39 protein-coding genes and 1 tRNA gene (1 of these 40 only partly in view) are annotated in these 44,030 nt (G+C 66.9%); 14 read left to right on the top strand and 26 right to left on the bottom strand.

Translation table 11 applies throughout. The features are described 5' to 3' along the window. Nucleotides 1–78 precede the first annotated feature (78 nt). From C6P61_RS12835 to C6P61_RS12825, 3 genes are read left to right on the top strand one after another with little or no spacing between them, the layout of a single operon-like run. The gene (locus C6P61_RS12835; RefSeq protein ID WP_105730314.1) at nucleotides 79–438 is read left to right on the top strand and encodes a hypothetical protein; all 360 of its coding nucleotides are present in this window, start codon (nucleotides 79–81) and stop codon (nucleotides 436–438) included. 59 nt (nucleotides 439–497) lie between these two features. After that, nucleotides 498–1,304 (top strand): DUF2145 domain-containing protein, encoded by an 807-nt coding sequence (locus C6P61_RS12830; protein ID WP_105730313.1) that lies wholly within the window; start codon nucleotides 498–500, stop codon nucleotides 1,302–1,304. Between the two features lie 9 nt (nucleotides 1,305–1,313). Further along, nucleotides 1,314–2,114, top strand: coding sequence for a DUF2145 domain-containing protein (locus tag C6P61_RS12825; RefSeq protein ID WP_105730312.1), 801 nt, complete (start codon nucleotides 1,314–1,316; stop codon nucleotides 2,112–2,114). A 40-nt stretch (nucleotides 2,115–2,154) separates the two neighbouring features. Here the strand turns inward: C6P61_RS12825 and C6P61_RS12820 are convergent, their stop codons facing one another. After that, nucleotides 2,155–2,859 carry an HAD family hydrolase gene (locus C6P61_RS12820; protein ID WP_105730311.1) on the bottom strand — a complete coding sequence of 235 codons (705 nt, stop codon included), beginning with the start codon at nucleotides 2,857–2,859 and terminating at the stop codon, nucleotides 2,155–2,157. 19 nt (nucleotides 2,860–2,878) lie between these two features. Between C6P61_RS12820 and hemH the strand changes: the two genes are divergently transcribed. Continuing rightward, nucleotides 2,879–3,970, top strand: coding sequence for a ferrochelatase (gene hemH, locus C6P61_RS12815; RefSeq protein ID WP_105730310.1), 1,092 nt, complete (start codon nucleotides 2,879–2,881; stop codon nucleotides 3,968–3,970). A 65-nt stretch (nucleotides 3,971–4,035) separates the two neighbouring features. On the opposite strand, the gene C6P61_RS12810 is transcribed toward hemH, so the two are convergent. From C6P61_RS12810 to C6P61_RS12800, 3 genes are read right to left on the bottom strand one after another with little or no spacing between them, the layout of a single operon-like run. Continuing rightward, on the bottom strand, nucleotides 4,036–5,535 hold the full coding sequence (locus C6P61_RS12810) for a tripartite tricarboxylate transporter permease (RefSeq protein ID WP_105730309.1): 1,500 nt from the start codon (nucleotides 5,533–5,535) through the stop codon (nucleotides 4,036–4,038). A gap of 60 nt (nucleotides 5,536–5,595) precedes the next feature. Beyond that, complete coding sequence (locus C6P61_RS12805; protein WP_105730308.1) at nucleotides 5,596–6,105, bottom strand: tripartite tricarboxylate transporter TctB family protein; 510 nt, start codon at nucleotides 6,103–6,105, stop codon at nucleotides 5,596–5,598. A 14-nt stretch (nucleotides 6,106–6,119) separates the two neighbouring features. Beyond that, nucleotides 6,120–7,079, bottom strand: coding sequence for a Bug family tripartite tricarboxylate transporter substrate binding protein (locus tag C6P61_RS12800; RefSeq protein ID WP_105730307.1), 960 nt, complete (start codon nucleotides 7,077–7,079; stop codon nucleotides 6,120–6,122). Between the two features lie 134 nt (nucleotides 7,080–7,213). On the opposite strand from C6P61_RS12800, the gene C6P61_RS12795 reads away from it, so the two are divergent. Genes C6P61_RS12795 through C6P61_RS12785 form a run of 3 tightly spaced genes read left to right on the top strand, consistent with a single transcriptional unit; the run spans nucleotide 7,214 to nucleotide 9,836 of the window. Next, nucleotides 7,214–7,921 carry a response regulator transcription factor gene (locus C6P61_RS12795; RefSeq protein ID WP_105730306.1) on the top strand — a complete coding sequence of 236 codons (708 nt, stop codon included), beginning with the start codon at nucleotides 7,214–7,216 and terminating at the stop codon, nucleotides 7,919–7,921. Next, on the top strand, nucleotides 7,918–9,354 hold the full coding sequence (locus tag C6P61_RS12790; RefSeq protein ID WP_105730305.1) for a sensor histidine kinase: 1,437 nt from the start codon (nucleotides 7,918–7,920) through the stop codon (nucleotides 9,352–9,354). Before C6P61_RS12795 ends, C6P61_RS12790 begins: the two co-directional genes overlap by 4 nt. Nucleotides 9,355–9,398: 44 nt before the next feature. Continuing rightward, on the top strand, nucleotides 9,399–9,836 hold the full coding sequence (locus tag C6P61_RS12785; protein WP_105730304.1) for an RNA-binding S4 domain-containing protein: 438 nt from the start codon (nucleotides 9,399–9,401) through the stop codon (nucleotides 9,834–9,836). Here the strand turns inward: C6P61_RS12785 and guaD are convergent. From guaD to C6P61_RS12760, 5 genes are all read right to left on the bottom strand, one after another. After that, nucleotides 9,822–11,138, bottom strand: a complete 1,317-nt coding sequence (guaD, locus tag C6P61_RS12780) for a guanine deaminase (protein WP_105730325.1) — start codon at nucleotides 11,136–11,138, stop codon at nucleotides 9,822–9,824. The genes C6P61_RS12785 and guaD overlap by 15 nt on opposite strands. A gap of 280 nt (nucleotides 11,139–11,418) precedes the next feature. After that, nucleotides 11,419–12,345: a metal ABC transporter solute-binding protein, Zn/Mn family gene (locus tag C6P61_RS12775; RefSeq protein WP_105730303.1), complete on the bottom strand. Its 927-nt coding sequence runs from the start codon at nucleotides 12,343–12,345 to the stop codon at nucleotides 11,419–11,421. A 5-nt stretch (nucleotides 12,346–12,350) separates the two neighbouring features. After that, nucleotides 12,351–13,256 (bottom strand): metal ABC transporter permease, encoded by a 906-nt coding sequence (locus tag C6P61_RS12770; RefSeq protein ID WP_244908915.1) that lies wholly within the window; start codon nucleotides 13,254–13,256, stop codon nucleotides 12,351–12,353. Further along, on the bottom strand, nucleotides 13,253–14,017 hold the full coding sequence (gene aztA / locus C6P61_RS12765) for a zinc ABC transporter ATP-binding protein AztA (RefSeq protein WP_105730302.1): 765 nt from the start codon (nucleotides 14,015–14,017) through the stop codon (nucleotides 13,253–13,255). Before aztA ends, C6P61_RS12770 begins: the two co-directional genes overlap by 4 nt. A gap of 1 nt (nucleotide 14,018) precedes the next feature. After that, nucleotides 14,019–14,213 carry a hypothetical protein gene (locus tag C6P61_RS12760; RefSeq protein WP_105730301.1) on the bottom strand — a complete coding sequence of 65 codons (195 nt, stop codon included), beginning with the start codon at nucleotides 14,211–14,213 and terminating at the stop codon, nucleotides 14,019–14,021. A 94-nt stretch (nucleotides 14,214–14,307) separates the two neighbouring features. Here C6P61_RS12760 and C6P61_RS12755 point away from each other — a divergent pair, with 94 nt between their 5' ends. Beyond that, nucleotides 14,308–14,820 (top strand): Fur family transcriptional regulator, encoded by a 513-nt coding sequence (locus C6P61_RS12755; RefSeq protein WP_146115050.1) that lies wholly within the window; start codon nucleotides 14,308–14,310, stop codon nucleotides 14,818–14,820. A gap of 27 nt (nucleotides 14,821–14,847) precedes the next feature. On the opposite strand, the gene C6P61_RS12750 is transcribed toward C6P61_RS12755, so the two are convergent. The 9 genes from C6P61_RS12750 to C6P61_RS12710 form a co-directional block, all read right to left on the bottom strand. After that, on the bottom strand, nucleotides 14,848–15,237 hold the full coding sequence (locus C6P61_RS12750) for a 6-carboxytetrahydropterin synthase (protein WP_105730299.1): 390 nt from the start codon (nucleotides 15,235–15,237) through the stop codon (nucleotides 14,848–14,850). Beyond that, on the bottom strand, nucleotides 15,237–15,869 hold the full coding sequence (queE, locus tag C6P61_RS12745; RefSeq protein WP_105730298.1) for a 7-carboxy-7-deazaguanine synthase: 633 nt from the start codon (nucleotides 15,867–15,869) through the stop codon (nucleotides 15,237–15,239). Before queE ends, C6P61_RS12750 begins: the two co-directional genes overlap by 1 nt. Nucleotides 15,870–16,144: 275 nt before the next feature. After that, nucleotides 16,145–16,963, bottom strand: a complete 819-nt coding sequence (locus tag C6P61_RS12740; protein ID WP_105730297.1) for an ABC transporter ATP-binding protein — start codon at nucleotides 16,961–16,963, stop codon at nucleotides 16,145–16,147. Then, nucleotides 16,960–17,754 carry an ABC transporter ATP-binding protein gene (locus C6P61_RS12735; RefSeq protein WP_105730296.1) on the bottom strand — a complete coding sequence of 265 codons (795 nt, stop codon included), beginning with the start codon at nucleotides 17,752–17,754 and terminating at the stop codon, nucleotides 16,960–16,962. The genes C6P61_RS12740 and C6P61_RS12735 overlap by 4 nt, the downstream gene beginning before the upstream one ends. A 5-nt stretch (nucleotides 17,755–17,759) precedes the next feature. Then, the gene (locus C6P61_RS12730) at nucleotides 17,760–18,623 is read right to left on the bottom strand and encodes a branched-chain amino acid ABC transporter permease (RefSeq protein ID WP_105730295.1); all 864 of its coding nucleotides are present in this window, start codon (nucleotides 18,621–18,623) and stop codon (nucleotides 17,760–17,762) included. Further along, on the bottom strand, nucleotides 18,623–19,504 hold the full coding sequence (locus tag C6P61_RS12725) for a branched-chain amino acid ABC transporter permease (protein WP_105730294.1): 882 nt from the start codon (nucleotides 19,502–19,504) through the stop codon (nucleotides 18,623–18,625). Before C6P61_RS12725 ends, C6P61_RS12730 begins: the two co-directional genes overlap by 1 nt. 71 nt (nucleotides 19,505–19,575) lie before the next feature. Next, nucleotides 19,576–20,727, bottom strand: coding sequence for an ABC transporter substrate-binding protein (locus C6P61_RS12720; protein WP_105730293.1), 1,152 nt, complete (start codon nucleotides 20,725–20,727; stop codon nucleotides 19,576–19,578). 79 nt (nucleotides 20,728–20,806) lie between these two features. After that, nucleotides 20,807–21,856 carry an adenosine deaminase gene (locus C6P61_RS12715; RefSeq protein ID WP_105730292.1) on the bottom strand — a complete coding sequence of 350 codons (1,050 nt, stop codon included), beginning with the start codon at nucleotides 21,854–21,856 and terminating at the stop codon, nucleotides 20,807–20,809. Nucleotides 21,857–21,981: 125 nt separating this feature from the next. After that, complete coding sequence (locus C6P61_RS12710; RefSeq protein ID WP_105730291.1) at nucleotides 21,982–23,010, bottom strand: sodium-dependent bicarbonate transport family permease; 1,029 nt, start codon at nucleotides 23,008–23,010, stop codon at nucleotides 21,982–21,984. 94 nt (nucleotides 23,011–23,104) lie between these two features. On the opposite strand from C6P61_RS12710, the gene C6P61_RS12705 reads away from it, so the two are divergent. After that, nucleotides 23,105–24,019 carry a LysR family transcriptional regulator gene (locus C6P61_RS12705; protein WP_105730290.1) on the top strand — a complete coding sequence of 305 codons (915 nt, stop codon included), beginning with the start codon at nucleotides 23,105–23,107 and terminating at the stop codon, nucleotides 24,017–24,019. A gap of 22 nt (nucleotides 24,020–24,041) precedes the next feature. Here the strand turns inward: C6P61_RS12705 and C6P61_RS12700 are convergent, their stop codons facing one another. The 6 genes from C6P61_RS12700 to C6P61_RS12675 form a co-directional block, all read right to left on the bottom strand. Then, nucleotides 24,042–25,007, bottom strand: coding sequence for a TerC family protein (locus C6P61_RS12700; protein WP_105730289.1), 966 nt, complete (start codon nucleotides 25,005–25,007; stop codon nucleotides 24,042–24,044). A gap of 197 nt (nucleotides 25,008–25,204) precedes the next feature. Then, nucleotides 25,205–25,534, bottom strand: a complete 330-nt coding sequence (locus tag C6P61_RS12695) for a hypothetical protein (RefSeq protein WP_105730288.1) — start codon at nucleotides 25,532–25,534, stop codon at nucleotides 25,205–25,207. 152 nt (nucleotides 25,535–25,686) lie between these two features. Beyond that, nucleotides 25,687–26,817 (bottom strand): BMP family ABC transporter substrate-binding protein, encoded by a 1,131-nt coding sequence (locus C6P61_RS12690; protein ID WP_105730287.1) that lies wholly within the window; start codon nucleotides 26,815–26,817, stop codon nucleotides 25,687–25,689. 69 nt (nucleotides 26,818–26,886) lie between these two features. Beyond that, complete coding sequence (locus C6P61_RS12685) at nucleotides 26,887–27,807, bottom strand: ABC transporter permease (RefSeq protein ID WP_105730286.1); 921 nt, start codon at nucleotides 27,805–27,807, stop codon at nucleotides 26,887–26,889. A gap of 1 nt (nucleotide 27,808) precedes the next feature. Next, nucleotides 27,809–28,864, bottom strand: a complete 1,056-nt coding sequence (locus tag C6P61_RS12680; protein ID WP_105730285.1) for an ABC transporter permease — start codon at nucleotides 28,862–28,864, stop codon at nucleotides 27,809–27,811. Beyond that, nucleotides 28,851–30,416 carry an ABC transporter ATP-binding protein gene (locus tag C6P61_RS12675; RefSeq protein WP_105730284.1) on the bottom strand — a complete coding sequence of 522 codons (1,566 nt, stop codon included), beginning with the start codon at nucleotides 30,414–30,416 and terminating at the stop codon, nucleotides 28,851–28,853. Before C6P61_RS12675 ends, C6P61_RS12680 begins: the two co-directional genes overlap by 14 nt. A 181-nt stretch (nucleotides 30,417–30,597) precedes the next feature. Between C6P61_RS12675 and xdhA the strand changes: the two genes are divergently transcribed. Both xdhA and xdhB read left to right on the top strand, forming a co-directional pair. Next, nucleotides 30,598–32,115, top strand: a complete 1,518-nt coding sequence (gene xdhA, locus C6P61_RS12670; RefSeq protein WP_105730283.1) for a xanthine dehydrogenase small subunit — start codon at nucleotides 30,598–30,600, stop codon at nucleotides 32,113–32,115. After that, nucleotides 32,112–34,415: a xanthine dehydrogenase molybdopterin binding subunit gene (gene xdhB, locus C6P61_RS12665; RefSeq protein ID WP_105730282.1), complete on the top strand. Its 2,304-nt coding sequence runs from the start codon at nucleotides 32,112–32,114 to the stop codon at nucleotides 34,413–34,415. The genes xdhA and xdhB overlap by 4 nt, the downstream gene beginning before the upstream one ends. A gap of 1 nt (nucleotide 34,416) precedes the next feature. On the opposite strand, the gene dinG is transcribed toward xdhB, so the two are convergent. Continuing rightward, complete coding sequence (gene dinG, locus C6P61_RS12660) at nucleotides 34,417–36,681, bottom strand: ATP-dependent DNA helicase DinG (RefSeq protein WP_105730281.1); 2,265 nt, start codon at nucleotides 36,679–36,681, stop codon at nucleotides 34,417–34,419. 81 nt (nucleotides 36,682–36,762) lie between these two features. Here dinG and C6P61_RS12655 point away from each other — a divergent pair. The 3 genes from C6P61_RS12655 (at nucleotide 36,763) to C6P61_RS12645 (ending at nucleotide 41,153) form a co-directional block, all read left to right on the top strand. Next, nucleotides 36,763–36,853 (top strand) — tRNA-Ser (locus tag C6P61_RS12655). Between the two features lie 316 nt (nucleotides 36,854–37,169). Then, the gene (locus tag C6P61_RS12650; protein WP_105730280.1) at nucleotides 37,170–38,183 is read left to right on the top strand and encodes an L-tyrosine/L-tryptophan isonitrile synthase family protein; all 1,014 of its coding nucleotides are present in this window, start codon (nucleotides 37,170–37,172) and stop codon (nucleotides 38,181–38,183) included. Nucleotides 38,184–38,228: 45 nt separating this feature from the next. Continuing rightward, a complete protein-coding gene (locus C6P61_RS12645) occupies nucleotides 38,229–41,153 on the top strand; it encodes an AMP-binding protein (RefSeq protein WP_105730279.1) in 2,925 nt (974 codons plus the stop codon). Between the two features lie 60 nt (nucleotides 41,154–41,213). Here the strand turns inward: C6P61_RS12645 and C6P61_RS12640 are convergent, their stop codons facing one another. Further along, a protein-coding gene (locus C6P61_RS12640; protein WP_105730278.1) for a CHASE domain-containing hybrid sensor histidine kinase/response regulator crosses the window boundary here: on the bottom strand, nucleotides 41,214–44,030 show its 3' portion. Its footprint extends 1,608 nt past the window's final position; the window shows 2,817 of its 4,425 coding nt (coding positions 1,609–4,425); its start codon lies beyond the right edge, outside the window; it ends in the stop codon at nucleotides 41,214–41,216.

The following is a 44,030-nucleotide window of genomic DNA, read 5'->3' as shown; positions in this document are numbered from 1 at the left end:
AGTCCATAACACGCTCTAAGGTTTTTATCCTAGACTGAAAGCGTTCAGGGTCAGGAGCCAATCATCATGAGTCACGGCTTGCACAAATTGCCCACCGCACTGCTGCTCATCGGCTGGCTGGCTAGCGCCCAGGCTGACGAAGGGCTTTCAGCAGGCGCCCTGCGTGAGTCGGCACAGGCCAGCGGCCATGCGAGCGCCAGCGCGGCCCACAGCATCGCCGCCTCGGGGCGCGCCACGCTAGGACTGTCGGCGGTGCCGCTGGCAATAGGCGGTGCGGTGCTGGGCTCGGCAGGCAGCGCCAGCGCCGCAGTTGCGCGCGACTCGATGCGGGCGGCCAATGCGCCGATCGGCACGCCGCTCGAGATCACCGAGGAAACCATCACGATCATCCCGCCGGACATCGCGCTCAAGCCGCGCGCCCCCGTCCAGCCGGACTGAATCGAGCGCTGGCGCGGCTCAGTCCGGCCCAGCAGCCCGCAACAACCAGGAGCACAGCGATGCAGGTCAGATGGCGCAGAGAGATTTCCGGCCTCGCCCTGGCCTGGCTGGCCGGTGCGGTTCAGGCTTCGGGCTTCAGCTCCAGCTTCAGCAGCCCCGGCACGCCACTGCACTTCCAGCCGGAACAGGTGGTGAGCTTTTCCAAGAAGGTCGAACGCCAACTGGCCAGTCAAGGCGCGCATGTCGCGCTGCTCGCACGCATGGGCCGCCCGGCCTCGGAACTGCCGCAGGGCATGCATTTCACCCATGTGGCCTTCGCCGTCTACTCGGAGATCACCACCGCCGACCAGCGCAAGCTGCCAGGCTATGCGATCTACAACCTGTACCAGAAGGACGGCCGGCCCGACGTCAGCGAGCTGGTGCAGGATTTTCCGGTGGACTTCTTTTCGGGCGTCGCCGAGCTAGAGGCAGGCATCATCGTGCCATCGGCCGAGCTGCAAAAACGCTTGCTCGAAGTGATCGCGTCACCGGCCTACAGCGCGCTGCACGACCCCCATTACTCGCTGATCGCCAATCCCTATACCCTGGGCCGGCAGAACTGCACCGAATTCGTACTCGACGTGATCCAGGCTGCGATCTACCAGACCTCGGAGCTGAACCAGATCAAGGCCAATACGCGGGCGCATTTTTCGGCCCAGCCTGTCAACGTGAACCGTTTCAAGCTGCTGCTGGGTTCATTGTTCAGTGCCGAGATCTCGACTTCGGACCAGGACGGCCAGCCGCAGACGGCCACCTTCGAGACCATCGGCCAGTACCTGCAGCAGTACGACAGCGGCAGCCAGGTCTTCACGGTTCTCGCCGACTGAGCCGAGATCATGGCAGCACGACTGTGGCTCTGCCTCTGGGTCGCCTGGCTGGTCTGGCAACCGGCTCAGGCCGCCGGCTTCAGCCCGAACCCGAGCCAGGCGCAGGGGGCACCGATCTTTGCGGCGGAACAGATCATCGAGCTGGCGAAGAAGGTGGAAAAGGCCCTGGCGCAGCGTGGCGCCCGGGTCGCGATCATCGGCCGCATCGGTCGGCCACCCGAGCAGATGCCTGAGGGCATGTATTACACGCACGCGGCCTTCGCGGTCTACTCCGACATCACGACGCAGGATGGGCGTCATCTCAAGGGCTACGCCACCTTCAACGAATACCAGAGCGACGCGGAGCCGGACACCAGTTCACTGGTGCAGGATTACCCGGTGGACTTCTATGCCTTGGTGGCGAGGCTGGAGGCGGGCGTCATCATCCCCTCGCCGGAACTGCAAAGGCGGCTGCTGGAAGTGATCGCCTCGCCGACCTATGCGGCGCTGCACGAGCCGAGCTACTCGGCGATCGCCAATCCCTACACGCTGGGCAAGCAGAACTGCACCGAGTTCGTGCTCGACGTGATCCAGGCGGCGATCTACGGCACCAGCGACCTGCGGGTGATCAAGGCCCAGTCGAAGCAGTTCTTCCAGGGGCAGCAGGTCCATGTCAACGGCTTCAAGCTGCTGCTCGGATCGCTGTTCAGCCGCGAGATCTCGCTGTCGGACCACCCGAGCCTGCCGCCCGTGACGGCGACGTTCGAGACGCTGGCGCGCTACCTGCAGCAGTACGACCAGGCCGAGTTCTTCACCCTGAAACCGGACTGAGGCACCGTTGCCGGTCGGTCCCCGGGCGCCCGCCCGGCGCTCAGGCCGGCAGCGCCAGGGCCGTGCACAACTGGTGCAGATCCGCCACCGTCAGATGCGGCTGGCGCGGTGCATGGGCCCAGTGCTGCCGCTCGCGGTTGACCCAGACCGTCTGCATGCCGGCGTCGAGCGCGCCCAGCACGTCAAGCAAGGCGTCGTCGCCGATGTGCAGCACCTGGTGCGGCGCGACACCGGCGGCCTCGGCGGCCAGGCTGAAGATGCGCGGGTCGGGCTTGGCGACCCCGGCCTCGCGCGCGCTGACCTGGGCCTTGAAATGGGCGCCCAGGCCGACCCGGTGCAGGTCGGCGTTGCCATTTGAGAGCGAGACCAGCGGATAGCGGGCGGCCAGGCGCTCGAGCGCTGGCAGGGCATCGGCATAGCACTCGACGCATTGGCGCGCGGCGAAGAAGACCTCAAACGCCGGCTCGGCCAGCGCCGCATCGTCGCCGGCGCGCCGCAGCGCCAGCGCAATCATCTCGCGCCGCAGGTGGCTCATGTCATGGGCATGGGCGGCGTGGTCGCGGTTGACTTCGGCGCGCAGCGCGCGCCGGTACTCAGGCGCACGCCACTGGTCGGCGGTGGCGGGTGCCTCGGCGTCGAGCCAGGACTGCAGCCGCGCCTCGGCGCGCTCCAGGGTCGGCAGGATGGGCCAGAGCGTGTCGTCCAGGTCCAGCGTGATAGCTCTTACTTGTGCAGGGTTCAACATGGCTGGGCGAGAATAACGCATGTCTTTCCGCAAAGAACCCTCCTACACCCATGGCCAGCCGGCCAAGACGGGCATTCTGCTGTGCAACCTCGGCACGCCCGATGCACCGACCGCACCGGCATTGCGCCGCTACCTGGCCGAGTTCCTCGGCGACGCGCGCGTGGTCGAGATCCCGCGCCCGATCTGGTGGCTGATCCTGCACGGCATCATCCTGCGGGTGCGACCGAAGAAGTCAGCCGCCAAGTACGCCAGCATCTGGACGCCCGAGGGCTCGCCGCTCAAGGCCTGGACCGAGAAGCAGGCCAAGCTGCTGCTCGGCCACCTGGGTGAGCGCGGCCACCGGGTCGAGGTGCGCTATGCGATGCGCTATGGCCAGCCTTCGGTAGCGACCCAGCTCGACGCGATGAAGGCGGCGGGCTGCACCCGGGTGCTGATCGTGCCGGCCTATCCGCAGTACAGCGGCACCACCACAGCAAGCGTGTTCGACGCGGTCTACAGCTGGGCATCGAAGGTACGCCTGATCCCCGAGCTGCGCTTCATCAACCGCTACCACGACCAGGCTGGCTACATCGAGGCACTCAAGCAGCGGGTGCAGCAGCACTGGCTGGCGCATGGCCGGCCCGACAAGCTGCTGATGAGCTTTCACGGCGTGCCGCAGCGCACGCTAGAAATGGGCGACCCCTACCACTGCGAGTGCCACAAGACCGGCCGGCTGCTGGCCGAGGCGCTGGGGCTGAAGAAGGACGAGTATGTCGTGACCTTCCAGTCGCGCTTTGGCAAGGCCAAGTGGCTGGAGCCCTACACCGAACCGACGCTGAAGGCGCTGGCTGGCAGCGGCACCAAGCGGGTTGACGTGATCTGCCCCGGCTTCACCAGCGACTGCTTGGAGACGCTGGAGGAGATTTCGCAGGAGGCGCGCGAGACCTTCCTGCATGCCGGCGGCCAGGAGTTCCACTACATCCCCTGCCTGAACGACAGCGGACCCTGGATCAGGGCCCTGGCCGATCTGTGCGAACAGCATCTGGCGGGCTGGCCGACCCAGCAGCCGCAGGACACGGCAGCAGCCGAAGCCACGCGCCGGCGCGCGATCGAGCTCGGCGCCAAGGTCTGAAAATGACAGCGTCCCGGCCGGACTGAAGCCGGGCGGGACGCGAGGTCAAGGCTGAGGCGCTGGACTCAGGCGCGGCGGTGCCAGGCCAGCAGGCGCGGCGTGACCAGCACCAGCGCGACCACGATCAGCAGGAACAACGACATCGGCCGGTCGATGAAGACGGTCCAGCGGCCCTCGCCGATCGACAGCGCGTTGCGCATCTGCGCTTCGGCCAGCGGACCCATGATCAAGCCCACAATGACGGGAGCGATCGGGAAATCGAAGCGCCGCATCAGCACGCCCAGCAGCGCCAGGCCGCCCATCAGGTAGAGGTCGAACGCGCTCTGGCGCATGCCATAGACGCCGACGGTGGCGAAGATCAGGATGCCGGCATAGAGCTGGGGCTTGGGGATGCGCAGCAGCTTGACCCAGAAGCCGACCAGCGGCAGGTTCAGCACCAGCAGCATGACGTTGCCGATGTAGAGCGAGGCAATCAAGGCCCAGACCAGGGTGGACGAGGTCTGGAACAGCTGCGGGCCGGGGTTGATGCCGTAGTTCTGGAACGCCGACAACAGGATCGCGGTCGTGACCGAGGTCGGGATGCCGAGCGTGAGCAGCGGCACCAGCGTGCCGGTGACGGCCGCGTTGTTGGCGGCCTCGGGGCCGGCGACGCCCTCGATCGCGCCCGTGGTGCCGAACTCCTTCTTGTGCTCGGGATCGGCCAGCTTGCGCTCGGTCGCGTAGCTCAGGAAGGTCGGGATCTCGGTGCCGCCGGCCGGTATGGTGCCGAACGGGAAGCCCATGAAGGTGCCACGCAGCCAGGCCGGCCAGGAGCGGCGCCATTCGGAGCGGGTCATGTGGACGCTGGTCATCTTGTTCAGGCTGCTGACACTCTTGCCTTCGTAGAGCGCGTTGTAGAAGGCTTCGCCGACCGCGAACAGGCCGACTGCCACCAGCACCACCTCGATGCCGTCCATCAGCTCGAGCACATTGCCGGTGTAGCGCACCTGGCCGGTGATCTGGTCCATGCCGATCAGGCCGAGCGCGAGGCCGACGAACAAGGCCGTCATGCCGCGCAAGGTGCTGTTGCCGAGCACGGCCGAGACGGTCGTGAAGGCCAGCAGCATCAGGCAGAAATACTCGGGCGGGCCGAGCCGGACCGCGTAGTCGGCCAGCAGCGGCGCGAACAGCGTCACCAGCACGGTGGCGATGCTGCCCGCGACGAAGGAGCCGATCGCCGAGGTCGCGAGGGCCGCGCCGGCGCGACCGCTCTTGGCCATCTTGAAGCCTTCGAGCGCAGTGACCATGGTGCCGGTCTCGCCCGGCGTGTTGAGCAGGATCGAGGTGGTCGAGCCGCCATACATGGCGCCATAGTAGATGCCGGCGAAGAAGATCATCGAGGAGGTCGGCTCGACCTGCCCCGTGATCGGCAGCAGCATCGCCACCGTGACCGCCGGCCCGAGGCCGGGCAGCACGCCGATCGCCGTGCCGAGCGCGCAGCCGACGAAGGCCCACAGCAGGTTGATGGGCGTCCCGGCCGTGGCGAAGCCGCCCAACAGCTGGGACCAGATATCCGTTTCAATCATGATTTGCTCCGGTCCGCGACAGCGGGTCGCGGCGGTTGAAGTGCGGGGGCAGGCTCAGGCTCAGAACCAGCCGGTCGAGGTCAGGCCCGGCAGGTTGACGGCCAGCACCTGGGTGAAAAGCCAGTAGACCGGCGCAGCGATCACCACGCCCGTCAGCAGGTCCTGCCCCATGCGTGGCAGCGACGTGGACTGGCCTTCAGCCAGTCGCAGGCCGCGCACGGCCAGCGCATAGCACAGGGCACAGCTGGCGATGAAGCCGGCATGCTCAATCAGGGTCGCATTGAGCAGCAGCCCAGCGGCGAGCCAGGCAAAGGAGCGCCAGTCGCCCCGGTCGGCGCCGGACGGCGGCTCGACGTCGTGAAAGCCGCCACGGCGCGCCTGCTGCAGCAGCAGGACGCCGCACAGGGCCAGCACGCCAGCCACCAGCCAGGGCAGGAAGGCCGGGCCGACGCCCGAATAGCCGGCCGCCGACGGAATCTGTGCCGCGCCCCAGGCCAGCACGCCCGCGACCCCCAGCGCGCCGAGCGCGATCAGGGTCTGCAGGGTCGTGGAGCGGGAAGAGTTCTGCATCACGCCAGCTCCGCTCAGACCATGCCGGACTTGACCATGATCGCACGCAGGTTGGCGAAATCACGATCGACGAATTCCTCGAAGGCCTGGCCGGTCAGCAGGGCCGGGGTCCAGCTGTTCTTGGCCAGCGCCTCCTGCCAGGACTTGCTCTGGGTGGCCTTGGTCACCTTGTCGATCAGCGCCTGGCGCTGGGCGGGGGTGATGCCGGCCGGTGCGTAGACGCCACGCCAGTTGCCGAGCTCGACATCGACGCCCTGCTCCTTCATGGTCGGGATGTCCAGGCCCTTGAGGCGCTGCGGCGAGGTGACCGCGATCGCGCGCATCTTGCCGGCCTCGATATAGGGCTGGAACTCGCTGTAGCCGCTGCCGCCGATCGTGACGTTGCCGCCCAGGATCGCAGCGACCGCCTCGCCGCCGCCACGGAAGGGCACGTAGTTGAGCTTGGCGGTATCGACACCGATGGCCCGGGCCAGCATGGCCGCGGCAATATGTTCGGTCGCGCCGCGCGAGCCACCGCCGAACTTGACGCTGGCGGGGTCCTTCTTCATCTGCTCGATCACGTCCTTGAGTGTCTTGAACGGCGAGTTGGCCGGCAGCACGAACACGTTGTACTCGCTGGTCAGGCGCGCGATCGGGGTCAGCTGCGTGACCGAGACCGGCGGCTTGCCGGTGATGATGCCGCCCAGCATCACGGCGCCCATCACCATCAGCGCGTTCGGGTCACCCTTGCTCGAGTTGTAGAACTGCGCCAGACCGATGGCGCCCGCCGCGCCGCCCTTGTTCTCGTAGCTGACGCTGCCCGCCACGCCCGCATCCTGCAATGCCTTGCCCAGCGCGCGACCGGTGGTGTCCCAGCCGCCGCCCGGGTTGGCCGGCAGCATGAGCTTGAAGTTCTCGGCGGCCCAGCCCTGCTGCGGCAAGGCGCCGACAGCCATCAAGGCGGCCAGGGATTTGAGGAATTGGTCACGGCGCATGGTGGTCTCCTGTATCGGTGTTCTGATGGCTGTGATGTTCGGCTGCGAAGCTGTCAATCGGCTGTCCGGGACCTAGAGACAAACCCTGATACGTTCGGACCCGAAGACGCGCGCGCATTCGCTAAGCTGCTGCCATGAAACTGCTCTTGATCGAAGACAACCTGCAGCTGCAGACCAGCTTGCGGCGCAGCCTGGAACGCCGCGGCATGGAGGTCGCCCTCTGCGGCGATGGCCGGCTGGCCCTGTCAGCCTGGCGCGCCCAGGCGCCGGACCTGGTGCTGCTGGACCTGAGCCTGCCCGGCCTGGACGGCCTGCAGGTGCTGGGACAGGCGCGCGCGGCCGGCTTGCGCACACCCGTCATCATCCTGACCGCGCGCGGCACGGTGGGCGACCGCATCCTGGGACTGAACCAGGGCGCCGACGACTACCTGCCCAAGCCGTTCGACCTCGACGAGCTCGAGGCGCGCGTGCGCGCGCTGGTGCGACGCACGGTCCAGCCTGGCCCGAGCGCCCAGTCGGCGCCGGAAATCCGGCAGCGCTGGCAGGACAAGCCCGACTACTGCGGCCTGCGGGTCGATGGCGAGAGCGGCGCGGTCTACTACGGCCAGCAGCCGCTCGAACTGCCGCCGCGCGAACTCGCCCTGCTGCGCACGCTGCTGTCCAAGCCCGGACACGCAATCGCCAAGGAAAGGCTGTTCGAGCAGGTGTTCCCGGGCGAAAGCGAGGTCCAGTACGACGCGATCGAGGTCGTGGTCTACCGCCTGCGCAAGAAGATCGCGCACACGCCGACCCAGATCGTGACGCTGCGCGGCCTGGGCTACCTGATCAAGGCCCAGCCATGAGAGAGACCCGCCAGGCCACGCCCGGGCGGCGCGTCTCGCTGCGGCGTCAGCTGATGGTGGGCATCCTGCTGCCGGTGCTGCTGTTCGTCGGCTTCAACACCGTGGTGCTGTACCGGCAGATGCTGCGCGCGGCCGACACCGCCTACGACCGCACGCTGCTGGCCACCGCCAAGGCCATCGGCGAGCAGCTCGCGATCGAAGGCCAGGGCGAGCAGGCCAGGCTCAGCGGCAAGCTGTCCTATGCGGCGCTCGAAGCCTTCGAGGCCGACAACCGCAGCCGGCTGTTCTACCGCGTGACCGGCTTTGCCGGCGAAATGGTGGCGGGATTCCCCGACCTGCGCCCCTGGGACGGCAGGATGCCGGATCGCGGCCTGTATGCCGCGCTGGTGAATTTCTACGATGACGACTACCAGGGCGTTCCGGTGCGGGTCGCGGTGCTGCTGCAGCCGGTCAGCGGCACCGAGCGCCAAGGCATGGCCACGATCCAGGTCGCCGAGACGCTGGAGCTGCGCCAGACGCTGGCGCGCCAGATCCTGCTCGACACGCTCTGGCGCCAGGCGGGCCTGGTGCTGGTGATCGCCGCCGTGGTGGTGGCCGTGGTGCACCGCGTGACGCGGCCGGTGCGCGCGCTCAGCGCCGAACTGGCCAGCCGGCCCGAGAACGACCTGCGACCGCTCGATGCCGGACTGGCCCCGCGCGAGATCGCCCCGCTGATCGAAGGGGCGAACCTGCACATGGCCCGGCTGTCGGAATTGCTCGAGCATCAGAAGCGCTTCGTGCGCGACAGCTCGCACCAGCTGCGCACGCCACTGGCGGTGCTCAAGACCCAGGTCCAGTCGGCGCTGCGCGGCGACGTCGAGCCGCGGCTGGCGCTGGAGGAGATCGCCCAGACCGTGCAGGGCGCGACCGAACTGGCCAACCAGATGCTGGCCCTGGCCAAGGTCGAACAGCTGCGCAGCCAGGCCGACATCCCGCTGAGCGACTGGGCGCCGATCGTGCACACGGTCGCGCTCGACCTGTCGGCGCTGGTGGCCGACAAGTCGCTCGATTTCGAGCTCGAGACGCAGGCGACTCCGGTGCGGGCGCACGAATGGTCGCTACGCGAACTGACGCGCAACCTGCTGCACAACGCGGTGCGGCACAGCCCGCCGGGCGGACGGCTGGCGATCCGGCTCGCGCTGCACGGCACGCGGGCCGAGCTGTGCATCAGCGATGCCGGTCCCGGCATCTCGGCGGCGCAGCGCGAGCGCCTGTTCCAGCCCTTCTCGACCGATGCGACCGACCCGGGCGCGGGCTCAGGGCTAGGACTGGCGATCTGCCTGGGCATCGTGCAGGCGCTGCACGGCCAGATCACGCTCGAGAACCGGGTCGAGCAGGGCCGCATCAGCGGCCTGGATGCCAGGGTGGCCTTGCCCCTGGCGACACCAGACTGAGGCCGGCTGCGCGAGAATAGCGCCAGCAACCACTTCCTCGCTACATGGCAGCCACTCCTCCTTCCGCAGAAAAAGTCCGGCTCGACAAATGGCTCTGGGCCGCACGCTTCTACAAGACGCGCAGCCTGGCGGCTGACGAAATCGACAAGGGCCGGGTCAAGGTCAACGGCCAGGTCGCCAAGGCCTCGCGCGAGCCGCGCATCGGCGACGAGATCGAACTGCGCGCCGGCTTCGACCAGCGCACCCTGTGCGTCAAGGGCTTGAGTGCGGTGCGCGGCCCGGCGCCGCAGGCCGCCCTGCTCTACGAGGAAACGGCGGCCTCGCTGCTGGCGCGCGCCAACGCCGCCGAGCAGCGCCGGATCGCACCCGAACCCTCGCAAGGCCTGAGCCAGGGCCGCCCGACCAAGCGCGACCGGCGCCAGCTGCAGGACCTGCGCACCCCGGACTGGAACGAGCGCTGGAGCGCCTCAATCGATCACTGAGCCGGCGCGCACGGTGCGCGTGACCACGCGCTCGTCACCGAGCACGATCAGCGCGAACAGCAACTCCTCCAGATCGCGCGCCTGGGCCGTGCGCCGCGCCAGCAGCGGCGTGGCGCGCGGATCGAGCAGCACGAAATCGGCCTCGCAGCCCGGCGCCAGATTGCCCACCACGCCGTCAAGTCCGAGCGCGCGCGCCGCGCCGGCCGTGTGCAGCCACCAGAGCCGGCTCGGCGCCAGACTCACGCCGGCCTTGGCCGGGCCGCCGCCGGTAAAACCGGCCCGGCCCGCCTCGTAGGCCGCCAGCATGGTGCGAAACGGACTGAAGCTGGTGCCGCCGCCGACATCGCTGGCCAGGCCATGCAGAAAACCGGTGCGCTCGGCGCTGGCAAAGTCGAAACAGCCGCTACCCAGGAAGAAGTTGCTGGTCGGACAGACCGCTGCCGCCGCGCCGCGCTCACGCAGCAGTTCCCGGTCGGTCTGGTCGAGGTGCAGGCAATGGGCATAGACCGAGCGCTCGCGCAACAGGCCGAAGCGGGCATAGACCTCGAGATAGCTGCGGTCTTGCGGATAGAGCTCGCGCACCCAAGCCAGCTCGTCGAGGTTTTCCGCCACATGCGACTGGACCCAGACCCCGGGATGGCGCGCGGCCAGTTCGCCCGCGCCTTGCAGTTGCGCGTCCGAGCAGGTCGGCGCGAAGCGCGGCGTGATCGCGTAACCGAGACGGCCGATGCCATGCCAGCGCAAGATCAGCGCCTCGGTGTCGAGCAGGCTTTGCTCGGTGGTATCGCGCACGCCGTCGGGGCAATGGCGGTCCTGCAGGCATTTGCCCGCGATCAGCCGCAGGCCACGCGGCTGCGCGGCACTCATCAGCGCATCGACCGATTGCGGATGCGAGGTGCAGAAGGTCAGTGCGGTCGTCACGCCATGGCGGTCGAGCTCATTCAGGAAGAAATCCGCCACCTCGGCCGCATGCAGCGGATCGGCAAAGCGCGCCTCCTGCGGAAAGGTATGGTGCTCGAGCCAGGGCAGCAGGCCCTCGGCCGGCGAGCCGATGACGTCGGTCTGCGGATAGTGGACATGCAGGTCGACGAAGCCCGGCGCAATCAGCCGATCCGGGATCGACTCGACGCTCAGCCCGGGGTAGTGCCGGATCAGCTCATGGAAGGACCCCAGTGCCAGCACGACGCGTGGCGCAGCGGCACCGCCCTGCCCCGGCCCGGTGACCAGCAGGCCGTCGGACCAGTAGCGCGGCGCGCCGGTGTCAGGATCGAAGGACAGGATGGCAGCGCGATAAGCTTTCATGCCTGCCAGCATAGCGCGCCGCTCAGGCTGGCACATGGGCGACAAGCTACCCAAGCGATTTTCAGCGCCAGAAATTCAGCCGGCCGGCCAGCCAGCCAAACAAACGGCAGGCAGGCAGGCAGGCAGGCCGAGGCTGGGGTGGAACCGTGAGCCGATTTCTGGCCGCGCAGCGGACAGTATGAGGCGAGCGGTTTCACCCCAGCCTCGGCCACACCGCAGACGACATGAGACGCGCGGCCTCACCCCAGCCTCGGCCCCTCAGCAAGGGCCTGGAGGGTAATCAGCGCCGCTGGATCGCCGCAATCAGCACGCGCGTGTTGTAGCGCATCATGCCGAGGTAGCTGGCGGCCTCGCCCTGGGGCGCCAGCGAATCCGAATAGAGCCCTTCGCTCGAAGCCTTGAGCCCGGTCTCGCGCGCGATCTGCTCGATCAGGCGCGGGTCGGCAATGCTCTCGACGAACAGCGCACTGGCCTTTTCCTGGCGGATCTGGCGCACCAGGCGCGCGACGCCCTGGGCCGAGGCCTCGGAATCGGTGCTCACGCCCTGCGGCGCCAGAAAGCGCACGCCATAGGCGCTCGCGTAATAGCCGAAGGCATCGTGCGAGCTGATCACCAGCCTCTGCGGGGCAGGAATAGCACTCCAGGCGCGGCGGATCTCCTGGTCCAGCGCATCGAGCTGCTGGCCATAGGCAGCGGCATTGCTGCGGTAACTGTCGCAACCGGCTGCATCGGCCGCGCAAAGGCCCTGGGCAATGTTCTTCACATAGGCCCGTACCCGGGCCACGTCCTGCCAGACATGCGGATCGGCCGCCGCATGCGCGTGGCCATGGCCATGCTCGTCGGCAGCGCCCTTGAGCGGCTGGATGCCGGCGCTCGCGACCACATGCCGACCCTTGAAACCGGCCGACTTGAGCAGGCGCGCCATCCAGCCATCAAAGCCCATGCCGTTGGACAACACCAGCTGCGCCTGCCCGACCTGCTTGGCCTGCGCGGGCTTGGGGCTGTAGACATGGGCGTCGCTGCCCGGGCCGACCAGCACCTCGACCGCGACGCGCTCGCCGCCAACCTGGCGCACCAGGTCGCCCAGGATGCTGAAGCTCGCAACCACCCGCAGCGCGGGTTCGGCAGCGCCAGCCGGCGCGCACAGTCCAGCCGCGGTGACCAACGAAACGGCAGCCAGGCGAAGGGATTTGAAGACAGGTTGCATGGGATTCAAGCTTTCAAGTGGACAGGAGATCGCCACAGCCGGCCCAGCAGACCCTGACGGCCGACCAGCAGCGAACCCAGGTAGAGCAGGCCCAGCACCATCACGATCACCGGGCTGGTCGGCCAGTCGGCGTGGTAGGACACCAGCAGGCCGACGGTGCAGGCCAGCAGCGCGAAGCCGCTCGCGAGCGCCAGCATCGGACCGATGGCGCGGGTCCAGAAACGCGCGCCAGCCGCCGGCAGCACCATCAGGCCGACCGACATCAGCGTGCCGAGCGCATGAAAGCCCGCCACCAGGTTGATCACCAGCAGCGCCAGGAAGCCGTAATGGCTGACCGGACTCCAGCGGCTGACCGAGCGCAGGAAGGCCGGGTCCAGGCATTCGAGCACCAGCGGCCGGTACAGCACGGCCAGGCCCAGCAGCGTGAAGCCCGCGATGCCAACCAGCAGCCACAGTGCCGGATCGTCGAGCGACAGCACGGTGCCGAACAGCACATGCAGCAGATCGACGTTGTTGCCGCGGGTCGAGACGATCAGTACCCCGAGCGCGAGCGAGATCAGGTAGAAGGCCGCCATGCTCGCGTCCTCGCGCAGCACGGTGCCGCGCGCGACCAGGCCGGAGGCGACCGCGACCACCAGGCCGGCGACGATGCCGCCGATCGTCATCGCGCCGAGCGACAGGCCGGCAAACAGATAGCCGATCGCCGCGCCAGGCAGGATGGCATGCGCCATCGCGTCACCCGTCATGCTCATGCGGCGCAACATCAGGAACACGCCCATCGGCGCGGCACTGACCGACAGCGCCAGGCAGCCCGCCAGCGCGCGGCGCATGAAGCCGAATTCCAGGAAGGGCTCGACCAGCAGCGCCCAGAGACCGGCCAGGCTCAGTCCGTCCAGCATGTCGACACTCATCGGAACACTCCCGGGCTGATCTCGTCGGAGCGACAGACCGGCGCCTGCTCGTCGAAGGCCTCGTGCATGGCCTGGGCGCGCTGCCAATGCTCGTCGGTCAGCACCTCGGCGGTCGGTCCCCAGGCCACCAGCTCGCGCGCGATCATCATCGTCAGCGGAAAATGGTCGCGCACCTGCGGCAGGTCGTGCAGCACGGCGATCACGGTCTTGCCGGCCTGATGCCAGCGGTGCAGCAGTGCGATCAGGTCGGCCGTGGTGCGCGCATCGACCGCCGAGAAGGGCTCGTCGAGCAGCACCACCGGCGCGTCCTGCAGCATCAGGCGTGCGAACAGGGTGCGCTGAAACTGGCCGCCCGACAGCGTGTCGAGCGCGCGCTTCTCGAAGCCGGCCAGGCCGACCTGGGCCAGCGCGTCGCGGCAGCGCTGCATCTGGGCGGCGCTGAAGCGGCCCAGGGCGCCGACCTCGTGCCACAGGCCCATCGCGACCATGTCCTGCACGCTGACCGGAAAGCTGCGGTCCATGCCGGCTTGCTGCGGCAGATAGGCAATGCGCTGGCCGCGCAGGCCGTCGAGCGCGCCCTGCAGCGGACGCAGCTGACCGGCCAGCGCCTTGATCAGCGTCGACTTGCCGGCGCCATTGGGGCCGACGATCGCAACCAGCGCACCCGGCGCTATGGTCAGCGAGACATGGTGCACCGCCGGGTGCTTGTCGTAGCCCAGGGTCAGGTTGCGCAGCTCGATCGCGGCCGGTCGTGAATTCATGTCAAGCCTGTGCGGAAGTGGCCCACAGCATGGCGGCGACCAGTGCGATGCAGACCAGCGCGGCGCCCAGCAGGCGCTGGGCGGCCGAATGCAGCAGCCAGGACGCACGCGGCCCGGCAGCGACTGCCGCAACAGGCGGGACGGCCGCCTGCGGACCATGATCATGGGAGTGGGAATGGATGTGCGGTTCTGACATCGGGAAAGGCGTTTGGGCAGCGCGGGCAGCTATCGCAATTGGGTTGCAATTATCTGGGCATCATAACGCATCCGGGTTGCGTTATGATGCCCACATGCCGGACACACCAGCCTCCCCGTCCATGCCGACCGACCGCTTGCCGCCCGAATGGCTGGCCTGCCTGGAGCGGGCTGGCTTGCGACGTACCCAGGCCACGCGGCGGGTGCTGGAGCTGTTCCTGCATGATTCCGGCTGGAGCCCGACCCATGCCGAGGTCGATGCCGCGCTGCAGGCCAGCGGACTGCGCTGCAACCGCGTCACGCTCTACCGCCTGCTGGACCGACTGGCCGCGGCCGGACTGCTGGAGCGCCAACCGGACGACGCGTCACGCAGCTGGCGCTTTCACCTGGCAGCCAGCGATGCCGAGGCCCAGGCGCCGCGCTTCGAGTGCGATGCCTGCCACCGCCAGTTCCGCATCACCGAAGCGAGTCAGAGCAGCCGTGCCGCCACCCACCAGCTGCTCGATGCGCTGGCGCACCTGGGGCATCATGCGCAGCGGGTGGAACTGGCGATCCACGGTACCTGCGCCGGCTGTCAGCCCAACCCTGGTCAGCTCGCCCGTCGCTGAACGACGCCAGCGACCGGTACTCCGCCCTTACCAGCTCAGGCGGCAGCGGTCGCCGCTGGCCTGGCGCTCGACGCTGACCGCGCACAGCTGCGGAAACACCGGTTCGAGGTCGGCGCGGATGAAGGCGCACAGGTTTTCCAGCGTCGCCGGGCCCAGGCCCGCGACTTCGTCGAGGAAGCGGTGGTCGAGCCGGTCGCGCAGCCGCTCGACCTCGCGCCGCAGGTAGGCCAGGTCGACCAGCATGCCGCTGGCCGGATCGGGATTGCCCAGCAGCGTGACCTCGGCATGGTAGGTATGGCCGTGGATGCGGCGGCTGCCCTCGGCATCAATGCTGCGCTCGAGCGTGTGGGCGGCCTCGAAATAGAAGCGCTGCGACAGCTCGCAGCGCGCCGGACGCGGGGTGTAGGCGGCACTCATCAACGGATCTCCAGGATCTTGTGGGTCTGCAGCGACAGCCGCCACTGCGGGTGCGCCTGGCAATAGGCGATGCAGGCCTGGGTGTTGGCGGCCTGGGCCGGGTTGTCCATCGGCTGCAGCAGGAAATGCTCGAAGTCGAGCCGGCCCAGTTCAGCCGGATCGAGTCCGGGCTGGGGCCAGACCAGCTTGAGCTCCTGACCCGAGGTCTGCAGCAGCGGCGCGCCGGCCTTGGGGCTGACGCAGATCCAGTCGATGCCGGTGGGCGCCTCGATCGAGCCATTGGTCTCGACCGCGACCTCGAAGCCCTGCGCGTGCAGCGCGTCGATCAGCGCCGAGTCGACCTGCAGCAGCGGTTCGCCGCCGGTCAGCACCACATAGCGCTGGCCCCGCCCCTCGGGCCAGAGCGTGGCGATGCGCGCGGCCAGCTCGGCCGCCTCGGCAAACTTGCCGCCCAGCGTGCCGTCGGTGCCGACGAAGTCGGTGTCGCAGAAGCGGCAGATGGCGCTGGCGCGGTCCTGCTCGCGCCCGCTCCAGAGGTTGCAGCCGGCAAAGCGGCAGAACACCGCCGAGCGGCCGGCGCGCAGGCCTTCGCCCTGCAGGGTGTAGAAGATTTCCTTGACCGAATAAGTCATGCCCGCTCCCCTACCGGCACAGCGGCGTGACGGCTCGATCCGGCTGCGACGGCAGGCCGGCAAGAGACAGCGGACGGAAAAGCAAGGGCTGGCGGCCGCGAACGCGACAGCGAGGTTTTGAACATGGTGTTCCTCGACATGGCCCCGGCTTGAAAAAGAATGAGCCCGCCGGGGCAGCGGGCTCAGGTGTCAGATTTTAACGCACCGAGGCGGTGGCTGCAGGCGAGCGCCGGGCAGCGCCAGCCGCCTGCGGCCACCGTCAATGCATCAACGCGTCAATGGCCCAGATAGGCTTCCTGCACCTTGGGGTCGCCCAGCAGCTGCTGGCCGCTGCCTTCGAGCACGATGCGGCCGGTCTCGAGCACATAGGCCCGGTCGGCGATCTTGAGCGCCTGGCGCACGTTCTGCTCGACCAGGAAGATGGTCAGGCCGCTGCGGTTGATCTCGCGCAGGGTGCGGAAGATATCCTGCACGATGATCGGCGCCAGCCCCATCGAGGGCTCGTCGAGCAGCAGCAGGCGCGGCTTGGCCATCAGCGCGCGACCGATTGCCAGCATCTGCTGCTCGCCGCCCGACAGGTTGCCGGCCAGGCCGCGCGCGCGCTCCTTCAGGCGCGGGAACAGCTGGTAGATGCGCTCGATCTCGGCCTCGCGCTCGGCCTTGCCGATGCGCCGGGTGTAGGCGCCGAGCTCAAGGTTCTCGTGCACCGTCAGCGTGGTCAGCGTCGCACGGCCCTCGGCCACCTGCACCACGCCGCTGCGCACGATGCGGTGCGGCGCCATCGCGCTCAGGTCCTGGCCGTCGAAATCGACGCTGCCGCCGCTCTTCCTGACCAGGCCCGACAGCGCCAGCAGCGTGGTCGACTTGCCGGCCCCGTTGGCGCCGACCAGGGTCGTGATCCGGCCCAGCGGCAGCTCGAAGCTGATGCCCTTGACCGCCTCGATCTGGCCGTAGGCGACCTGCAGGTCGCGCACCTGCAGCAGCGGCTGGCCGAGCTGGCTGGCGTGCGCGGGTGCCTCGTGGTGCGGGCTGGCGCCAGCGGCCACGGCCAGGTCGTCGCTGAGCTGGGATTGATCTTGTTGCGGCGTGCTCATGCGCGCTCTCCTTGGCTCGGCGCGGGGCCGGCTTCATCGTCATCGCGGCCCAGATAGGCCTCGATCACCTGCGGGTTGGTGCGGATCTGCTCGGGATTGCCCAGCGCGATGATCTGGCCGAAGTTCAGCACCGCGATCTGCTCACACAGGCCCATGACGAACTTCATGTCGTGCTCGATCATGAACACGGTGAAGCCGCGCGCGGCGATGGCACGGATCACGGCCATGATCTCGACCTTCTCGGCGCTGTTCATGCCGGCCACCGGCTCGTCGAGCAGCAGCAGGCGCGGCTCGGTCGCCAGCGCGCGCGCCAGTTCGAGCTTGCGCTGGTCGCCGTAGGACAGCTTGTCGGCCACCTCGTCGGCCTGCGACTCCAGGCCGACCCAGGACAGCAGCTCGCGCGCCCGTTCGCGTGCGCGCTGCTCCTGGGCCCTGAAGCCCGCGCTGGCCAGCAGCAGACCCAGCGCGCCATAGCGCAGATGGGAATGCTGGCCGACCATCACGTTCTCGAGCAAGGACATGCCCTTGAAGATGCGGATGTTCTGGAAGGTGCGCGCCAGGCCGAGCCGGGTGATCTGGTGCGGCTTGAGGCCGGACAGGTCGCGGCCGTCGAAGCGGATCGCGCCGCCGTCGGGCTGCTGCAGGCCCGTGATCAGGTTGAACACCGTGGTCTTGCCGGCGCCGTTGGGGCCGATCAGGCCAAACACGCCGCCCTGCGGGATCGCCAGGTTGACGCCCTGCAGCACCTTGAGGCCGCCGAAATGGCGCTCGACGCCGTTGAGTTCGAGCAAGGTACTCATGCTTGGCCCCCTTTGCGCTTGAACCATTGACGCAGGCGCACCGGGTCCCAGACGCCCTGGGGCAGGAACAGCACGATCAGCACCAGGATCAGGCCGTTGAAGACCAGACGGAAGTCGTTGAGCGAGCGCAGCAGCTCGGGCAGCAGCGTCAGGGTCACCGCACCCAGCACCGGACCGAGCAGGCCGTTGATGCCGCCCAGGATCGCCATGGTCAGGATCTCGACCCCACGGTCAAAGCCGTACTCGTTCGGGCCGATGAAGAAGGTCAGGTGCGCGTTGAGCGCACCGGCCAGGCCGGCAATCATCGCGCCGAGCACGAAGGCCAGCAGCTTGTGGCCGGCGACATCGATGCCCATCAGACCGGCCGCGGTGTCATCCTCCTTGATCGCCTCGAAGGCGCGCCCGATGCGCGAGCGGTTCAGGCGCCAGAGGCCGAACAGCACCAAGGCCAGCGCCAGCGCGACATGCCACCACTGGGTCGAGGGCGGAATGCCGTTCAGGCCGAGCGCGCCGCCGGTGACGCTCTCGGTGTTGAGAATCGCGATCCGCACCACCTCGCCGAAGGCCAGCGTGGCCATGGCCAGGTAGACGCCCGACAGCCGCAGCGTCGGCTGGCCGATCGCGAACGCGGCCAGCGCCGGTGCGGCCATGCCGCCGGCCAGCGCCAGCGTGAACGGCGCATCAAAGTTCATCGTCAGCAGCGCCGCCGCATAGGCCCCGATGCCCATGAAGGCGGCATTGGCCATCGCGAGCATGCCGCAAGACAGGGTCAGGTAGATGGACAACGCCAGCAGCGCGTTGGTGCCCAGCGTGAGCACCAGGTTGCTGTAGACGGCCCAGAAATTGTCGAACGCTTCCATCAGACCTTGCGCTCCTGCAGTGAACCGAACAAACCCTTGGGCCGCAGCAGCAGCACCAGGAACAGGAAACCGAAGGCGACCGCGTCGCGCATGTCGGAGCCGATATAGGCAATCGACAGCACCTCGGCCAGCCCGAGGAACAGGCCGCCCAGCATGGCGCCGCGCACATCACCGAGGCCGCCCAGGATGATGACCGCGATGCCCTTGTGCAGCATCGGCTGGCCCATCAGCGGGAACAGCGCGTTCGAGTAGAGCCCGATCAGCACGCCGGCCAGCCCGCCCAGACCGGCCGCCGCGAACGAGGTCAGGTAGAACAGGCCCTCGACGTTGATGCCGAGCAGATAGGCCGCCTTGGGCGACTCGGCGATCGCGCGCATGGCGCGCCCGAGCTGGGTGCGCTTGAGCGACAGCATCAGCGCGCCCATCAGCACGAAGGACAGCAGCACGATGCCGAGCTCGAGCGCGGTCAGGTGCAGGCCGCCGAGCGTGAGCGACTCCTCCGACACCGTGCCGGCCGGAAAGCGCAGGTTCTCGGCGCCGAAGATGCCCTGCATCGCGCTGTTGATCGCGATGCCGACGCCGATGGTGGCGATCATCGGAATCAGGTGCGGCGCACCGCGCGCGCGCAGCGGCTTGAGCACCAGGAAGTCGATCGCCAGCCCGAGCAAGCCGCAAACCAGGAAGGCAAACAGCAGGCCGGCCCAGAGCGGAAAACCGAAATGGTTGATCACCTGCAGCGCCGCATAGGCGCCGACCATGAAGACCGCGCCATGCGACAGGTTGACGACGCCGAGCACGCCGAAGATCAGAGTGAAGCCAAGCGCGAACAGCGCGTAGACGCTGCCCAGGGACAAGGCATTGACGAGTTGCTGTTCCAGCACGGGAATAGCCTCCTTGAAAAAGCAAAAGGACGGCTGGCCGCACAGGCCAAGCCGTCCGGGAATCCAGCCGCTTACTTCTGGATCACGAAGCGGCCGGCCTGGGTCACGCTGACGATGGCAGCCTGCTGGGCGTCGTAGCCGGCGGGCTTGCCGGCCTTGTCGCTGGCGCGGCGGAACTGGAAGGCGCCGGTCGCGCCGGTCCACTTGACGGCCGGCAGCGCATCGCGCAGCGCCGTGCGGTCGGCCGCCAGGTTGCCGCTGAGCTTGACGGTCTTCAAGGCCTGGGTCGCGATATGGAGCCCGTCATAGGCCTGGGCCGCGAACTGGTCGGGCGCCATCTTGTACTTGGCCGTGTAGGCGACGACGAACTTGCGGTTGGTCTCGGTCTGGTTCTCGATCGACCACGGGCTGCCGACATAGAGGCCGTCGGACTTGTCCTTGGCCAGGTCGAACACCTTGACCGAGTTCATGCCGTTGCCGCCGATGAAGGGAATGTTGAGACCGAGCTGGCGCGCCTGCACCATGATCGGGCCGCCCTCGGCGATCAGCGCCGACAGCACGATCGCATCGGGATTGCCGGCCTTGATCTTGGTCAGCTGGGCCTTGAAGTCGACATCGCCCTTGGCGAAGGTCTCGGTGGTCGTGACCGGCAGGTTCAGGTCGGCCAGCGCCTTCTTGAAGTTGTCGTAGCCGCTCTTGGTGAAGACATCGTCGTTGCCGTAGAGCACGGCGACCTTCTTGATGTTGCCCTTCTTGATCGCCATCTTGAGCGTCTCGGGCAGCACGTCGGCCTCGGTCACCGAGTTGCGGAACACATAGTCGCCGATCGAGGTGATGCCGTCAGCCGTGTTCGAGGTGCCGAACACCACGGTCTTGGATGCCTGCGCGATCGGATTGGCGGCCTGGGCCGAGTTCGACAGCGTCGGGCCGAAGATCATCAGCACCTTGTCCTGGAACACCAGCTTCTTGAAGACGTTGATCGCCTCTTCCTTCTTGCCCTGCTCATCCTCGATCACGAGCTGGATCTTGTTGCCGTTGACGCCGCCCGCCGCGTTGATCTGCTCGGCCGCCAGCTGGAAACCGTTGCGGATCGCTGCGCCATATTGGGCCGCGCCACCCGACAGGGCCTCGGCGACACCGATCTTGAGGTCGGCAGCCTGGGCCGAACAGGCCAGGGTGGCCGCGACGGCCAGCAAGGAGGTCTTGAACAGGGACAGATTCATGGGGGACATCTCCAGGGATTGCGGGGGGAGACCGGCCTGGCCGGCAGAGCCGGTCATTGTATCGCCCGCCCTCAAGACTTCAGTCCTGCTCGCGCAGCCGCTCGAAGAAGGCCTTGAGCCCATGCTCCCAGGCCTTCTTCTGCGCCGCATCGGCAAAGCTGGCCTCGAAGCTGTTGAAGGCGAGCTGGTAGGCATGCCGGGGCTCGAGCCCAAGCGCCGCGAACAGCTCGACATAGTTTTCGTTGACATAGCCGCCGAAATAGGCCGGGTCATCCGAGTTGACCGTCACGCACAGGCCGGCGTCGAGCAGGCTTTTCAGGTTGTGCTGGGCCAGCGTCGGGAACACGCACAGCTTGATGTTGGACAGCGGGCAGACCGTCAGCGGCACGCGTTCCTCGGCCAGCCGCTGCATGAGGGCCGGATCGCGCACCGCCTGCACGCCGTGGTCGATGCGCTCGGCTTTCAGCAGATCGAGCGCCTGGTGGATGTACTCGGGCGGGCCCTCCTCGCCCGCATGCGCGACCACATGCAGGCCGAGCTCGCGGCATCTGGCAAAGACACGCTCGAACTTGGCCGGCGGATGACCGAGCTCGCTCGAATCGAGCCCGACGCCGATGAAGTAATGACGGAACGGCAGCGCCGCCTCCAGCGTGGCGAAGGCATCTTCCTCGCTCAGGTGGCGCAGGAAGCACAGGATCAGCTTGGCACTCAGGCCGAACTCCTGGTGCGCGCGCTGGCAGGCATGGTGCAGCCCCTTGATGAGGGTCTCCATCGGCACGCCGCGCGCGGTATGCGTCTGCGGGTCGAAGAAGATCTCGGCATGCACCACATTGTCGGCGGCGGCCTTGTCGAGATAGGCCCAGGCCATGTCGAAGAAATCCTGCTCGTGCAGCAGCACGCTGGCGCCCGCGTAATAGAGGTCGAGAAAGCTCTGCAGGTCGCTGAACTGGTAGGCCGCGCGCAGCGCCTCGACGCTGGCATAGGGCAGGCTGACATGGTTGCGCTGCGCCAGCTTGAAGATCAGCTCGGGCTCGAGCGTGCCTTCGATGTGGACATGCAGCTCGGCCTTGGGCATCAGGCGCAACACACTGGGCAGACGGTCGGGGGCGATATGCGGGATCTTGAACATGGCGGGACTCCTACTTGTGCCGGCGATGGCCGGTCCGGCGCTCAGCGTAGCAGAAAGGCCCCGCTGCGCCGCCCGCCGGCACGGGAAAACTGCAACCCGCCTGTTGCCTGGCACCCGGCCAGGACTCAGGCCAGCAGCCTCCAGGCCAGCGTCACATAGAGCGGAATGCCGAGCAGCAGATTGAACGGAAAGGTGACGCCGAGCGACAACCCGAGGTAGAGCGCCGGCCAGGCTTCGGGAATCGCGTAACGCAACGCCGCCGGCACCGCGATGTAGGAGGCGCTGGCGGCCAGCACCATCAGCAAGGCACCGTTGCCCGGCTCGATGCCGAAGGCCAGCGCCAGACCGAGCGCCAGGCTGGCATGCAGCAGCGGCCCGGCGACGGCGTAGAGCAGCAGCAAGGGCGAAGGCCGGCCGAGCTGGGCCAGCTGACGCGCCGCCGTCAGGCCCATGTCGAGCAGGAAGAAGGCCAGCATGCCCTTGAACAGGTCGACCGAGAACGGCGCCATCATCGCCTCGCCCTCGGCCCCGGTCAGCACGCCGACCAGCATGGCACCCAGCAGCAAGAGCTGGGCGCCGTCGGTGAAGGCCTCGTGCAGCAACTGGCCCAGGGACACCGGGTTCGGCACCGACTCCGGCGCCGGCGCACCGCCCAGCGCCAGCACACCGGCGCCGGCATGCACCACGCCGGTCCGGGCCACCGCAGTGCGCTGGCGCAACCGGTTGGCCAGCAGCACCGCCAGGATGATGGCGGGCGACTCCATCAGCGCCATCGCCGCCGCCATGTGGCCGCCGTAAGGCAGGCCACGGCTCTCGAGGTACTGCAGCGTGGTGATGAAGGTCACCGCGCTGACCGAGCCATAGGTGGCCGCGATCGCCGCCGCGTCATAGCCGTTCAGGAAGCGCCGCATGATCTGGTAGCCCAGCAGCGGCACGATCACGGCCAGCGCGACCGCGCAGCCCAGGGTGGTCGCGACCTCGGCGTTCAAGCCCGACCGGGCCAGCGCAAAACCGCCCTTGAGCCCGAGCGCCATCAGCAGGTAGAGCGACAGGAAGCGCGAGATCGCGGGCGGGATTTCGAGGTTGGACTTGAGCAGCCCGGCCAGCACGCCGAAGACAAAGAACAGGATGGCCGGATCGAGGAGGTTTTGCATGTCGCACCTTCTTGGTTGGAAACGGCGCGATGGTAGTGAATAAAATCGATTAGTAAAAATCTTTTATTTTTATGAAAACAATAGAGTTTTTTCTATGAATGCAACCTTTCGCCAGCTGCGCCTGTTCCTGGCGCTGGCCGAGCATGGCAGCATCACCGCGGCCGCAAGGGCCTGCCATGTGACCCAGCCGACGGTGTCGATCCAGCTGCGCGAGCTGTCCGAGGCGGTCGGGCTGCCGCTGTACGAGCAGATCGGCAAGAAGCTCCATCTGACCGCCGCCGGCGAGACGCTGGCCGAGACCGCACGCGCCATGGTCGACGAATGGTCGACCTTCGGCCAGCGCATCGACGCGATGAAGGGGCTCACGCGCGGTCGGGTCCGCCTGGCGGTGGTCAGCACCGCCAAGTACTTCGTGCCGCGCCTGCTCGGCAGCTTCTGCAGCAGCCACCCGGATGTCGATGTCGCGCTCGAGGTGCTCAACCGCGACGGCGTGGTGGCCCGGCTGCGCGACAACCGGGACGACCTCTACATCATGTCGATGCCGCCCGAGCACATGGAGCTCGAACGCCACGACTTCCTGCCCAACCCGCTGGTAGTCATCGCCCCCGAGTCGCATCCGCTGGTGCAGCGGCGCCAGATCGCCCTGGCCGAGCTGGGCGACGAACGCTTCATCCTGCGCGAACCGGGCTCGGGCACCCGGCTGAGCTGCGACTCGCATTTCAGCCGCGAGGGCTTCAAGCCCCGGGTCCGGCTTGAGCTCGGCAGCAACGAGGCAATCAAGCAGGCGGTCGCGGGTGGCATGGGCCTGGCCATCATTTCGCGCCACGCGCTGGCCTTGCACCCGGCCGAGGACCAGCTCGCGCTGCTCGACGTGCAGGGCTTTCCGCTGCAGTCGCAGTGGTGGACGCTCTATCCGCGCGGCAAGCGGCTGTCACCGCTGGCCCAGGTGCTGCTCGAGCATATCGAGCACACCGCGCGCGAGTGGTACCAGTGGCGCCAGCAGGCTTGACGGCCTGCCCGCTGGCGTCCCGTCACTTTTCGGTGCGGTTCGAAGGCGGCGTGGTCTTGATGCTCCAGACCATGGTAATGGCCAGGATGCCCAGCACGACGCCCAGCGACAGCAGCACCGGGATCTTGTAAAAGTCGATGATGACCATCTTGCCACCGATGAAGACCAGGATCAGCGCCAGGCCGTAGTTGAGCAGGTGGAACTTGCCGGCAGCCGCCTGCAGCATGAAGTACATCGCACGCAGGCCCAGGATCGCGAACACATTGCTGGTCAGCACGATGAAGGGGTCGTTGGTGATGGCGAAGATGGCCGGAATCGAATCGACCGCGAACACCACGTCGGTGAAGCCGATCAGGCAGATCACCATCAGCAGCGGGGTGGCGATGCGCTGGCCGTTCTCGACCGTCCAGAAGCGCTCGCCATCGTAGTGGCGGCTGACCGGCAGCACCCGGCGCAGCAGCTTGAGCGCAGGGTTGTCCTCCAAGTCGGCCTCCTGGCCGGCGGCCAGCCACATCTTGATGCCGGTCAGGATCAGGAAGGCACCGAACAGGTACAGGATCCAGTGGAACTGGGCCAGCAGCCAGCTGCCGATCAGGATCATCGCCGTGCGCAGCACGATCGCGCCAATGATGCCGATCATCAGCACCCGCTTCTGGTACGCCGGCGGCACCGCGAAGTAGCTGAAGATCATCAGGAACAGGAAGATGTTGTCAACCGCCAGGCTTTTCTCGATCAGGTAGCCGGTCAGGAACTCGAGCGACTTCTCGTTGGCCATGTCAACCGAGCCGGTCTGGTCGCGGATCGCCCACCATATCAGGGCGTTGAAGACGAAGCTCAGCGCGACCCAGAGCATGGACCAGCGTATGGCCTCCTTCAGGCTGACCTCGTGCGCGCCCTGCTTCTTCAGGACCCAGAAGTCGACAAACAGCGCGGCCAGCACAAAGGCCACGAAAACCAGCCAGAGCCAGAGGGGTGCAATGGTGCTCATGTCGCGTTACCTCGCAAGGGTGTGATCGTCACGCCGGCACAAGGTCTTGCGAGGGCACCAGGCAAACCACCTGGACCTGATGCCACCGGTGGCCTTGGCAGGAGCCACGCATTGACGGTGTACATCGCGAATCCGCATCTGGCAAGACGCGGACCGCCCGCTACTCCCCTTGAAGGGAAAACAGGGTTGAAAAGGAATCAGGCCAGGCTGACCTGGCGCATCGGCCGACGCTTGCGCTGCCACAGGCGGGCCAGGGTATGGGTGGCGCGCTGCAGCGCCTGGTTGAGCGCCCCTTGTGCATCCTCGGCCTTGGCGATGATGACCAGCCGGCCATGGCCCGCAGTGGTCAGCATGATCTGGCACTGCTTGTCCACGCCACCCTTGGGGCCGTTGATGTCGCGCAGGCTGATGCGTGCCTGCTGCACCTGACCCTGCAGCCGCTGCAGCACCAGGCGGACCCGCTGCTCGACCTGCTGGCGCCAGACCTGGGGCTCGCCGCTGCGTGAGGATTCGATCAAAACATTCATGGCTTGAGCTCCTGTGGGGATGAAGAGCTTTCAGCTTAAGGCCACCAAACCCTATGTAAAAGCAGAAATTTACTCAGTTTAATTTCGTAAAAAACTGAAAAAGCCGCCCGGGCTGGCAATAACCCGGGCGGCTTTCAGACTGGCGGTAGCGCTCAGTTCGGCAGCTTGCCTTCGACGCCCTTGACGTAGAACTTGATGCCGCCCAGGAAGGCGTCGTCGGCCACGACATCCTTGGCCAGCAGTTCCTTGCCGGACTGGTCGAGGATCGGGCCCTTCCAGATCGCGAAGCTGCCGTCCTTCAGGCCGGCCTTGACGGCATCGACCTTCTGCTTGAGCTCGGCCGGCACGTCGTCGGCGATCGAGACCAGGTCGATCGCGCCTTCCTTGACGCCCCACCAGGCCTGGCCGGTGGTCCAGCTGCCGGCCAGCGCATCGGCCACGGTCTTCTTGTAATAGGGACCCCAGTTGATGACGGCCGAGCCCAGGTGGGCCTTGGGGCCGTAGGCGGTCATGTCCGAATCCCAGCCGAAGCCGCGCTTGCCGAGCTTGTCGGCGGTCTGCAGCACGGCCGAGGAATCGGTGTTCTGCATCAGCACGTCGGCACCGCCGTTGATCAGCGAGGTCGCGGCCTCGGTCTCCTTCGGCGGATCGAACCAGTTGTTGACCCAGACCACGCGGGTCTTGACCTTGGGGTTGACCGACTGCGCGCCGAGCGTGAAGCTGTTGATGTTGCGGATCACCTCGGGGATCGGCACCGAGGCCACCACGCCCAGGGTATTGCTCTTGGTCATGCCGCCCGCGATGACGCCGGCCATGTAGGCGCCTTCGTAGGTGCGGCTGTCGTAGGTGCGCAGGTTCTCGGCCGTCTTGTAGCCGGTGGCATGCTCGAACTTGACGTCCTTGAATTCGGCCGCGACCTTGATCATCGGCTCCATGTAGCCAAAGCTGGTGCCCAGCACGATCTTGTTGCCCTGCGCGGCCAGGTCGCGGAACACGCGCTCGGCGTCGGCGCCCTCGGGCACGCTCTCGACGAAGCTGGTCTGGATCTTGTCGCCGAACTCGGCTTCGAGCGCCTTGCGCGCGTTGTCGTGCGCGAAGCTCCAGCCGCCGTCGCCGACCGGGCCGACATAGGCGAAGGCCACCTTGAGCGGCTCGGGCTTGGCCGGGGCCGGCGCAGCCACGGGGGCCGGCTCTTCCTTCTTGCCGCAGGCGACCAGCGCAGCGGCGGCGAGCGTGGACAGCGCGACGAGTTGGACCCAGTGGCGCTTGGAATGGTCTGTCATGTCGAATCCTTCAGGACAAGTGTTGAAAGGCAGTGAAAGGCGGGCGAAAAACGCTGACTGCGGGACCGTTCAGGCCCCGGGGTAGAACGGCTTGCCGAGCGAAGCCGGCATGTTGATGCGTATCCACTGCGGGTTGCGCGAGATCAGCACCAGCACCAGGATCGTCGCCAAATAAGGCAGCATGGTCAAGAACTGGCTCGGCAGGTTGATGCCCTGGCCCTGCAGGTGGAACTGGACCATGGTGACGGCGCCGAACAGGTAAGCCCCAAGCAGGATGCGTGCCGGGCGCCAGGTGGCAAAGGTGGTCAGCGCCAGCGCGATCCAGCCCTTGCCCGCGATCATGCCCTCGACCCAGAGCGGCGTGTAGTAGGTCGAGACATAGGCGCCCGCCAGGCCGCACAGCGCGCCGCCGGCCAGCACCGCACCCAGGCGGATGCGCCGCACCGGATAGCCCAGCGCATGGGCCGATTCGGGGCTCTCGCCGACGCTGCGCAGGATCAGGCCGCTGCGGGTGCGGTACAGCCACCAGACCAGCAACAGCACCAGCGCCAGCGCTCCATAGACCAGCGGATGGTGGCGAAACAGCGCCGGGCCGAACCAGGGCAGGTCAGACAGCAGCGGGACCGCGAACGGCCCCTGCTCGGGCAGCTTGGCCTGCACATAGCCGGTACCGGCGAAGGCCGAGAAACCGGCGCCGAACAGGCTCAGCGCCAGTCCGGTGGCGTACTGGTTGGTGTTGAGCCAGATCACCAGCAGGCCGAACAGCGCCGCGAGCAGCAGGCCCGCCAGCATGCCGGCGAGCAGGCCCAGGGTCTGGCTGCCGGTGGCAACCACGGTCGCGAAGCCGGCCAGCGCGGCGCACAGCATCATGCCCTCGGCGCCCAGGTTGACGACACCAGCCTTCTCGTTGATCAGCAGACCGAGCGCAGCGATCGCGAGCACCGTGCCCGCGTTGAGCGAGGAAGCCAGCAGCAGTGCGCTTTGTTCCATCTCATTTCCCCCATTTGATGCGATAGGCGACCAGGGTGTCGCAGGCCAGCAGCGAGAACAGCAGCAGGCCCTGGAACACGCCGGTGATCGACTTCGGAAAACCCAGGCGCGACTGCGCGAGTTCGCCGCCGATGTAGAACATGCTCATCAGCAGGGCTGACAGCACGATGCCGACCGGATGCAACCGGCCGACGAAGGCAACGATGATGGCAGCAAAGCCATAACCGGCCGGGACATAGGGCGTGAGCTGGCCGAGCGGGCCGGCGACCTCGAGCGCGCCGGCCAGGCCGGCCAATCCGCCCGAAGTCAGCAGCGCGATCCAGAGCGCGCGCCGCGACGAGAAGCCGGCAAAGCGCGCCGCCGCCGGCGCCAGCCCGCCGACCTGCTGGGCAAAGCCCGACAGGGTGCGAAACAGATAGAGCCAGATGCCCGCGGCCAGCACCAGCGCGATCGGCAGGCCGATGTTCAGGCGCGAGCCGTCGAACAGGCGCGGGATGCGCGCGGCCGCCTCGAAGGTCTTGGTCTGCGGGAAGTTGTAGCCCAGCGGATCTTTCCAGGGCCCGTAGACCAGGAAGCCGAGCAACTGGATCGCGACATAGACCAGCATCAGGCTGACCAGGATCTCGTTGGCATGGAAACGGTCGCGCAACCAGGCGGTCAGGCCGGCCCAGACCATGCCGCCCGCGACACCGGCCAGCAGCACGGCCAGCACCATCCAGCGCCCACTGTCGGGACCGGCCAGCAGGGCGACACCACCGGCAGCCAGCGCACCGAGCACGAACTGGCCCTCGGCGCCGATGTTCCAGACATTGGAGCGAAAGCACACCGCCAGCCCGAGCGCGATCAGCAGCAGCGGCGTAGCCTTGAGCAGCAGTTCGCCGATCGCGTAGGGGGTGCGGATCGGCTCCCAGAAGAAGACCTGCAGGCCGCGCAGCGGGTCCTTGCCGAGCAGCATGAACAACGCCATGCCGATCAGCACCGTCAGCGCCAGCGCCAGCAGCGGCGAGGCATAGCTCCAGACCTTGGAGGGCTGGGCGCGCAGTTCAACCCTGAGCATCAGCGGCCTCCCGTGCTGCGTTCAGGCCTTGCGGGGCCGGCTGGTCCGACTCAGAAGGCCATAAGCCCGACATCCAGGCGCCGATGCGCTCGACCGTGGCCTCGGCGCGCGGCACCGACGGCGAGAGCCGGCCATCGGCGATCACGTGCAGCCGATCGCTGATCTCGAACAGCTCGTCGAGCTCCTCGCTGACCACCAGCACGGCACAGCCGGCGTCGCGCAGAGCCAGGATCTCGGAGCGGATATGGGCGGCGGCGCCGACATCGACGCCCCAGGTCGGCTGACTCACGATCAGCACGCGGGGATTGCAATCGATCTCGCGACCGACAATGAATTTCTGCAAATTGCCTCCTGACAGCGAGCGCGCGACCGCATCGGGGCCGCCGGCCTTGATCTTGTAGCGCGCGATGATCTCGTCGGCCTGCGCGCGCAGCACGCCCAGCCTGAGCCAGCCCAGCGGGCCGACCGCGTCGTGCCGGGTCAGCAGCAGGTTGTGCGCCAGGCCCAGGGTCGGCACCGCACCGCGCCCCAGCCTTTCCTCGGGCACGAAATGTAGCCCATGCTTGCGCCGCAGTCCGGGGCTGGCCTGCGACAGGTCGACGCCAGCCAGCTGCACGCTGCCGGGCGCCGCGCGCCGGTCCTCGCCCGAGAGCGCGCACAGCAGCTCGCCCTGGCCGTTGCCCGAGACACCGGCGATGCCGACCACCTCGCCCGCGCGCACCTGGAGCGAGATCCCATGCAGGTCGGTACCGAAGGGGTCCTCACTGGCCAGTTGCAGCTCGCGCACGTCGAGCATCAGCTCGCCCGGCGCCTGGTCGCGTGCGCGCAGCAGCTCGGGCTCGGAGCCCATCATGAGCCGGCTCAGCGAGGCATTGGTCTCGCGGCTCGGGTCGCAATGGCCGACCACCCGGCCGGCGCGCATCACGGTGCAGGCGCGGCAGAGTTCGCGGATCTCGTGCAGCTTGTGGCTGATGTAGAGGATCGAGCAGCCCTCGGCAGCGAGCTGGCGCAGCACCACGAACAGGCTCTCGACCGCCTGCGGCGTCAGCACCGAGGTCGGCTCGTCGAGGATCAGCAGCTGGGGCCGGGTCAGCAGCGCACGCACGATCTCGACCCGCTGGCGCTCGCCGACCGAAAGCGTGTGCACCGGCCGGCGCGGGTCGAGCTCGAGCCCGTACTCGCTGGCCTTGGACTCGATGCGCTCGACCACCTCGCGCAAGCTCAGGTGCTTGTCGAGGCCGAGCCAGACGTTCTCGGCCACGGTCAGCGTATCGAACAGGCTGAAATGCTGGAACACCATGCTGATGCCGAGCGCGCGCGCCTCCTGCGGGTTGCGCACCTGGACCTGCTGGCCGTTGAAGCGCATGACGCCGGCATCGGGCTTGGCCACGCCGTAGATCAGCTTCATCAGCGTCGACTTGCCGGCGCCGTTCTCGCCCAGCACGGCGTGGATGCTGCCGGGCTCGACGCTGAGCGCGACGTTGTCGTTGGCCACCACGCCGGGATAGCGCTTGGTGATGGCACTGAGCTCGAGTCTGGGGGTACTGCTCATAAGGGGGGTCGGAGACGGAAAGGAATCTCGAAGCTCGCCAGCAGGGGCGGCCCAGGGCCAGCCGGACCTGCCGGGCAGGGAGCCCCGATGTTAAGGCCAGCCGGGCATTCCCTCGCGGTTCTGACGCAGATACGATGGCACAAATGTTGCAACTCGGTTGAACCCAACTGCCCACCGCCTGATGCCATCCGATCACCCCCCCATCCAGCCGCTGCGCTTTGTCCAGCGCGGCGCGATCGTGAACGTCGAGCGCGTCGCGCCCGAGCGCACCCTGTTGGCGCTGCTGCGCGAGGACCTGGGGCAGCCTGCCGTCAAGGAAGGCTGCAACTCGGGCGACTGCGGCGCCTGCACCGTGGTGCTGGCACAGGCTGAGGGCGACGGGCTGCGCTGGCGTGCCATCAACAGCTGCCTGCGGCTGGCGCATTCGGTCGATGGCAGCGCGCTCTGGACCGCCGCCGACCTGACGCAAGACCCGCTGCTCGACCTCGGCGGGGCCCAGCTGCACCCGGCGCAGCAGGCCATGCTCGAGCAGCATGGCTCGCAATGCGGCTTTTGCACGCCGGGTTTCGTGATGAGCCTGTTCGCGCAATACCAGAACCGGGTCATGGCAGGCGAGACGGTGACACGCGAGGCCACGCAGGCCGACCTGTCGGGCAATCTGTGCCGCTGCACTGGCTACCGGACTATCCTCGACGCGGCGCAGTCGATGGCGCGACTGCCGCCGGCACGGGTCGATCAGGCCGCCCTGCTGGCGCTGCTGGGACAGATCGCCCCGGCACCGACCACGCTGGCAGCGCTGCTGCAGGCGCGCGCGCGCTGGCCCGAGGCCAGGCTGGTGGCCGGCGCGACCGACCTCGGGCTGTCGATCACCAAGGGGCTGCAACCGCAAGCCCGGCTGCTCGACCTGACGCGCGTCGAGGAACTCGGACGCATCGAGCGCCAACCCGGCTGGCTCGGCATCGGCGCGGCCGTCACGCTCGAGGATGCCTTTGCCGCACTGGTGCAGCAATGGCCCACGCTGGCGGAATTCGCACAGCGCTTTGCCGGCCTGCCGGTCCGCCAATCGGGCACGCTGGGCGGCAACATCGCCAACGGCTCGCCGATCGGCGACTCGATGCCGCTGCTGATCGCGCTGCGCGCGCGCCTGCAGCTGCTGCGCTGGGACCCGGATCGCCAGACTGCGGCCGAGCGCCACCTCGCGCTGGAGGACTTCTACACCGGCTACCGCCGCAATCGACTCGGCGCGGACGAACTGATCGAAAGGATCGAGATTCCCTGTCCGGAGCAGCCCGCCGACAGCGGCTGGACCCGGGCCTACAAGGTATCGAAGCGGCACGAGGACGACATCTCGACCGTCTGCCTCGCGCTGTCGCTGCAACTCGACAACGGCCAGGTGCTGGCAGCGGCGATCGGCGTCGGGGGTATCGCGGCAACGCCAGTGCGGGCCACACGCACCGAAGCGGTGCTGACCGGCCAGCCCTGGAGCGTTGCCACGGTGCAGCAAGCCATGAAGACAATCGAAAGCGAGTTCGAGCCGCTGTCGGACCTGCGCGCCAGCGCCAGCTACCGGCGCCAGCTGCTGGGTCAGCTGCTCTGGCGCAGCTGGCTCGAAAGCCAGGGCAGCGCCCTGCCCTACGCCACCGGCCTGCAGGCGCTGGAGCCGATCAGCCCCCGGACCGAGACGGAGCTGCGGCCATGAACCACCCTGCCCTGCCACCGAGCGGCGCCTGCGGCCAAGCCCTGCCGCACGAGAGCGCCCGCGCCCATGTCACGGGTGCGGCCCCCTTCATCGACGACCTGCCCGAGCTGGCCGGTACGCTGCACGCCGCTCCGATCCTGTCGCCGCTGGCGCATGGGCGCCTGCTCGGACTCGATACGGCCGCCGCGCTGGCGCTGCCCGGCCTGCGCGGCCTGGTGCTGGCGGCCGACATCCCGGGTCATCCCCTGCTGCCGACCTCGGCCCAGGACGAGCCACTGCTGGCGCAGGACGAACTGCTCTACGCCGGCCAGGTGATCGGCCTGGCGGTGGCGACGGACCGCGAGACCGCCCGGCGCGCAGCGCGGCTGGTCCAGCTGCGGACCGAAGCGCTGCCGGCGCTGCTGTCGGCACGCGCCGCCCATGCCGCCAGTCACTATGTCGCGCCGCCGGTGCATCTGGCGCGCGGCGACGTGGCCACCGCGCTGGAGCAGGCACCGCACCGCTTGACAGGCTCGCTCGAGAGCGGCGCACAGGAGCATTTCTACCTCGAAGGCCAGGTCGCCTACGCGCTGCCGCAGGAGCAGGGCCAGTGGCTGGTGCATGCCAGCACCCAGCATCCGGGCGAGGTGCAGCACGCCGTCGCCAGCGCGCTGGGCCTGTGCAACCATGATGTCCAGGTGGTGTGCCGGCGCATGGGCGGCGGCTTCGGCGGCAAGGAAACCCAGGCCAGTCAGGTCGCGATCTGGGCCGCGCTGGCGGCGCACAAGTTCGCCCGCCCGGTCAAGCTCAGGCTGGACCGCGACGACGACTTCCTGATCACCGGCAAGCGCCACGCCTTCAGCTTCGACTGGGAGGCCGGCTTCGACGACCAGGGCCGGCTGCTGGCGCTCGAGCTGACCGAGCTGGCCGACTGTGGCTTCTCGGCCGACCTGTCAGTCCCGATCTGCGACCGCGCGGTGTTTCACAGCGACAACGCCTATTTCCTAGAGCATGTCGCGATCCACAGCTGGCGCTGCCGCACCCACAAGCAAAGCAGCACCGCCTTTCGTGGCTTCGGCGGACCGCAGGGCATGCTCGTGATCGAGACCATCATGGGCGAGATCGCGCGCCGGCTCGGACAAGACCCGCTCGAGGTGCGGCGGCTCAACCTCTACGGCACCCAGGAGCGCCACGTCACGCACTACGGCATGCCGCTGGAAGACAACATCCTGGCGCCGCTGATCGACAACTTGGCACAGAGCGCGCGCTACCTTGAGCGGCGCGCCGCGATCGTGCACTGGAACGCCACCAACCCGGTCATCAAGCGCGGACTGGCGCTGACGCCAGTCAAGTTCGGCATCAGCTTCACCGCGACCCAGCTCAACCAGGCCGGTGCGCTGGTCCATGTCTACACCGACGGCAGCGTGCTGCTGAACCACGGCGGCACCGAGATGGGCCAGGGCCTGCACACCAAGGTCGCGCAGATCGTCGCCCAGGCGCTGGGCCTGCCGCTGCCTTGCGTGCGCGTGAGTGCGAGCGACACGGCCCGGGTGCCCAATGCCTCGGCCACCGCCGCCTCGACCGGCACCGACCTGAACGGCCGCGCCGCGCAGCTCGCCGCCATCCAGGTGCGCGAGCGACTGGCCCAGTTCGTCGCCGAGCAGGACGGCTGCAGCGCCGCCGAGGTGCGTTTCGAGCAGGCCCAGGTCGTGAGCCCCAAGGTCAGCCGTGCCTGGAAAGAAGTCGTGGCCGCCGCCTATTCGGCCCGCATCCAGCTCTGGAGCGACGGCTACTACCGCACGCCCAAGATCCACTACGACCCGCGCACGCTGACCGGGCGTCCGTTCTACTATTTCGCCTATGGCGCCGCCTGCACCGAGGTCGCCATCGACTTGCTGACCGGCGAGAGCCGGGTGCTGGCGGTCGACATCCTGCACGACGTCGGGCGCAGCATCAACCCGGCGCTCGACATCGGCCAGATCGAAGGCGGCTTCATCCAGGGCATGGGCTGGCTGACCAGCGAGGAACTGGTCTGGGACGCGCAGGGCCGGCTGCTGACCCACGGCCCGAGCAGCTACAAGATCCCGAGCGCGGGCGACCTGCCGGCCGAGTTCCGGATCGAACTCTGGCCCGAAGCCAACCGCGAAGACAATGTCTACGGCAGCAAGGCGGTCGGCGAACCCCCCTTCATGCTGGCCATCAGCGTCTGGGAGGCGCTGCGCGACGCGGTGGCCCAAGCGCGTGGCGACGGACAGCCGGTGCAGCTCGATGCGCCAGCGACACCGGAGCGGCTGCTGCGGGCGCTGGGCGGGCTGGATTGAATCAGGCCCCGCGCGCCGGCCCGCCCGGCCCACTCGGCCCACCCCGGGTGATGCGCGTGAACGGCGGCAGTCCCTGCAGCAGGCGCTGGCCATAGCTGGTGCGCGACAGCCGGCGGTCGTAGCAGGTCACATGGGCCTCATCTTCCTCGGTGCGGATCGCACGGCCCACCCACTGCGCAAGCCGGATCGCGGTCGCCGGCACCACCAGCTCGGTGAACGGGTCGCGCCCGACCTGGCGCAGCCATTCGGCGCGCGCCTCGCCGACCGGATCGTCGGGTGGCGCGAACGGCAGCTTGGTGATGAACAGGTCCTCGCACAGCGGCCCCGGCAGGTCCAGCCCCTCGCCGAAGGACTGCATGCCGAAGATCACCGACGGCTGGCCGGCAGCGACCCGCTCGCGGTGGCGCGACAGCAGCTGCCAGCGTGGCAGCGCGGTCTGCACCAGCACGATCTCGCGCAGCGACTCGGGCAGCGACTCCTCGGCCAGCCGCAGCTGCGCGCGCGAAGTGAACAGCACCAGCGCGCCATGCTCGACCTGCTGCAGGTCGCGCAGCAGCGCCTGCACCATGGCCGCGTTGTAGACGGTCACTTCCTTCGGGTCTGGCAGATCATCGACCAGCACCAGCCGGCCCTGGCGCGCGAAATCAAACGGGCTCTGGACTTCGAGCGCCAGCGCGCAAGGGTCGCCGAACAGGCCGACCTCCTTGAGGAAGAAGTCGAAGCGCCCCAGGCTGGTCAGCGTGGCCGAGGTCAGCACCGCGCCACGCACCACCGACCACAGATGCTGGCGCAGCGTCGCGCCCGGCAGGGTCGGGCTGGCATGCGCCTGCAGCACGATGTAGTCGCCCTGGGTCGCGAGCGTGAACCACTTGGCCGCTGGCGCAGTCCCCTCGGCGGGGTCCTGCAGCATCAGCTGGGTCGTAGCGGCGACCGCCTCGAGCCGGGGCGCCAGCGTGCCGAGCTGGGCATAGAGCTGCGACAGGCGCTTGGCCTGGTCGGGCTGTGCCTTGATCTCGGCGCGCAGCGCCTTGCTGACCGCACGCAGCGCATCGAGGAATTCCTGCGCCTGGTGCGAGAGCTGGGCCAGCGGCTCGATCAGCTCCGGGTGCAGCTGTCCGCGCGGCACGCGGTAGCGCCCGGGCTGGTTCGCCAGCCCGCCGGCACCGGCGCGCCGGCTGCCAAAGGCCGGCGCCTCCTCGCCTTTCAAGGCCGCGCCATGGTGATGCATGACCAGGCGCGCCAGATCCAGCATCAGCTGGCGCAGCTGGGCTGAGATACGCGGAATCTCGGCCACCTCGGACACCGCCAGCAGGCCGCCGGTGCGCACCGCCTGGCTGGCCAGCTTGTCGATCCATTTGAGCCGGCTCAGGTCCATGCTGCTGGCGAACTGGTCCAGCGCGATGCCGGGCAGGTGATGCGCCTCGTCGAGCACCAGCAGGCAGTTGTCGAGCTCGGGCAGCAGGCGCGAACCGAGCGAGGACAGCAACAGGTCATGGTTGACCACGATCACCTGCGCGCCGACCAGGCTCTTGCGCGCGGCGTAATAGCTGCACTGGTCGTAGGCCGGGCAATGACGCGCGGTGCAGGAACTGCCCTCGGCTGCGACCGCCGCCCACCAGGCCGCTTCGGGCGGCTGCTCGAGCTGGTCGCGGTCACCGTCCCAGCGTCCGCGCTCGAGCTGGCGCTGCAGGTCCTGATAGAAAGTCTGGCGCTCGACCTGTTCCTGCGCCAAGCTCACGCTGCGCCCGGCACTGGTAGGCCGCGCCTCCTCGGCGAACAGGTCATCCTCGGCATCCCAGGCCGCATCGCCATCGCCCCCGTCGCTGCCGGAGGACCAGCGGTCGAGCTTGAGCTTGCAGACATAGCGCCCACGCCCCTTGGCCAGCGCAAAGCGGAACGGCTGCGGCAGGCTGTTGGCCAGCGCCGGCAGGTCCTTGGCGACCAGCTGCTCCTGCAAGGCGACGGTGGCGGTCGAGATCATCACGCGCGTGTTGCGCGCCAGCGCCAGCGCGATCGCCGGCACGCTGTAAGCCAGCGACTTGCCGACCCCGGTGCCGGCCTGGATCACCGCGATCGAGCGCTGCGGCTCGAGCGCCTCGATCGGGCCATCCTCGTCCTCGGGCGGCTTGCCGAGATCGGCCTCGCTGAAGGTCAGCGCGACCTGCTCGGCCATCAAGCGCTGACCCTCGCGCACCCGCAGCCCGCTGGCCGCCACCACCTGATCGAACACCTGCAGCGCCGAGCGCGCCATTTCTACCTTGGACATGGGGCGGGAGTGTGGCACGAAAACCGGCCTGGCAGGCCTTACAATGGCCACTGCATCGACCCTCGCGGTCGTCTGGTGCAAGGAAACGTGGCCGAGCGGTTTAAGGCAGCGCTCTTGAAAAGCGCCGAGGGCTGATACCCCTCCGTGAGTTCGAATCTCACCGTTTCCGCCATCTGGCCCAAGTTGACAGATCCCATTGGGCTATTACGCGGGCAGAAATCAAGGTTGCCACGACCTCGATAAGCGAACTGGCTGGACATCACAACATCAGCTAAGCAATGCTGCACAAGTGAAAAATCCGGCAGACCCCTGCAGTACCACCCTACCGCCTAGGCAAGTTGAGTCCCCCTGACTGCCGCCCAGAGTGCGATCGCGACTGTTCCCTGCCTGTTGCTGCCAACTGGCGATCTGCGGCCGATCATGCGCGAGTCCGCCAATTGCGCAATGACAGCGACTCACCAAGCTCACAGCAACCTTGCCCCAAAGTCATGTCAACGACCATCATATTGCCGCTCCCGCCGTCAGACTTGAAACAGGGGGGCGCTCATGCGAAGGCTGACATCGCGACACAGGAACGACTGGTGCAGTGGCTTGACGCCACAGTGAACTCCATACGTGCAGCCTGCGTAGAACCCGTCAGGGTCGACCTGCCCGACAGGACCGCACGGGATAGCGAGTCCTTGTCGGAGGAATTGACCGCCATTTTCTTGCACAAAAGCTTCAACCACCAATCACGTGGCCGACTCAGTGCCGTACTGCCTGGTTTTCGCCAGGGCTTGCAATCACAGATCGACGCCATGCGACCCTTGACGTTGTACTTCCTGTACAACGGAGGCTACCGGGCCTCACCTTTTCCGCAAGACCCCACTCCGATTTTTTATCCGGATCAAACAGAACTGATGCTGCTGCGCCAGATCTCGCTACTGCAGGCGAGAATCAAGCAGAAGTATGCACCAGGCATTGATTTCGTCATCGTATTGAACAATGGCGTGGCAGCCTACGTCAACGACATATCCTTGGAAGAAACCAGTCGCTATGCCAAGGAACTTCGAAACATCATCGAGTCGCTTGGCGCCAGCCGATTCATTCGTGTACTGCTGCAATCTGAAGTGGCCGATTTCAGCAGCAGCCAATCAAAGCCTGGATACAGGACGCTACCGAAAATAAGCCAGAAGGAACATTCGATCGTCGAACGATTCCTTGGGCGGCCCTGTTCTGAGCAGGAGGCCAGTTACCGGGCATGGCTTTACCAGATAGCCGAGACTGAATGGGCCAAGGACTTGGTGCCGCTGGTCACGCGGGATCATGCCCTCCTGCTGCGACAGGTCGCAAGTTCGGGAATGCTTTCCTTTCGTGCTTTTCCAGGCGGGGCCATACGGGCGCAAAACGGCTCGCTGGGATTTCAGGAAGTCGACCAGACCTGGGTTCCCAAGCTCATCTCGGCTGAAACCTACAGCCACTACAAGATCCAGACAATCAACTGGTCGCTCCCGCTGGCCTGACAACCAGACGCCCCCCTCAGCTCAAGGCCGAAAAACTCGATCAAGATGCAAGAAAACCTTGTCTGGCATGAGACACCGTTTGCCAAGCCCGATGCTGACAGAGTCCATGAAGCGCTGCCATTGGCATTGGCCAGAGCCTGTCGGCTTTGGCCAGAGCAGACCGCAGTTCTGCATGAGACCCAGCACTTCAGTTTTCAGGACCTGGCCTGCCGCGCAGCCGGTCTTGCGCAGGAGATTCAAGCCTCCGGTTCAGCTCCGGGCCCGGTAGCGCTGCTGCAATCGGTAGGATTTGATGCGGTAGCCGCCTGGTTTGCCTGCGCAATGGCCGGAAGGCCTTTCCTGCTGCTCGAACCCGGGCACCCACCCCATCGCTTGCTGGAGCTGATTGAATCAGCCGCCTGCACCCTGCTGCTGTGTGATGGCTTGACACTGACAGGCTTGCCCAGCGGGCTGGCGGTCAGAACCATGGTTTCCGATGGCCGATCAAGCGAGCTGAACCTTGGCGAGGTCTTGGGTGCCGAGGAGCCCGCCATGATATTTCCGACTTCGGGCTCCACCGGTAGCCCCAAGTTGGTCACCTATTCGGCCGCTACCCTGCAAGCCAAGGTACAAGCCTCCATCGCCCTGATGCAGGTGCCCTTGGGAGCAAGAGTGTTGATTGCAGGATCACACGGCAACTATGGCTTCCTTCATCATGCGATGGTCTTCCTGTTATCCGGCGGAACGCTTTGTCTTGCCGACATCAAGAAATGGGGGTTTTCCGCCGCGAGCGATGCCATCCTGCGCCTGGAGGCCAGGCATGTCAGGTTCACGCCATCGATGTTCCGCAATTTTGCCATCCTGCCTGATGCCAGAGACATACTAGGTTGCCTGGATGCCGTTCGCTTTTCGGGTGAACCGTTGCTCACGTCGGACCTCGAACTGGCGCGAAAAGTCTTGAATCCGAACTGCCTGATTCAAAATGTCTACGGCAGCACAGAAAGTGCCTTGTTCATTTGCCACTGCGACGACACCGAGCCAGTGGGAGCAACGGTTCCCATGGGTCAGATCTACCCGTTTTCCGCCTATGCCTTGCGGCCAATCGACGAGGGGAGTACCGATACCGACACGGGCGAGCTCCTGATTCGATCTTCCTACCAGGCGCTTGGCGACTGGAAGCTGGGCGGCATTGATTCGGAGCGCTTCCCGCTTTTCGCTCCAGGCAGCCCGGAACGCCTCTACGCTACCGGAGACCTTGTCAGGCGCCTGCCAGACGGCCAGTTGCTACATATGGGTCGAATCGGAAGAATGGCCAAGATCAGAGGGCAAAGAGTCTACTTGAGCGAGGTAGAAAACCATTTACGCAGCATTCCCGGAGTGACCGGCGCAGCGGTCATCGAGCACAAGGAATCCGGCAACTCACAACTTTACGGTTTCATCACAAGGAACGAAATCTGCCACGAAGATCCCAGAAAATGGCTCGCGCATCGCTTGCCAGACTTCATGGTACCAGTGGGGATCGAGGTCATCGAGACAATTCCTCTGCTGGCAGGAGGCAAGGTGGACTACAAGGCCTTGACCACCCGCATCCCCAGGCACGAAGCAATCAACGGCGACAAGCATGAAGGCAAGAACGCCTACGAACACCTCTGCCATCTTTGGGATGTCGTGCTATGGCCGGGCGCACACCAACACCCCAGCGATTTCGTGGCATTGGGCGGAGATTCACTCAAGCTGATGCAGTTGATGCTGCATGTCGAGAAAAGCTTCAAGAAAAGCTTTTCCGTCGATGAATTCCTGGTCGATGCAAGTCTTTACCATCTGGCCCGGTTGATTGGAATTGACAATCCAGCACCTGTGACTGAAAAGCACCAGGGACTGAGATTCAGGCTGGTATGGCCAAGCAGCACGGCATCGAAAGGGGTAGCCTTGGCTGTTCCGGGATGGGGTGGGTCGGCAATCGCCGTACCCTTTGCCAGGGCCGGGCTGTTTTCAGGGCATGACTTGTGGGCGGCCGATATCAGCCTGCCTGGCGGCAACATCCTTCAAGGCAACAGCTGGTGGAAGACCGCCATCGAGATCGCCAACCAGATAAAGGCCGGCGCCTTGCCTCGGCCCAGGATCATCTTCGGATATTCGGCCGGAGGCAGCGTTGCCTGGCTGGTTGGCCGCCTGCTGGCAGCAGCCGGTTGCGCTCCCGACTATGTCCTGATGTCCGACTCCTCGCCCCTGCATCGCCTGCCAGCCTATGGCCACCGCGACCTTCGCCGCCTGCTGGCAGCAAGCCCAGCGGAGCGGATGCCAGCCGTGATCCATGTCCGGAGAACCTGTCTGGCTCAACTCGAGATCGGCAGAGGAAACGCCCATGCCTGGATGCCGGAGGACAATCTCCAGTTCACGTTCGACATTCCCACGGTCGACCATTCGGAGATGTCGCGCAGCGAGGTATTGGCGCTGGCGGCTCCAGCCGTCGAATCCTACTTGAGCGAAATTTCCCCTGCCAGCAGGCAAGCGACAAGCTCGAGCACCCCCCAAACGGTCGGAGCAGAAATCTACCAGATGCTTCATCAAGCGGCTTGCGGCAACATCAGCCAGCTCAACAAGCTAGTCAAGCATCCAGACCTGGGCAAGGGCCATCTAGGCGCCTTGCTACAGCTGACGCTACGGGACTGTCGAACCGAGCCAGCGTCGACCTTGGTTTCCGAGCTCTTGTTGCAACACCCCGACTCTCTCATCTTGCAGCTGGCGAAATCACGACTTCGTCGCCAGCCATCAGGCTTGTGTCCTGGATTCTCTCCATTTGGCAGACTAAGAAGCGTTGCAGCACTGGAAAGAATGCTCGCAGCGCATCACATGGCTTTTTCCAACATATCGGGAACGGGGCCAAACTCCGGACTGAGCCCATTGAACCTCGCGCACCTCTTCGTCGATCTGGTCAAGGCAGTGGTCAACGCGCGTTCGAGTCGTCTCAGCAAACGATCAACTCGCTGATTCCAAGCCGCGGCCATCAACGCCAGCCCAGGAAACCACTGCCCACGGCAGACAAGGCATTCACCCCGCCTGCCTGATCGTCACCAGCGCCTGCTCGAAATCGAAGTTGTCCAGCGCCTTGGCCAGCGGCTCGTAATGCGGGCCCAGCGCAGACTGCAGCAAGTTCCGGTTGGACTCGAACAGCGTCAGGCTTTCGGTGTCGGCCTGCTCGAGCAGTCCGATCAGCCGCTCGCGCAGCCGGGCCCATTGCTGCGGATCGAGGGCGACTGCATTGCCGTTCGCCATCTCCTGCGGCAGTCGCTGGCTGATCGCCTCGACCAGCGGCGCCAGAGCCCGGGCAATGCCGGCCTGCAGCAGGTCGATGACGTCCTGTGGCGCACGCTCGCGCAGGGCCTGCTCGAGCCGCTCGGCCATTTCACGCAACTCGAGCGCGCCAATCTGAGCCGACACCCCCTTGAGCGTGTGCATCAGCCGCTCGGCCTGACCCCAGTCGGCAGCAGCAATCGCCTCGGCCAGGCGGGCGGGCGTTGCGGCCTGGTCCGAGGCAAACCGGGCCAGCAGGTGGTGATAGAGCGGCTCGCGCCCGAGCACCTGGCTCAGGCCCAGCTCCGCGTCGAGCCCCGCGATGCCCTCAAGTGAAGCCCCCGGCTTCAATGCTGTACGAGCCATGCTTCGGTTACGTCGGGACGGACGCCGCGCACGCGACCGGCTGGGCTTGACCCAGCGCAGCAGCTTGGCCGCCAGATCCTTGGGGTCAATCGGCTTGGCGATGTAGTCGTTCATGCCGGCCTCAAGGCAGCGCTCCCGGTCGCCCGTCATCGCATTGGCGGTCATGGCCAGGATCGGCAGCTCCTGCAACCAGGACAGCTGGCGGATCTCGCGGGTGGCAGTCAAGCCGTCCATGACCGGCATCTGCATGTCCATCAGCACGACGTCATAGCTGTTTTGCTGCACCCGCTCCAGGGCCACTGCGCCGTCGGGTGCCAGGTCGACCCACAGACCGAGCTCGCGCAGCAGCTCGATCGCGACTTCCTGGTTGATCTCGTTGTCCTCCACCAGCAAGGCCCTGGCGCCCTGCAAGGGCGTGGTGTCCGCCTGCAGACCACGTTCGGAGCGCGGCAGCGGGGGAAACTCGTCGAGTTCGGCGCCGAGCAGGCGCATCACGGTGTCGAACAGGACCGAAGGGGTCACCGGCTTGACCAGCACATCGCTGATGCCGACATCCTCGGACAGCTCGAGCAGCTCGCCGCGGTCATAGGCCGTGACCATCAGCACCAGCGGTCGCCTGGGCAGCGGCAAGGTAGCGATCTTGCGCGCCACGGTCACGCCGTCCATGCCGGGCATCTTCCAGTCGAGAAAAACCACCTCGTAGGGTTGGTCGGCCTCGGCGGCCCGGCTCAGCTCGGCCAATGCCAGCGCGCCGGAAGCGACCGCGTTGACCGCAAACCCCATCGAGCGCAGCATCTCGCCCATCACCTCGCGCGCCGGGTCGTTGTCATCGACCACCAGGATGCGTCGGCCCTGCAGATCGGGTTGCGCCAGCCAGCGCCTGGGCTGGTCGACACCCCGGCCGAGCCGGGCCGTGAACCAGAAGGTCGATCCCCGCCCCGGCTCGCTATTGACCCCGACCTGGCCGCCCATCAGCTCGGCCAGCCGCTTGGAGATCACCAGGCCCAGGCCGGTGCCGCCGTACTTGCGCGTGGTCGAACTGTCGGCCTGCTGGAAACTCTGGAACAACAGCGCGCATTGCTCGGGCGAGATGCCGATGCCGGTGTCCTGGACCGAGAAGCGCAGCAGCAGCTCGTCGGCCGGTTCCGGCTCCTGCCCCGGTTCGAGCGCGACGCGGATCGTGATCGTGCCCTGCTCGGTGAACTTGACCGCGTTGTTGGCATAGTTGATCAGCACCTGACCGATGCGCAGCGGGTCACCGATCAGGTCGCGCGGGACATCCGACCCGACATCCATCACCAGCTCCAGCCCCTTGCTGTCGGTCTTGGTCGCGAACAGCGCGGCGACATTGTCGAGCATCTGGTCGAGATCGAAATGGGCCCGCTCGACGCCCATCTTGTCGGCCTCGAGCTTGGAAAAGTCGAGGATGTCGTTGATGATCCCGAGCAGGTGCTGACTCGAGGTCTGGATCTTCTGCACGTAGTCGAGCTGGCGCGGCGTCAACGCGGTCTTGAGCACCAGATGGGTCATGCCGATCACGGCATTCATCGGCGTGCGGATCTCGTGGCTCATGTTGGCCAGGAAATCGGCCTTGGCGCGCGCATTTGCCTCGGCCATTTCCTTCGAGCGCTGCATGGCCTCGAAGGCCTCGCGCTCGGCCGTGATGTCCTGCACCATGCCGGCATAGCCGCGCGCGATATCCTGGTCGATCACCTGCGCCGACACGCGGGCCCAGAAGCGGCTGCCGTCCTTGCGCACCAGCTCTTGCTCGCTGCGGAAATTGCCGTGCTCGATCATCTCGGGCTGGAACCTCTGGCGCAGGTTGGCAAACGCTGCGTCATCGGCATACAGGATGCGCGGCGCCTGGCCGATCAGCTCGCCCGGCCCGTAGCCGAACATCTGCTCCATGGTGCGGTTGCAGCGCTGGATCTGATGATCCTTCACGAAGATCAGGCCTGCAGTCGCCGCGTTGAAGACGGCCTGCTGCTCGGCACTGGCCAGGCTCAGCGCACGGGTCGCGGTCGCGAGCTCGACCGTGCGCTCGTCGACCAGTTGCTGCAGATGCTGGCGATAGCGCTCGAGCTCGGCCTGGGCCTGCTTGAGCACCGAGATATCGGTCGAAATGCCGCACAGCGCATAGACCCGGCCCTGCTCGTCGCGCAGCGGAATCTTGATCGTCAGGTCGGTCGAGGTCGAGCCGTCCTGCAG

The organism is Malikia spinosa (assembly GCF_002980625.1).
GTDB classification, from domain to species: domain Bacteria; phylum Pseudomonadota; class Gammaproteobacteria; order Burkholderiales; family Burkholderiaceae_C; genus Malikia; species Malikia spinosa.
The sequence above is the reverse complement of the archived record's forward strand: the minus strand, read 5'-3'. Positions and strand labels throughout refer to the sequence as shown.

Coding starts and splice junctions, on each gene's coding strand:
- C6P61_RS12715 (WP_105730292.1), bottom strand. CDS start 21,856: ATGTTCAAGATCCCGCATATCGCCCCCGACCGTCTGCCCAGTGTGTTG.
- C6P61_RS12750 (WP_105730299.1), bottom strand. CDS start 15,237: ATGAGTGCCGCCTACACCCCGCGTCCGGCGCGCTGCGAGCTGTCGCAG.
- C6P61_RS12830 (WP_105730313.1), top strand. CDS start 498: ATGCAGGTCAGATGGCGCAGAGAGATTTCCGGCCTCGCCCTGGCCTGG.
- C6P61_RS12645 (WP_105730279.1), top strand. CDS start 38,229: ATGCAAGAAAACCTTGTCTGGCATGAGACACCGTTTGCCAAGCCCGAT.
- C6P61_RS12700 (WP_105730289.1), bottom strand. CDS start 25,007: ATGAGCACCATTGCACCCCTCTGGCTCTGGCTGGTTTTCGTGGCCTTT.
- C6P61_RS12730 (WP_105730295.1), bottom strand. CDS start 18,623: ATGGAAGCGTTCGACAATTTCTGGGCCGTCTACAGCAACCTGGTGCTC.
- dinG (WP_105730281.1), bottom strand. CDS start 36,681: ATGTCCAAGGTAGAAATGGCGCGCTCGGCGCTGCAGGTGTTCGATCAG.
- C6P61_RS12680 (WP_105730285.1), bottom strand. CDS start 28,864: ATGCTCAGGGTTGAACTGCGCGCCCAGCCCTCCAAGGTCTGGAGCTAT.
- C6P61_RS12825 (WP_105730312.1), top strand. CDS start 1,314: ATGGCAGCACGACTGTGGCTCTGCCTCTGGGTCGCCTGGCTGGTCTGG.
- xdhB (WP_105730282.1), top strand. CDS start 32,112: ATGAACCACCCTGCCCTGCCACCGAGCGGCGCCTGCGGCCAAGCCCTG.
- C6P61_RS12695 (WP_105730288.1), bottom strand. CDS start 25,534: ATGAATGTTTTGATCGAATCCTCACGCAGCGGCGAGCCCCAGGTCTGG.
- C6P61_RS12760 (WP_105730301.1), bottom strand. CDS start 14,213: ATGTCAGAACCGCACATCCATTCCCACTCCCATGATCATGGTCCGCAG.
- C6P61_RS12690 (WP_105730287.1), bottom strand. CDS start 26,817: ATGACAGACCATTCCAAGCGCCACTGGGTCCAACTCGTCGCGCTGTCC.
- xdhA (WP_105730283.1), top strand. CDS start 30,598: ATGCCATCCGATCACCCCCCCATCCAGCCGCTGCGCTTTGTCCAGCGC.
- C6P61_RS12650 (WP_105730280.1), top strand. CDS start 37,170: ATGTCAACGACCATCATATTGCCGCTCCCGCCGTCAGACTTGAAACAG.
- C6P61_RS12685 (WP_105730286.1), bottom strand. CDS start 27,807: ATGGAACAAAGCGCACTGCTGCTGGCTTCCTCGCTCAACGCGGGCACG.
- guaD (WP_105730325.1), bottom strand. CDS start 11,138: ATGAAAGCTTATCGCGCTGCCATCCTGTCCTTCGATCCTGACACCGGC.
- C6P61_RS12705 (WP_105730290.1), top strand. CDS start 23,105: ATGAATGCAACCTTTCGCCAGCTGCGCCTGTTCCTGGCGCTGGCCGAG.
- C6P61_RS12805 (WP_105730308.1), bottom strand. CDS start 6,105: ATGCAGAACTCTTCCCGCTCCACGACCCTGCAGACCCTGATCGCGCTC.
- C6P61_RS12770 (WP_244908915.1), bottom strand. CDS start 13,256: ATGAGTGTCGACATGCTGGACGGACTGAGCCTGGCCGGTCTCTGGGCG.
- C6P61_RS12790 (WP_105730305.1), top strand. CDS start 7,918: ATGAGAGAGACCCGCCAGGCCACGCCCGGGCGGCGCGTCTCGCTGCGG.
- C6P61_RS12820 (WP_105730311.1), bottom strand. CDS start 2,859: ATGTTGAACCCTGCACAAGTAAGAGCTATCACGCTGGACCTGGACGAC.
- C6P61_RS12755 (WP_146115050.1), top strand. CDS start 14,308: ATGCCGGACACACCAGCCTCCCCGTCCATGCCGACCGACCGCTTGCCG.
- C6P61_RS12800 (WP_105730307.1), bottom strand. CDS start 7,079: ATGCGCCGTGACCAATTCCTCAAATCCCTGGCCGCCTTGATGGCTGTC.
- C6P61_RS12795 (WP_105730306.1), top strand. CDS start 7,214: ATGAAACTGCTCTTGATCGAAGACAACCTGCAGCTGCAGACCAGCTTG.
- C6P61_RS12810 (WP_105730309.1), bottom strand. CDS start 5,535: ATGATTGAAACGGATATCTGGTCCCAGCTGTTGGGCGGCTTCGCCACG.
- C6P61_RS12775 (WP_105730303.1), bottom strand. CDS start 12,345: ATGCAACCTGTCTTCAAATCCCTTCGCCTGGCTGCCGTTTCGTTGGTC.
- hemH (WP_105730310.1), top strand. CDS start 2,879: ATGTCTTTCCGCAAAGAACCCTCCTACACCCATGGCCAGCCGGCCAAG.
- C6P61_RS12785 (WP_105730304.1), top strand. CDS start 9,399: ATGGCAGCCACTCCTCCTTCCGCAGAAAAAGTCCGGCTCGACAAATGG.
- C6P61_RS12675 (WP_105730284.1), bottom strand. CDS start 30,416: ATGAGCAGTACCCCCAGACTCGAGCTCAGTGCCATCACCAAGCGCTAT.
- C6P61_RS12720 (WP_105730293.1), bottom strand. CDS start 20,727: ATGAATCTGTCCCTGTTCAAGACCTCCTTGCTGGCCGTCGCGGCCACC.
- C6P61_RS12740 (WP_105730297.1), bottom strand. CDS start 16,963: ATGAGCACGCCGCAACAAGATCAATCCCAGCTCAGCGACGACCTGGCC.
- C6P61_RS12710 (WP_105730291.1), bottom strand. CDS start 23,010: ATGCAAAACCTCCTCGATCCGGCCATCCTGTTCTTTGTCTTCGGCGTG.
- aztA (WP_105730302.1), bottom strand. CDS start 14,017: ATGAATTCACGACCGGCCGCGATCGAGCTGCGCAACCTGACCCTGGGC.
- queE (WP_105730298.1), bottom strand. CDS start 15,869: ATGACTTATTCGGTCAAGGAAATCTTCTACACCCTGCAGGGCGAAGGC.